57 protein-coding genes, 1 pseudogene and 1 riboswitch are annotated in these 57,671 nt (G+C 37.7%); of the genes and pseudogenes, 8 read left to right on the plus strand and 50 right to left on the minus strand.

From position 1 onward, the window contains the following. Nucleotides 1–45: 45 nt before the first annotated feature. The 16 genes from AC3IS5_RS18085 to AC3IS5_RS18160 all read right to left on the minus strand — a co-directional run bounded on the left by AC3IS5_RS18085 (nt 46) and on the right by AC3IS5_RS18160 (nt 14,382). Nucleotides 46–1,341 carry a methyl-accepting chemotaxis protein gene (locus tag AC3IS5_RS18085; protein ID WP_489425634.1) on the minus strand — a complete coding sequence of 432 codons (1,296 nt, stop codon included), beginning with the start codon at nt 1,339–1,341 and terminating at the stop codon, nt 46–48. Nucleotides 1,342–1,343: 2 nt separating this feature from the next. After that, nucleotides 1,344–1,784, minus strand: coding sequence for a low molecular weight protein arginine phosphatase (locus AC3IS5_RS18090; RefSeq protein WP_489425635.1), 441 nt, complete (start codon nt 1,782–1,784; stop codon nt 1,344–1,346). Between the two features lie 56 nt (nt 1,785–1,840). Further along, on the minus strand, nt 1,841–2,335 hold the full coding sequence (locus AC3IS5_RS18095) for a manganese efflux pump (RefSeq protein WP_489425636.1): 495 nt from the start codon (nt 2,333–2,335) through the stop codon (nt 1,841–1,843). A gap of 238 nt (nt 2,336–2,573) precedes the next feature. Next, nucleotides 2,574–3,620: an L-threonylcarbamoyladenylate synthase gene (locus tag AC3IS5_RS18100; RefSeq protein ID WP_489425637.1), complete on the minus strand. Its 1,047-nt coding sequence runs from the start codon at nt 3,618–3,620 to the stop codon at nt 2,574–2,576. A 103-nt stretch (nt 3,621–3,723) separates the two neighbouring features. Continuing rightward, the gene (locus AC3IS5_RS18105) at nt 3,724–4,320 is read right to left on the minus strand and encodes a stage II sporulation protein R (protein ID WP_489425638.1); all 597 of its coding nucleotides are present in this window, start codon (nt 4,318–4,320) and stop codon (nt 3,724–3,726) included. Between the two features lie 43 nt (nt 4,321–4,363). Next, nucleotides 4,364–5,221, minus strand: a complete 858-nt coding sequence (prmC, locus tag AC3IS5_RS18110) for a peptide chain release factor N(5)-glutamine methyltransferase (protein ID WP_489425639.1) — start codon at nt 5,219–5,221, stop codon at nt 4,364–4,366. A gap of 1 nt (nt 5,222) precedes the next feature. Continuing rightward, on the minus strand, nt 5,223–6,293 hold the full coding sequence (gene prfA / locus AC3IS5_RS18115) for a peptide chain release factor 1 (protein ID WP_489425640.1): 1,071 nt from the start codon (nt 6,291–6,293) through the stop codon (nt 5,223–5,225). A 129-nt stretch (nt 6,294–6,422) separates the two neighbouring features. After that, on the minus strand, nt 6,423–7,157 hold the full coding sequence (locus tag AC3IS5_RS18120; protein WP_489425641.1) for an N-acetylmuramoyl-L-alanine amidase family protein: 735 nt from the start codon (nt 7,155–7,157) through the stop codon (nt 6,423–6,425). 144 nt (nt 7,158–7,301) lie between these two features. Beyond that, nucleotides 7,302–7,895, minus strand: coding sequence for a thymidine kinase (locus AC3IS5_RS18125; RefSeq protein ID WP_489425642.1), 594 nt, complete (start codon nt 7,893–7,895; stop codon nt 7,302–7,304). Between the two features lie 220 nt (nt 7,896–8,115). After that, nucleotides 8,116–8,316: a 50S ribosomal protein L31 gene (rpmE, locus tag AC3IS5_RS18130; protein ID WP_053417903.1), complete on the minus strand. Its 201-nt coding sequence runs from the start codon at nt 8,314–8,316 to the stop codon at nt 8,116–8,118. Nucleotides 8,317–8,508: 192 nt separating this feature from the next. Then, a complete protein-coding gene (rho, locus tag AC3IS5_RS18135; RefSeq protein WP_193738341.1) occupies nt 8,509–9,792 on the minus strand; it encodes a transcription termination factor Rho in 1,284 nt (427 codons plus the stop codon). Between the two features lie 137 nt (nt 9,793–9,929). After that, entirely contained in the window at nt 9,930–10,898 is a 969-nt protein-coding gene (gene glpX / locus AC3IS5_RS18140; RefSeq protein ID WP_489425643.1) for a class II fructose-bisphosphatase, read from the minus strand. Nucleotides 10,899–11,001: 103 nt separating this feature from the next. Next, a complete protein-coding gene (gene murA, locus AC3IS5_RS18145) occupies nt 11,002–12,288 on the minus strand; it encodes a UDP-N-acetylglucosamine 1-carboxyvinyltransferase (RefSeq protein ID WP_489425644.1) in 1,287 nt (428 codons plus the stop codon). A gap of 36 nt (nt 12,289–12,324) precedes the next feature. Next, nucleotides 12,325–12,972 carry a fructose-6-phosphate aldolase gene (fsa, locus tag AC3IS5_RS18150; RefSeq protein WP_340707866.1) on the minus strand — a complete coding sequence of 216 codons (648 nt, stop codon included), beginning with the start codon at nt 12,970–12,972 and terminating at the stop codon, nt 12,325–12,327. An 85-nt stretch (nt 12,973–13,057) separates the two neighbouring features. Beyond that, nucleotides 13,058–13,912 carry a class II fructose-bisphosphate aldolase gene (locus AC3IS5_RS18155; RefSeq protein WP_390009255.1) on the minus strand — a complete coding sequence of 285 codons (855 nt, stop codon included), beginning with the start codon at nt 13,910–13,912 and terminating at the stop codon, nt 13,058–13,060. A gap of 110 nt (nt 13,913–14,022) precedes the next feature. After that, nucleotides 14,023–14,382, minus strand: a complete 360-nt coding sequence (locus AC3IS5_RS18160; protein WP_038180081.1) for a response regulator — start codon at nt 14,380–14,382, stop codon at nt 14,023–14,025. A gap of 140 nt (nt 14,383–14,522) precedes the next feature. Here AC3IS5_RS18160 and AC3IS5_RS18165 point away from each other — a divergent pair, with 140 nt between their 5' ends. Further along, nucleotides 14,523–15,041, plus strand: a complete 519-nt coding sequence (locus tag AC3IS5_RS18165) for a DUF2529 family protein (RefSeq protein WP_489425645.1) — start codon at nt 14,523–14,525, stop codon at nt 15,039–15,041. Between the two features lie 289 nt (nt 15,042–15,330). Here AC3IS5_RS18165 and pyrG read toward each other — a convergent pair whose 3' ends face one another. From pyrG to AC3IS5_RS18280, 23 genes are all read right to left on the minus strand, one after another. Further along, on the minus strand, nt 15,331–16,923 hold the full coding sequence (gene pyrG, locus AC3IS5_RS18170) for a CTP synthase (protein WP_489425646.1): 1,593 nt from the start codon (nt 16,921–16,923) through the stop codon (nt 15,331–15,333). A gap of 153 nt (nt 16,924–17,076) precedes the next feature. Next, nucleotides 17,077–17,619, minus strand: coding sequence for a DNA-directed RNA polymerase subunit delta (gene rpoE, locus AC3IS5_RS18175; protein WP_489425647.1), 543 nt, complete (start codon nt 17,617–17,619; stop codon nt 17,077–17,079). Nucleotides 17,620–18,704: 1,085 nt separating this feature from the next. Continuing rightward, a complete protein-coding gene (gene icmF, locus AC3IS5_RS18180; RefSeq protein ID WP_489425648.1) occupies nt 18,705–21,953 on the minus strand; it encodes a fused isobutyryl-CoA mutase/GTPase IcmF in 3,249 nt (1,082 codons plus the stop codon). 146 nt (nt 21,954–22,099) lie between these two features. Continuing rightward, a complete protein-coding gene (locus tag AC3IS5_RS18185; RefSeq protein WP_489425649.1) occupies nt 22,100–22,732 on the minus strand; it encodes a TetR/AcrR family transcriptional regulator in 633 nt (210 codons plus the stop codon). Between the two features lie 3 nt (nt 22,733–22,735). Continuing rightward, the gene (locus tag AC3IS5_RS18190; protein ID WP_489425650.1) at nt 22,736–23,872 is read right to left on the minus strand and encodes an acyl-CoA dehydrogenase; all 1,137 of its coding nucleotides are present in this window, start codon (nt 23,870–23,872) and stop codon (nt 22,736–22,738) included. Between the two features lie 35 nt (nt 23,873–23,907). Next, a complete protein-coding gene (locus AC3IS5_RS18195) occupies nt 23,908–25,044 on the minus strand; it encodes an acyl-CoA dehydrogenase (protein WP_489425651.1) in 1,137 nt (378 codons plus the stop codon). Nucleotides 25,045–25,059: 15 nt separating this feature from the next. Beyond that, nucleotides 25,060–25,914 carry a 3-hydroxybutyryl-CoA dehydrogenase gene (locus tag AC3IS5_RS18200; RefSeq protein ID WP_193738332.1) on the minus strand — a complete coding sequence of 285 codons (855 nt, stop codon included), beginning with the start codon at nt 25,912–25,914 and terminating at the stop codon, nt 25,060–25,062. After that, the gene (locus AC3IS5_RS18205) at nt 25,914–27,119 is read right to left on the minus strand and encodes an acetyl-CoA C-acetyltransferase (RefSeq protein WP_489425652.1); all 1,206 of its coding nucleotides are present in this window, start codon (nt 27,117–27,119) and stop codon (nt 25,914–25,916) included. Before AC3IS5_RS18205 ends, AC3IS5_RS18200 begins: the two co-directional genes overlap by 1 nt. 183 nt (nt 27,120–27,302) lie before the next feature. Further along, nucleotides 27,303–29,459: a (Fe-S)-binding protein gene (locus tag AC3IS5_RS18210; RefSeq protein ID WP_489425653.1), complete on the minus strand. Its 2,157-nt coding sequence runs from the start codon at nt 29,457–29,459 to the stop codon at nt 27,303–27,305. 382 nt (nt 29,460–29,841) lie between these two features. Next, complete coding sequence (locus AC3IS5_RS18215) at nt 29,842–30,519, minus strand: alpha-ribazole-5-phosphate synthase (protein WP_489425654.1); 678 nt, start codon at nt 30,517–30,519, stop codon at nt 29,842–29,844. Between the two features lie 3 nt (nt 30,520–30,522). Next, nucleotides 30,523–31,002, minus strand: a complete 480-nt coding sequence (locus AC3IS5_RS18220) for an ECF transporter S component (protein ID WP_489425655.1) — start codon at nt 31,000–31,002, stop codon at nt 30,523–30,525. Between the two features lie 10 nt (nt 31,003–31,012). Then, the gene (locus tag AC3IS5_RS18225) at nt 31,013–31,612 is read right to left on the minus strand and encodes a cob(I)yrinic acid a,c-diamide adenosyltransferase (protein WP_489425656.1); all 600 of its coding nucleotides are present in this window, start codon (nt 31,610–31,612) and stop codon (nt 31,013–31,015) included. Nucleotides 31,613–31,633: 21 nt separating this feature from the next. Next, nucleotides 31,634–32,035 (minus strand): bifunctional adenosylcobinamide kinase/adenosylcobinamide-phosphate guanylyltransferase, encoded by a 402-nt coding sequence (locus AC3IS5_RS18230; RefSeq protein ID WP_489425657.1) that lies wholly within the window; start codon nt 32,033–32,035, stop codon nt 31,634–31,636. Then, the gene (locus AC3IS5_RS18235; protein WP_489425658.1) at nt 31,987–32,586 is read right to left on the minus strand and encodes a histidine phosphatase family protein; all 600 of its coding nucleotides are present in this window, start codon (nt 32,584–32,586) and stop codon (nt 31,987–31,989) included. Before AC3IS5_RS18235 ends, AC3IS5_RS18230 begins: the two co-directional genes overlap by 49 nt. Continuing rightward, a complete protein-coding gene (gene cobS / locus AC3IS5_RS18240) occupies nt 32,559–33,335 on the minus strand; it encodes an adenosylcobinamide-GDP ribazoletransferase (RefSeq protein ID WP_489425659.1) in 777 nt (258 codons plus the stop codon). The genes AC3IS5_RS18235 and cobS overlap by 28 nt, the downstream gene beginning before the upstream one ends. Nucleotides 33,336–33,361: 26 nt before the next feature. Then, the gene (locus AC3IS5_RS18245) at nt 33,362–33,934 is read right to left on the minus strand and encodes a bifunctional adenosylcobinamide kinase/adenosylcobinamide-phosphate guanylyltransferase (protein WP_489425660.1); all 573 of its coding nucleotides are present in this window, start codon (nt 33,932–33,934) and stop codon (nt 33,362–33,364) included. Next, on the minus strand, nt 33,907–35,001 hold the full coding sequence (locus AC3IS5_RS18250; protein ID WP_489425661.1) for a pyridoxal phosphate-dependent aminotransferase: 1,095 nt from the start codon (nt 34,999–35,001) through the stop codon (nt 33,907–33,909). The genes AC3IS5_RS18245 and AC3IS5_RS18250 overlap by 28 nt, the downstream gene beginning before the upstream one ends. Continuing rightward, nucleotides 34,988–35,944 carry an adenosylcobinamide-phosphate synthase CbiB gene (cbiB, locus tag AC3IS5_RS18255; protein WP_489425662.1) on the minus strand — a complete coding sequence of 319 codons (957 nt, stop codon included), beginning with the start codon at nt 35,942–35,944 and terminating at the stop codon, nt 34,988–34,990. The genes AC3IS5_RS18250 and cbiB overlap by 14 nt, the downstream gene beginning before the upstream one ends. Before the next feature lies 1 nt (nt 35,945). Continuing rightward, a complete protein-coding gene (locus tag AC3IS5_RS18260) occupies nt 35,946–37,418 on the minus strand; it encodes an adenosylcobinamide amidohydrolase (protein WP_489425663.1) in 1,473 nt (490 codons plus the stop codon). A gap of 2 nt (nt 37,419–37,420) precedes the next feature. Then, complete coding sequence (locus AC3IS5_RS18265; protein ID WP_489425664.1) at nt 37,421–38,416, minus strand: FecCD family ABC transporter permease; 996 nt, start codon at nt 38,414–38,416, stop codon at nt 37,421–37,423. Further along, complete coding sequence (locus AC3IS5_RS18270) at nt 38,413–39,369, minus strand: ABC transporter substrate-binding protein (RefSeq protein WP_489425665.1); 957 nt, start codon at nt 39,367–39,369, stop codon at nt 38,413–38,415. Before AC3IS5_RS18270 ends, AC3IS5_RS18265 begins: the two co-directional genes overlap by 4 nt. A gap of 130 nt (nt 39,370–39,499) precedes the next feature. Further along, nucleotides 39,500–39,689: riboswitch (cobalamin riboswitch) on the minus strand. Nucleotides 39,690–39,970: 281 nt separating this feature from the next. After that, the gene (gene argS, locus AC3IS5_RS18275; RefSeq protein WP_489425666.1) at nt 39,971–41,638 is read right to left on the minus strand and encodes an arginine--tRNA ligase; all 1,668 of its coding nucleotides are present in this window, start codon (nt 41,636–41,638) and stop codon (nt 39,971–39,973) included. Next, a complete protein-coding gene (locus AC3IS5_RS18280; protein ID WP_489425667.1) occupies nt 41,638–42,075 on the minus strand; it encodes a YwiB family protein in 438 nt (145 codons plus the stop codon). The genes argS and AC3IS5_RS18280 overlap by 1 nt, the downstream gene beginning before the upstream one ends. Nucleotides 42,076–42,296: 221 nt before the next feature. Here AC3IS5_RS18280 and AC3IS5_RS18285 point away from each other — a divergent pair, with 221 nt between their 5' ends. Together AC3IS5_RS18285 and AC3IS5_RS18290 are read left to right on the plus strand one after the other, a co-directional pair. Further along, nucleotides 42,297–43,382, plus strand: coding sequence for a GGDEF domain-containing protein (locus AC3IS5_RS18285; protein ID WP_489425668.1), 1,086 nt, complete (start codon nt 42,297–42,299; stop codon nt 43,380–43,382). Nucleotides 43,383–43,542: 160 nt separating this feature from the next. Continuing rightward, nucleotides 43,543–45,597, plus strand: coding sequence for a transglycosylase domain-containing protein (locus AC3IS5_RS18290; protein WP_489425669.1), 2,055 nt, complete (start codon nt 43,543–43,545; stop codon nt 45,595–45,597). 260 nt (nt 45,598–45,857) lie between these two features. On the opposite strand, the gene AC3IS5_RS18295 is transcribed toward AC3IS5_RS18290, so the two are convergent. Then, nucleotides 45,858–46,373, minus strand: coding sequence for a YwhD family protein (locus AC3IS5_RS18295; protein WP_489425670.1), 516 nt, complete (start codon nt 46,371–46,373; stop codon nt 45,858–45,860). A gap of 45 nt (nt 46,374–46,418) precedes the next feature. On the opposite strand from AC3IS5_RS18295, the gene thmT reads away from it, so the two are divergent. Then, complete coding sequence (thmT, locus tag AC3IS5_RS18300) at nt 46,419–46,628, plus strand: 2-hydroxymuconate tautomerase (RefSeq protein ID WP_489427934.1); 210 nt, start codon at nt 46,419–46,421, stop codon at nt 46,626–46,628. An 82-nt stretch (nt 46,629–46,710) separates the two neighbouring features. Here the strand turns inward: thmT and AC3IS5_RS18305 are convergent, their stop codons facing one another. The 3 genes from AC3IS5_RS18305 to AC3IS5_RS18315 all read right to left on the minus strand — a co-directional run bounded on the left by AC3IS5_RS18305 (nt 46,711) and on the right by AC3IS5_RS18315 (nt 49,143). Then, entirely contained in the window at nt 46,711–47,217 is a 507-nt protein-coding gene (locus AC3IS5_RS18305) for a YwgA family protein (RefSeq protein WP_489425671.1), read from the minus strand. A gap of 25 nt (nt 47,218–47,242) precedes the next feature. Next, nucleotides 47,243–48,541: an HD domain-containing protein gene (locus tag AC3IS5_RS18310; RefSeq protein ID WP_489425672.1), complete on the minus strand. Its 1,299-nt coding sequence runs from the start codon at nt 48,539–48,541 to the stop codon at nt 47,243–47,245. Between the two features lie 365 nt (nt 48,542–48,906). Beyond that, nucleotides 48,907–49,143: a YuzB family protein gene (locus tag AC3IS5_RS18315; protein WP_038180139.1), complete on the minus strand. Its 237-nt coding sequence runs from the start codon at nt 49,141–49,143 to the stop codon at nt 48,907–48,909. Nucleotides 49,144–49,369: 226 nt separating this feature from the next. On the opposite strand from AC3IS5_RS18315, the gene AC3IS5_RS18320 reads away from it, so the two are divergent. Further along, nucleotides 49,370–50,023 (plus strand): RsfA family transcriptional regulator, encoded by a 654-nt coding sequence (locus AC3IS5_RS18320; protein ID WP_489425673.1) that lies wholly within the window; start codon nt 49,370–49,372, stop codon nt 50,021–50,023. A gap of 91 nt (nt 50,024–50,114) precedes the next feature. Here the strand turns inward: AC3IS5_RS18320 and lipL are convergent, their stop codons facing one another. After that, complete coding sequence (lipL, locus tag AC3IS5_RS18325; RefSeq protein WP_489425674.1) at nt 50,115–50,945, minus strand: octanoyl-[GcvH]:protein N-octanoyltransferase; 831 nt, start codon at nt 50,943–50,945, stop codon at nt 50,115–50,117. Nucleotides 50,946–51,106: 161 nt separating this feature from the next. Here lipL and hemQ point away from each other — a divergent pair, with 161 nt between their 5' ends. Next, nucleotides 51,107–51,859 carry a hydrogen peroxide-dependent heme synthase gene (gene hemQ, locus AC3IS5_RS18330; RefSeq protein ID WP_489425675.1) on the plus strand — a complete coding sequence of 251 codons (753 nt, stop codon included), beginning with the start codon at nt 51,107–51,109 and terminating at the stop codon, nt 51,857–51,859. 299 nt (nt 51,860–52,158) lie between these two features. Here the strand turns inward: hemQ and AC3IS5_RS18335 are convergent, their stop codons facing one another. Beyond that, nucleotides 52,159–52,920 (minus strand): HAD-IIB family hydrolase, encoded by a 762-nt coding sequence (locus AC3IS5_RS18335; protein ID WP_489425676.1) that lies wholly within the window; start codon nt 52,918–52,920, stop codon nt 52,159–52,161. Nucleotides 52,921–52,965: 45 nt separating this feature from the next. Beyond that, a complete protein-coding gene (locus tag AC3IS5_RS18340) occupies nt 52,966–53,433 on the minus strand; it encodes a YbaK/EbsC family protein (protein WP_489425677.1) in 468 nt (155 codons plus the stop codon). 97 nt (nt 53,434–53,530) lie between these two features. Between AC3IS5_RS18340 and AC3IS5_RS18345 the strand changes: the two are divergent. Together AC3IS5_RS18345 and gerQ are read left to right on the plus strand one after the other, a co-directional pair. After that, a pseudogene (locus AC3IS5_RS18345) lies at nt 53,531–53,941 on the plus strand (cell wall hydrolase). A 20-nt stretch (nt 53,942–53,961) separates the two neighbouring features. Then, on the plus strand, nt 53,962–54,303 hold the full coding sequence (gene gerQ / locus AC3IS5_RS18350) for a spore coat protein GerQ (protein ID WP_489425678.1): 342 nt from the start codon (nt 53,962–53,964) through the stop codon (nt 54,301–54,303). A gap of 42 nt (nt 54,304–54,345) precedes the next feature. Here the strand turns inward: gerQ and AC3IS5_RS18355 are convergent, their stop codons facing one another. From AC3IS5_RS18355 to AC3IS5_RS18370, 4 genes are all read right to left on the minus strand, one after another. After that, on the minus strand, nt 54,346–55,404 hold the full coding sequence (locus AC3IS5_RS18355; protein WP_489425679.1) for a beta-carotene 15,15'-monooxygenase: 1,059 nt from the start codon (nt 55,402–55,404) through the stop codon (nt 54,346–54,348). 116 nt (nt 55,405–55,520) lie between these two features. Then, entirely contained in the window at nt 55,521–55,898 is a 378-nt protein-coding gene (locus tag AC3IS5_RS18360; RefSeq protein WP_038180164.1) for a DUF423 domain-containing protein, read from the minus strand. A 21-nt stretch (nt 55,899–55,919) separates the two neighbouring features. Then, on the minus strand, nt 55,920–56,228 hold the full coding sequence (locus AC3IS5_RS18365) for a YwdI family protein (RefSeq protein ID WP_489425680.1): 309 nt from the start codon (nt 56,226–56,228) through the stop codon (nt 55,920–55,922). A gap of 764 nt (nt 56,229–56,992) precedes the next feature. Then, nucleotides 56,993–57,670 (minus strand): uracil-DNA glycosylase, encoded by a 678-nt coding sequence (locus tag AC3IS5_RS18370; protein WP_489425681.1) that lies wholly within the window; start codon nt 57,668–57,670, stop codon nt 56,993–56,995. Nucleotide 57,671 lies beyond the last annotated feature (1 nt).

Below are 57,671 nucleotides of genomic sequence, written 5' to 3' on the forward strand. Positions count from 1 at the left end.
GCCCTTTTAAGGCTTTCGTGATAGTCAGTATGTACAAATCAATGGTTAGGAGCGGTCAAATTGCAGTATCATTTTATACAGCTCTTCTGACTGCATTTTCAAATGCTTCGATAGTTGATCAATTTCTTCGATTGACCTAGCTTGCTCCTCCGTTACACTTCGAACTTCTTGTGCACCAGCAGATGTTTGTTGAGCTATGGCGGCTACTTCTTGAGATTGATGAGCAGTCGTTTCAATATTATGCAATTGTTTTTCTACAAATTGAGAAATCTCAACAACAGAATCCGCCATTTCATGGACGATTGACGTCATTCCTTCTACAGCATTTGTTGTTTCTGACACTCTCTCTACTTCTTTTACTGCAAAAGCTACTTGAGAAGTCATTTGTTTTACAACATTATGTACATCTGATTGCATCGTTTGGATTAATCCCGTAATACCTTGTACAGCTTCTGCACTTTGGTCTGCTAGTTGACGTACTTCTTCAGCAACAACCGCAAAGCCTTTACCATGCTCGCCAGCACGCGCAGCTTCAATTGACGCATTTAATGCCAATAAATTTGTTTGTGCGGCAATATCTCCAACCAATTGGATAATGCGTTCAACTTGTTTTGCATTACTTTCGAGTTGATGGATATTTCCAAGTGCGTCTTTGTTGCCTGAAACAATTTGTTTTATACCTGAAACAAGATCTTCAATTTTCTTCGTTGTAAATGTTAATTCTTTCATCATACGCTCAGAATGTTTTGAGGATAATTCTGCACGGCCGTTAACTTCCTTAGCTATAACTCGAACATCTTCAAGCGCCTCTGCTGTTTGCTGAATAGATACCGCTGAGTTTTCTGCACCTTCAGAAATTTGCGCAATTGTAAGAGAAACTGCCTCTGCTTGACTTGCTGCATTTTCAGTTTCCTTTGATAAACTTAGAACTGTTTCGTTTGTCGATTGGAAATTTTGATCAATGCTATCTACCATTTTACGGAGATTTTCGAGCATAGACTGAAACGCTACTGCCAGCGCTCTTATCTCGTCATTAGATCTTGGTAAATCTACATCTTCTCCTATGCAGCCTTCTGCTGCTCGGTTTGTAGCAGCCTCTAGATTTTGCAATGGTTTAATAATAAATGAGCTAAATACTGCTGCTAAAATACCAGACCATATAATACCTAATGCATACGTAATGATTTGAAATATTAATCGATTAATATTAGGGAAAAATTGTGGTTGAATATATTCGATAAAAATTAAACTGGTTGAATAAGTGATGATTGCTAAAATTGATACAAATAATACGAGTTGCTTTCTCAATCCAAAAGAATGCTTCACACTTCGTTTATTCATCGTTAGCCCTCCGATAATTTCGTTTCGAGTGCATCAATTAATTTATTTAATTCCTGGAAAGTTTGACGATACAAATGGACATCTCCTCCAAATGGATCTGAAACATCATAAGAGCCATATGGCGCAATGTATTCCTTCAATGTAAATGTTTTATCAGAGATGGATGGAAAAGCCCGCAAAATCATTTCTTTATGAGCTGATGTCATCGTCAAAATAAGATTAGCCCACTCTAAATCCTCTGCTTCAATTTGCTTTGAAACATGTTCTGTAAATATATTCGCCTCTGATAACACCACTTTAGCGTTCTCTGAAATTTCACCACCAGGCATTGCGAAAATACCCGCTGAACGAACCTCAAAATTATCTAATTTCTTTGCTTTTAAAATAGCTTCTGCCATCGGACTTCTACAAGTGTTTCCAGTACATATAAAATAAATATTCATTACGCACCCTCATTTCTCATTATATATCATAGTAGTAATAATGTTCCATATAATTCTTAAGATATAGATAATATCCCCATTAAAAGTAATGCAACGCCCGCTATTATCTGTAACATTATACCTAAATTTGCTGGTGTTTTTCTTTTTATTGATAAAGCTATGTAAGCAAATATAAAAGTTGTTATACCCGTACTCATAATAAATAAACTCTTCTGTAGTTGAAGCATACCAAAAGATACGCTAACTGAAAAGGTATCAAGACTTGCAGTAACTGCTAATAATATAGGAGAGAGATTTGGTGGCTCTTTAACTCTAGCTGATAATAGAAGTTGTAGACCTATCAAACTGAGTAATGCACCGGAGAGCATCTTGGCAATTGTAATTAAATATTGGGCAGCCCATTCCCCTACATAAAAACCGATTAGTGGAAATATAACATGGAGACCGGCTGTCCAACAGGAAAGGGCAAATCGAAAACGAACTTTCGGTAAAATAAGAAATAGGGCGAGTACATCTAACGCTGTAATAACGCCTGCTATTATTTCTTGCACGCAGTTCCCCCTTGCTTTTGGATATCTCTTTACGATATGCAAGGGATGTTCAGCTTTATGCTAGCTTTCAAATGTGTTACTTCACTTTTAAAGAGTATTTATGTCCCAAACTAAAATTACGTATATCTCTTTTTTCTCCTTCATCTATATACAAAAAACTGTTCTCTCTTTTATATAGAAAGAACAGCTTAGTATCAGAAATTAATTAATGGCTTCCACTAGATAAATTCGCCCTCAGTTAATAGTTAATATCTGCTGAATACCATTTACCTCCTGCTGACTTCTCAAGGCGATTCATAATTGCTGCACCGACACCTTCTGCTGAAGTAGTTGTAGCAAGAACAAGATCCGCTGTTGTTGCATCACACGAGCGTAAAGCATGGTATAGATTAACTGCCATCTCTTCATTTGTATCCTTTTGACCAAATGTAAAAAACCAATCAGCTGCTAGGTGGCTTAAATTTTCTGGGGCTAGTAATGCCACTTTAAGTCCTTTTTGATGTAGAGTCTCAAGAGCCATAGCAATTGTTTTTTCTTCTTTCTCTATCAAATAGACGGGAGCATTTGGAGCGTAGTGAGTATACTTCATACCTGGTGCTCTTGGGGCCACACCACTGTTTTGTTCTGTATGTGACGGTTGAGCAACTGGACCAATAACAGCTTCTAACATTTCTTTTGTGACACCACCTGGACGTAGAATAACAGGCGTGTCCAATGTTAGATCTAGCACAGTTGACTCAACACCAATCCCTGTAGTACCACCATCCAAAATCAAAGGGATACTTCCATTTAAATCTTCTTCAACATGGATACCTTCTGTCGGACTAGGCTTACCACTCCTATTCGCACTTGGAGCAGCTACTGGCTTCCCTAATTGTCGGAGTAATTGTAATGCAATTGGATGATCAGGCATACGAATACCCACTGTATCCAAGTTAGCTGTAACACTAGTAGCAAGTACATTTGGTTTCGCCTTGAAAATCATCGTTAGAGGACCTGGCCAAAAAGCTTCCATACAAATTTTTGCTTTTTGCGAAATATGGTCGACATAATTTTCTAGTTCCTCGAACGTGCCAATATGAACGATAAGTGGATTATCGGAAGGGCGACCTTTTGCTGCAAAGATTTTCTTTACTGCCGCTTCATCCGTAGCAACTGCACCTAAACCATATACTGTTTCAGTAGGAAAAGCGACTACCTCTCCATTATTTAACAAATCCACAGCTTGTGCATAACTTTTTCCATTATCCACATTTATATCCACATTCAGACGTTTAGTTTCCATCTCTGTATCTCCCTTCAACCAAGAGTTTTCAGAAAGTTATACACAATTTGTTGATAACTTTGTGTATATTGTGGACAATTTTACAAATATTGTGCATAACCTATTATGAGAAGATATCTTTTAACCATTCCCATATGAAAAACTTCTGTGTTTCCTCTTTTGTTTCTTCTGGTTTTTTTGGTTCTTCTTCGCGATAGCATACTTTTGGGAATAACGCGCACCACCAATTATCCCCCTTACCACTACCAATTGTCACGACAAGTGCATCATAGTAGTTTTGTGGATATAAAAATCCTTCATAACGTTTTGCTGGGAATAATTCTCGTTTTCTAGAAACCTGTATCGATTGCTGACTGAATTTTGCGGATAATTTATTTAGAATTTCTTGCTCCACAACTGCTAGATTCTGTTCCGTTCCCGTTCCATTTGTTTGGACAGCTAGCTGGTTAATAATAGGTTCTATTTCTTTTAACATATCGTGTTTTATAAGTTGATCTTGTGTCGAGTTGCTATTTGCAACAATACGGAATCGCATTTGATCAGCATCTGCAATTGGTGAAGTATCCTGCGTAAACCACTGTGGTAGTAAAAATAAAAGTGTTTGTATAAAAAGCAGAGCTGCAATAAATTGTAGCACTGGAATCATTTTTGTTTTTGTTTCTTGTTTTGGCATTTTAATATTCTTGTAATCTGGTATCATCTTAATCCCTCCCTGTCACAAGGATAGACAGGGTTCAGATGTTTTATTCACTAATCTCGCAAAAAATCATTCTATCTTTTTGATTAATATCTTTTACTACTTCTACTTTGGCTTGAGGAAATTTTTCTTTGAAAAATTTCGCTACTGCCTCCCCTTGTTTATAACCAATCTCTACGCCAATAAAACTTGGTGTTTTCATAAGAGGTGGCAAGTTTTCAGCAAGCTTCCTATACAAAGCTAGTCCACTTTCTTCTGCAAATAATGCACTATGCGGCTCATGTTCTAAAACGATATCAGACATTTCCTTCGCCTCATCAAATGCTATATAAGGAGGATTAGATAACACAACATCCCATTGTTCATGTACTAGAGGTGCTGTTAAATCTCCCTCTCTGAAAATTATTTCGGCATCTAATTGCTTAGCGTTATTCTTGGCTGTCGTAAGTGCTGCAGGGGAAATATCTGTTGCGATTACAGTCGCTTGAGGTACTTCTTTTTTCATCGTTATAGCAATCGCGCCACTACCTGTTCCGATATCAGCTATTTGAATGGATGCTGTAGGTGAAAATAGTTTCTTAATGCGCTTTAGTGCTTCTACGATTAATTCTTCTGTTTCTGGACGAGGAATTAGGACTGATTCATCTACTTTAAAAGTACGACCGTAAAACTCTTCAGAGCCCGTAATATACTGAATAGGGCGACCATTCTTATGTTCCTCAATCATGTCAAAATAGTTTTCCCACTGCGCATCCGTCATCACATCTCGCATGATGATCATTAATCCTGTGTAGGATGTATTTAATGCATGTTGTAAGAGTAATCTTGCAGCTCCTTCTTCTCGACCGTTTTCTAGTAAAAAAGAAGAAGCCCGGTTGAGGGCCTCAAATACTTGTCTCGTCATATTAATCGTTTAGGCTTTCAAGTTTGTTAGCTTGTTCTTCTAAGATTAGTGCATCGAAGATTTCATCTATTTTACCTTCAATAATTTGATCAAGCTTTTGAATTGTTAAACCTATACGGTGATCCGTAACTCGGTTTTGTGGGAAATTATAAGTACGGATACGCTCTGAACGGTCACCTGTACCAACTGCAGATTTACGTTCTGCATTATATTCATCTTGTGCTTCTTGTTGTAATTTATCATATACACGCGCACGTAATACTTTCATCGCTTTATCACGGTTTTTTAATTGAGAACGCTCATCTTGCATTGCAACAACTACGCCTGTTGGAATATGTGTCATACGAACAGCAGATGCCGTTTTATTGACGTGCTGTCCACCCGCACCACTTGCGTGATAAATATCTACTCGGATATCTTTATCAGCTATATCTAACTCTACTTCTTCGGCTTCAGGCATTACAACTACAGTAGATGTCGAAGTATGCACACGTCCTTGTGATTCTGTTTCTGGTACACGTTGTACACGGTGCGCGCCACTTTCGAATTTGAATTTTGAGTATGCGCCTTGTCCGTTAATCATGAAGACAATTTCTTTATAGCCACCAAGTTCTGTCGGGTTAGCATTCATAACTTCAATTTTCCAGCCTTGTGCTTCAGCATATCGACTGTACATACGGAATAATGTATTGGCGAATAGAGCAGCTTCATCACCGCCAGCAGCACCGCGGATTTCCATAATAACGTTTTTACTGTCATTAGGATCTTTCGGAATTAACAAAAGACGTAGATGGTCTTCTAATTTTGTAATTTGCGCTTCTAATTCATTTACTTCTTCTTTTACTAACTCACGCATTTCAGGATCTAGTTTATCCTCAAACATTTCTTTTGCTTCTTGATACTGTTGTTTCACTTCTTTATATTCTCTATAAACTTCTACTGTTTCACTAATATCAGACTGCTCTTTTGAAAACTTCGCTAGTTTTTTTGAGTCGTTGACTATCTCAGGGTCGCTAAGTAATTCATTTAATCGATCGTAACGATCTTCAACGGCTTGTAGGCGATCAAACATTTTTTCACCTTGACCTTTCTTTTGGAAATTTTATTTAAATCAACTTGTGATTAGCTATATGTCGAAATATGCTCCTTCAATAGTATAATGAAAAAGAGCAGCTATCGCTACTCTTTTGAGAATTGAACGTTATTTTTTCTTCATATATTGGTCAATACCATCCGCTATACTATTTGTCAGGCTTTTTAAATATAATGGATCTGCTAATTTTTTGTCCTCTTCCTTATTTGTCATGTATCCCAATTCAATCAACACACCAGGTACCTTCGACCAATTTGCTCCTGATAAGTTATCCCGATAAATAATTCCTTTTATATCTTTAACTTTTTTATTCTTTTCTACCTTTTGTATAATTTCATTAGAGATTACTAGACTCTCTTTATTGATACTCTTTGATATGTATGGATTTTTAGATGATGTTGTTAAGATCGAAAAGCCTTTTTCTTTTTTATTGATAGACCCGTCTGCATGTATCCGTAAAAAGAGGTCCGCTTTGCTTTTATTAGCTATATTGGCACGTTCACGATTACTTATATTCACATTTTGTTTTGTAGGTGTATAAATTACTTTGTAACCACGTTTTTTTAATGTTTTGCCAAGCATTTTAGACGCTTCTAAAGTAAGGATGGATTCTTTTTTGTTTGTATAGGGACTATGCGTACCATCCGTTACTTTATACTTTGTTTTAATTGCTCCCGGCCCAATGGGTTCAACATCAATATTGGCATATTGCTGGTGACCAGGGTCGATGACTATTATTTTCTTACTAGATTTCTTTAATGCTGGTTTTGCTGTTACTGAAGCTGGTGAAAAAATAGTAATTAAGGCGATAAACGAAAACAACATTGGTATAATCTTTTTCATATATTCCCCTTTCCGATAATAGATTCACTAGATTTAATACTAGCATACCTTAATGTTATCGAATCCAATTTTGGTTGTAATGATTATTTTTGTTAATTAAACCCTATTTAAAACATAAAAAAAAGAGCAGCCTTCAAGCTACTCTTACTGAGAAATTGATTTTCCTACTGGCACTACATGGTGATGTCTACAGCGAGGTTCATACGCTTCAGAGGCACCTACTAATATTACCGGGTCATCGATTCCTGCAGGTTGTCCATTAATTAAGCGCTGTGTACGACTCGATGGTGATCCACATACACTACATACTGCTTGTAATTTTGTTACTAGCTCTGCAATTGCCATTAACTTCGGCATCGGACCGAATGGAACTCCTTTGAAATCCTGATCAAGTCCAGCTAATATTACGCGGAATCCGTGATTAGCTAATTGCTGAACGATTTCTACAATATCATCTTCAAAAAATTGTGCTTCATCAATCGCAATTACATCGAATTCATCTGAAATGTGATCCCATATTTCTTTAGGTGATTTAATAGGTCTTGCTATTACTGTTGTGCCATTATGACTTACAACTGCCTCTTCACTATAACGATTATCAATTTCAGGCTTAAAAACCGCAATTTTCTGCTTTGCAAATTGAGATCTACGAACACGGCGAATTAGTTCTTCAGATTTTCCCGAAAACATACTTCCGCATATTACTTCAATCCAACCATTTTGAGTCATTACGTACATGAATTAGACTCCTTTCAACACTTATATCCATCATCATAACGAAAAAATAAAGAGAATACTTCCCTTTTTTTTATATAAAAACTATGTTATGTAATCCACTTACACAGCTTTTTATTTTAAACGAACGAGCTTTATACTACACGAAAAAGCATTTTGGCGCAAGAAAAATACCTGCCTAGCAATTACTTGCCGGGCAGGTATTTTGTATATACGGGTAAAATTATTTAATACCGTATTTTTTGTTGAAACGGTCAACACGTCCGTCAGCAGACGCGAATTTTTGACGGCCAGTATAGAATGGGTGACATTCGTTGCAGAATTCTACTACGATTTTTTCTTTTACTGAACCAGTTGTGAAAGTGTTACCACAAGAGCAGCTTACTGTTGCTTCTTTGTGATCTGGATGAATACCTTGTTTCATGTGTATGATCTCCTTTCGCCCTGAACCATCTGGAACAGAGTATTTCGAACTGTTGCCTTACACGACCCAGATTAGTTTGCCGCATATGCAACACGTTTATTGCAATACTTTATGAAGTATATCAAAAACTATACAGTGTTGCAAGCAAATAAATTATATGAATTTAAATTTTAGTAGAAAACCACTTTACTTTTACAGTAATCCTTTACCGTTTCGAGCAGCTTTCATATCTGAATTTAGCTGTTCAAAAAACTCATCATTCGTTTTTGTTTGACGTAATTTTTTTAGGAATCGTTCTGCAAAATCCGATGAATCTGAGAATGTTTTACGAATCGCCCACAGTTTATCAAGTTGGTCTTTTGGAATTAGTAGTTCTTCTTTACGAGTTCCTGAACGACGAATGTCGATAGCCGGGAAGATACGACGTTCTGCTAGACTACGGTCTAAATGAAGCTCTAAGTTACCTGTCCCTTTGAACTCTTCGTAAATTACTTCATCCATACGAGAGCCTGTATCGATTAATGCAGTAGCTAATATTGTTAAACTACCGCCTTCTTCAATATTACGCGCCGCACCGAAGAAGCGTTTTGGACGGTGGAATGCAGCAGGATCAATACCACCAGATAAAGTTCGTCCACTTGGTGGAATAACAAGATTATACGCACGCGCAAGTCGAGTAATAGAGTCCATTAAGATAATAACATCACGCTTATGCTCTACTAATCGCATAGCACGTTCTAATACTAACTCTGCCACTTTAACGTGATTTTCTGGCAATTCATCGAATGTTGAGCTAACTACGTCTGCTGCTACTGAGCGTTCAATATCCGTTACTTCCTCAGGTCGTTCATCTATTAAAAGTACAATAAGTTCAGATTCAGGATATTTCTCCGTAATTGCATTTGCAATTTCCTTTAAAAGTAATGTTTTACCCGCTTTTGGAGGAGCCACAATAAGTCCACGTTGACCAAAGCCTACTGGTGCTACTAAATCCATAATACGTGTAGATAATTTTGTTGTAGTTGTTTCCAGTTTAATATGACGATCCGGGTATAGCGGTGTCAATGCTGGGAAATGTACACGTTCTTTTGCAGTTTCAGGGTCTTCCCCATTGACTGCCTCAACATGTAACAAACCATAATAGCGCTCATTTTCTTTTGGTGGGCGCACTTTCCCCGTTACTTTATCACCATTACGTAGACTAAATCGACGGATTTGTGATGCTGAGATATAAATATCTTCAGAACTTGGTGAATAATTTATAGGTCTTAAGAAGCCAAAGCCCTCTTGTTGAATAATCTCAAGGACACCTTCCATGAAGAAGTAGCCTTCTTGTTCAGCTCTTGATTTTAAAATAGCAAAAATTAATTCTTTTTTTGTCAGCTTACTATAGTATGAAATTTTATAATCTCTCGCAAGCGCATACAAATCTTTTAGTTTCATATCTTCAAGCTGAGAAATTGTCATTGTCGTCATAGACATAGCACCACTCTTATATAAGTTTTTTTGTATAGATGAATTTGGTCAACATAGATGTGTGAGAATTGCGAGTAAATGAATGAAATGTCCTTTAAGAAGATGCCCGGCAACTGCCGGGCAATTAATATTGAAGTTTAATATTCCATAAATAGATTTGGTTTTTTAGTTAAGCTATGGCGTCCTTCAATGAAACGAACAGTACCAGATTTAGCACGCATAACAACTGATTCAGTTGTACAGTGGCCACCTTTAAATTGAACACCTTTTAGTAACTCTCCATCTGTAACACCTGTTGCGGCGAAGATTGCATCGTCACCTTTAACAAGGTCATCCATATATAATACTTTATTAACTTCGATACCCATCTTTTTGCAACGTTCAATCTCTTCATCATTTGATGGAATTAATTTACCTTGGAACTCTCCACCAAGACATTTTAATGCTACTGCGGCAATTACACCTTCAGGAGCTCCACCCATTCCGAATAGAATGTCTACGCCTGTTTCATCAAATGCCGTGTTAATTGCTGCTGCTACATCTCCATCAGAGATAAATTTAATACGAGCACCAGCATCACGAATTTGATCAACAATATGTTGGTGACGATCACGATTTAATAGAGTCGCTACTACGTCTTCAATATCTTTGTTTTTTGCTTTAGCTACTGCACGTAAGTTATCAATTACTGGTGCATTTATATCAATTTTCCCTGCTGCTTCTGGACCTACTGCAATCTTTTCCATGTACATATCAGGTGCATGAAGTAAGTTTCCGCGATCAGCGATTGCTAATACAGTGAGTGCGTTTCCGCTACCAGCTGCTACGATATTCGTCCCTTCTAGAGGATCTACGGCGATATCGACATGAGGTCCATTTGCATCATGACCTAATTGTTCACCAATATATAACATTGGTGCTTCGTCCATTTCACCTTCACCGATTACGACTGTTCCTTGCATAGGAATGGAATCAAATACTTGACGCATGGCTGTTGTCGCTGCGTCATCTGCTTCCATTTTCAATCCTCGGCCCATCCATCTAGCTGAGGCAATTGCTGCTGCTTCTGTAACACGTACTACTTCCATTGATAAACTGCGTTTCATTTTTAACTTATCCTCCCGCTTTCCAACTCATTAAATGGTTGGAATCCTTTAAAACTAAATCTATTGTAGCACACAGATAATTCTGTGCGACTTTTTTTCAGTTTTATCTATTTGTGGCTATGTTTTCTTGTTCTGAAGGTAGTGACTCACGGCGAATATCTGCACCAAGAGCACGTAGCTTCGGAACCAATGAACTATAGCCTCTTTCTATGTGGAAAATGTCATGGATTTCTGTTTCGCCCTGAGCTAATAAGCCTGCAATGACCAGTGCTGCACCTGCTCTTAAATCTGTAGCAGTAACTGTAGCAGCTTCTAGTTTAGTCGAACCATTAATAATGGCTGTACGTCCTTCTACTTTACCATTTGCCCCCATGCGAGCTATTTCATCAATATGTTTAAAACGGGCAGAATAAATTGTATCTGTCACGACTGATGAACCTTGAGATTGTGTTAATAATACAGTAAAGGGTTGCTGTAAATCCGTTGGGAAGCCTGGATATACAAGAGTTTTCACATCAACTGCCTGAAGTTTTTCAACTTTAGGAATGATGATTCTCTCTTCTTCCTCAATGATTTTGACGCCCATTTCTCGTAGTTTCGCTGTAACAGCTTCTACGTGTAAAGGAATTACATTATCGATTATAATACCATCACCAATTGCTGCGGCCATTATCATAAATGTACCAGCTTCTATTCTGTCTGGAATAATTGTATGATTTGTACCGTGTAACTCTTCAACGCCATCAATACGAATAACGTTCGTACCTGCACCTTTAATCTTAGCTCCCATATTCGTTAGTAACGTGGCAACATCAATAATCTCGGGTTCTTTTGCAGCATTTTCAATGACTGTGCGTCCTTTTGCTTTAACTGCAGCAAGCATGATGTTAATAGTGGCCCCTACACTGCTAACATCTAAATAGATTTTAGCACCTACTAATTCATCAGCTCGTAAATAGATTGCACCATGCTCATTTGTTACTTTAGCGCCTAATGCTTCAAATCCTTTAATATGTTGATCAATTGGGCGTGGTCCTAAATGACAACCACCAGGTAATCCAATAACAGCCTTTTTAAACCGTCCTAACATCGCTCCCATCATATAGTACGAAGCGCGAAGTTTTTTGACATTGCCATTCGGTAAAGGCATATCAACCATTCCTCGAGGATCAATAACCATATGACCGTCAGAAAATTGTACTTCTCCACCAATTTCTTCAAGTAAGGCTTTCAATGTTGTAACGTCTAGAATTTCTGGTAAGCCTTCGATTGTGACGGGTGAATTAGCCAATATGGATGCTGGAATTAAGGCTACAGCACTGTTTTTAGCGCCGTTTACTTTGATCGTCCCTTGCAAACGCTTGCCGCCGTTAATTTTATAAACGTCCATGTAAATCTCCTTCATCTTCGGATATTTCCATTATTATTAACCGTTTTTCTTATTCCAATCCGCTAAGAAACCTTCAATTCCTTTATCAGTTAAAGGATGTTTGAATAATTGAGCTAAAACTTTAAATGGAGTTGTAGAAATATGTGCACCAGCAAGAGCCGCTTCTGTAATATGTTGTGGGTGACGAATAGAAGCCGCAATAATTTGCGTAGGGATTTCATGAATAGCGAAGATTTCAGCGATTTGGCGTACTAACTCAATACCATCTTGACCAAGATCATCTAAACGACCTAAGAATGGAGATACGTAAGTTGCTCCCGCACGAGCTGCTAATAGTGCTTGGTTTGCACTAAAGATTAATGTTACGTTTGTTTTAATACCTTGTTTTGATAGTGTAGAACAAGCTGTTAAACCAGCTGGTGTCATTGGTAGTTTCACAGTAATATTAGGTGCAATAGCAGCAAGTTCAAGACCTTCTTTAATCATACCTTCTGCATCTAATGAAATTACTTCTCCACTAATAGAACCATCAACTAAATCCGCGATTTCGCGTAGACGATCGTGGAATGAGATATTTTGTTCTTTTGCTACTAGTGATGGATTTGTTGTTACACCTGAGATAATACCCCAAGAATGCGCTTCTTTGATTTCTTCAAAGTTAGCTGTATCGATAAAAAATTTCATATTAATAATATCCCCCTGGATGATGGAAAATAGGAGAAGGGCCGATTAATTTAACCGAACACTTCTCCTCATTTCACCTGATTAATTATGCTTTTTGAGCACTTCCAAATTCGTGTATTTTGCCAATAACTGTCGCTTTAATAGCATCACGAGCTGGAATTAAATATTTACGTGGATCATATACTTTAGTGTCATTTGCTAATACTTCACGAACTGCTTTTGTAGCAGCGATTTGGTTTTCAGTATTAACGTTAATTTTAGCTGTTCCTAAAGAGATTGAACGTTGAATATCTTTTAAAGGAATACCTGTACCACCATGTAATACTAATGGTAAGTCAGCTAAGTTTGAGATTTCTTCCATTTCTTTAAAGCCTAAGTTTGGCTCACCTTGATAAGGACCATGAACTGAACCTAATGCAGGCGCTAGGCAATCAATATTTGTAGCTTCTACAAGTTTTTTGCATTCCTGTGGATCTGCATACATGATGCCACCAATTACTCCATCTTCATCGCCACCAACTGTGCCGAGTTCTGCTTCCACAGAAACACCTCTAGCGTGTGCATATTCAACCACTTTAGAAGTGATTTCTACATTCTCTTCGAAAGAATGGTGTGAAGCATCAATCATAACTGATGTAAAACCAGCATCAATTGCTTCTTTACATTTTTCAAAGCTTGAACCGTGGTCTAAGTGAATTGCTACTGGAACTGTAATCTTGTAGCTTTCGATCAGGCCTTTTACCATGTGAACAACGGCAATAAATCCCCCCATGTATTTCCCAGCACCTTCAGAAACACCTAAAATTACTGGTGATTTTTCTTCTTCTGCAGCAAGTAAAATAGCTTGAGTGAATTCAAGGTTATTGATGTTGAATTGACCAACTGCATAACCTTCTTTTTTACCTTTAATCAACATTTCTTTCATGGAAACCAAAGCCATTACAAATTCCTCCTCTAGTATGAATCGTGGTATTAAGTTTACTTAATATTGTTTACTTAATATCATAACTCATAATATCAAAAACATACGTCGTTGACCACTGCTCACCATTAATCTTTCAATATTTTATTGACCACGTCTCGCACTTCGTAGATGTCGAATGGTTTTGTAAAGTAATGCTTAGCACCAAGAGCCTCAGCTTCTTTAATCAAATCCAATTCTCCATATGCTGTCATCATAAGTACAGGTAGGTCAGGTAATTGCTTATTTATACGTTTTAGTATTTCAATCCCATCCATACCAGGAATTTTCATATCTAATAAGACACAATCCATCATTATTTTATCTATATATTGCAATGCTTCAAGACCGTTAGCCGCTAGATATGTTTCATAGCCCTCTTTCTTGAACACTTCATTGAGTAGCAAGCGAATTCCTTGTTGGTCGTCTACTATAAGTATTTTTTTCACCTTTACCATACTCCCTTTTTTTATTCCCCCGTACGTATTATTCGATAATATACCTCATTTTCCCTTTTAATACATTAAAATAATTCATTTTGCATTTAAAATGAACAATTATTATAATAAAAGCCGTAGAGGTGAATATTATGTTGAAAATGTTATCGACACAGCTTGGCGGTCTCTTACAAAGAATTTCGACTAGTCAAGAAGAAGCAATTGAAGAAACTGCTCGATTACTAGCGCAAGCAGGTATCGCTGAAGGAACTGTATATTTTGCTTGTTTTGATGAAATGCAAGCAATTGAAAATAATGCTTTGCACAGTGCAGAACCTTTTTCAAAATTAAAACCTTGGTCTAAAGATACAAAATTAGTATCAACAGACCGTGTATGTATTTTCACTCGTCACGCAAACGATCCACAGGCTCTTGAATTGGCACATTCATTATACGATTTATTTATTCCATTTGCTGTAGTTGCAAGTGAAAAAGCTGAAAATAGTGGCGAGATGGCTGATTTAGCTTATACCTATGTATCTTTGGGCATCAAAAAAGGGTTATTGCCAAATGATGCAGGTGAACGTATTGTGCTACCGTATAGTTTCGCTGCTATGTTTGTATACGAAGCTGTGAAAATGTCTTATGACGAAATGCTATCTAATGATTAGTAATAATCAAACTCTTTTTCAGACCACTCTATAGGTTCTAGGAGTGGTTTTTTGGTGTTTTTAGTTATTTGATTTATTTTTGATTACTATTATAGTATGGTCTAATTTAATTATTTTCTACAAAAAAAGAGACTACTCTTCATTTAAACATGTGGAGTAGTCTCTTTTTATAAATCTTTTGTTTTTCGATATCACAAAATTTGTAAGTTGTTAACTCGATTATATCTATAAAATCAGTATCACATGATCCTTACAACGATATTCAAGTCTTGTTACGCAAAATCAGTATTTATTTAACTGCTGCTGCGATGAATTCTCTGAATAGTGGTTGTGGACGGTTCGGACGTGAGATAAATTCTGGGTGGAATTGAGATGCCACGAAGAATTTGTTCTCTGGTAATTCAACAATTTCAACTAAACGGCCATCTGGGCTTGTACCTGAGAATACGAATCCAGCTGCTTCGAATGCTTCACGGTATTCGTTATTAAACTCATAACGATGACGATGACGTTCATAGACTATTTCTTCACCATATGCTTCCATAGCTTTTGAATCTGATTTTAATTTACATGGGAATAGACCTAGACGAAGTGTTCCACCTAAATCCTCAACGTCTTTTTGTTCTGGTAAAAGATCGATGATAGGGTATTTAGTATCTGCATCAAGTTCTGATGAGTGCGCGCCTTCTAAGTTTAGAACGTTACGTGCAAATTCAACAGTTGCTAATTGCATACCTAGGCAAATACCTAAGAACGGCACGTCATTTTCACGTGCATATTGAGTTGCAATGATTTTACCTTCAACACCACGGTCACCAAAGCCACCTGGTACAAGGATACCATCTGCATTTTTCAATAATTCTTCAACATTTTCAGCTGTAACATCTTCAGAATTGATCCAGTCTACATCAATATCTGCATCTACTGGGTATCCAGCGTGTTTTAATGCTTCAACTACTGATAAATAAGCATCTTGTAATTCAACATATTTACCAACAAGTGCAATTTTCACTGTTTTAGATAAGTTTAATACACGATCTACTAATTCAGTCCATTCAGCCATATCAGCTTGTGGTGCAGTGATACCAAAGTGTTCTAGAACGATATCATCCATACCTTGTGCTTGTAGGTTTAATGGTACTTCATATAAATGTTTTGCATCTTGACATTCAATAACGTTACTTGCTTTTACGTCACAGAATAAAGCTAATTTTTCTTTCATTTCTTGTGGCACTTCTTGTTCTGTACGTACTACAAGAAGAGTTGGTTGAATACCTAAAGAACGTAATTCTTTTACAGAGTGTTGTGTTGGTTTTGTTTTTAATTCACCAGCTGCTTTGATGTAAGGAATTAAAGTACAGTGAATGTACATTACGTTTTCCCCACCAAGATCTGATTTCATTTGTCGAATAGCTTCTAGGAATGGTAGTGATTCGATATCACCTACTGTTCCACCTACTTCTGTAATAACCACATCCGCACTTGTTTCACGACCTGCACGTTGGATACGCTCTTTAATTTCGTTTGTGATATGTGGAATAACTTGTACAGTTCCACCGTTATAATCTCCACGACGTTCTTTTCTCAAAACAGAAGAGTAAACACGTCCAGAAGTTACTGTACTGTGTTTTCCTAAGTTAATATCGATGAAACGTTCATAGTGACCTAAATCTAAATCTGCCTCTGCGCCATCATCTGTTACGAAAACTTCACCGTGTTGGTACGGGCTCATTGTACCTGGGTCAAGATTGATGTATGGGTCAAATTTTTGGATTGTTACTTCTAATCCACGGTTCTTCAATAAACGTCCAAGTGATGCAGCTGTAATACCTTTACCAAGTGATGATACAACCCCACCTGTTACGAAAATATATTTGGTCAAAGCCAATTCCTCCTTTAAATTAAACACTTATAAAAAAAATAAAAAACGCTCCTCCCGCATAATATGCAGGGGGAGCGTATAAATTATACGGTCATTCTCCTTTTAAGGAGCCCAAGTAAAAGATTATATGGAACTCAGCTAGAAGTCAAGAAATTATTCTTCTTCATCTTCTTCTAACTCTTCTTCTTCTTCATCAATTTCGAATTCATCTTCTTCTTCAAGCAAGTCTTCATCGAGGTCTTCATCGATATCATCAATTGCAACATCTTCGAATTCTTCCTCTTCCTCATCTTCTTCAGTTGGATCTTCAACGAATTCATCGAAGTTTTCATCGAAGTCTAATTCTTCTTCTTCAAGTTCAAGCTCATCTTCATCGTCAATTACAGCTTTAGCTTTTTTCTTGCGGACTTTTACTGTTGGTGCTGTTTCTTCTTCGATTTGTTCGATTGCATACCACTCGCGAAGGCCCCAACGGTTTTCACCTAGCACAATAAAGCGACCTTCAATGTTAAGGTCTGTATAAAATTGTAATAAGCGCTCTTTTACTTCTGCATCAGTACAACCTTTTATTGTTTGAATTTCTTTCATCAGTTCTGGGAAAGTTAATGGTTGTTTTTTTGAATCTAAAATTCCGTATGCTAAATCGATAAACGATTCTTCTGATAGTTGTTCTTTTGTCATTTCACGAAAGTTCAAATCGTGCACGTCCCTTCTTAATACATAAACATAATATCCATTATATACAATCTTTCTTTGATTACGCCACAATCAATTATTCTTTTTTTGATTTCTCAATTGTCGATACCCAATAGCAAAAAGATATATGGAAAAAATAAGGATGGGGATGGCCCCTAATTGCTTGTTATACAAAAAGAATATAAGTACCAGGCAAATTATGATAAATAGATAATGTAGTAGGCTTTTCATATAAACAAGAACTCCTTAAAATTTGTTTTACTCCTTATTATACAAAAAATAAAAATGAAGGGGCTAATGAAATGATTAGTTCCTTCATTTTTTATTTTTCACTAATTTGTATCACTCAGAAGTTTGTACATTTGCATTGCTTTTATGGGCATTGAAAGTGGCGTTTTAGATAGTGTTTGTTTGCACAATACTATTGAATGGCCTGGAGCAAAAGGATGTGAGTCAGAGAGATGTTGCCTTAGGACGTGGCGTACTTAGGCTGTCTTCCTCTATACGGGCCTCTTGGGACAACAGGATGTTGGTCATGCAACCGTTGCGACAGGACGTCGCGCACTTAGGTTGCCTTCCTAAAGTGATGTATCCAGCTTCTGGCGCTAGCTGTTCAGGTCGTTTCGGTCGGGCACTCAAAGTCAAAAAGCGACTTTGGCTTCCGCCCTCCAACGACCTCACAGCTTTACGAGCGCTCTCAGCATTTAGTGATATATCCAGCTTCGGACGCCAACTGCTTGGGTCACTTCGGTCTCTCGGACAAAAGCTTAAGTAATGCTTTTGTTTCGAGCCCTCCAGTGACTGGCGCAGCTAAACGGGCGTCCTCAGCATTTAATTGTATCCAGCTTCTGGCGCTAGCTGTTCGGGTCGTTTCGGTCGGGCGCTCAAAGTCAAAAAGCGACTTTGGCTTCCGCCCTCCAACGACCTCACAGCTTTACGAGCGCTCTCAGCATTTAGTGATATATCCAGCTTCAGCGGCCAGCCCTTCGAGGTCACTTCAGTCTCTCGGTCAAAAGCTGAAGTGATGCTTTTGATTCGAGCCTTCCAGTGCTTGTCAGGGCTGAGCGGGCCGCTTCAGCATTTAGTTACATATTCCTTCTGTATTGTCCGCCTACTTGGTATAGGGCGTTGGTGATTTGGCCTAGGCTTGCGTATTTTACTGTTTCCATTAGTTCTGCAAATATGTTGCCTCCTGTTACTGCTACTTCTTTTAGTTTTTGAATAGCACCTTCAGCTTCAGTGGCATGTTTTGCTTGGAATTTTTTTAGATTTTGAATTTGTGTTTCTTTTTCTTCTTGTGATGCCCTAGCAATTTCCATACTATCGATCGCTTCTGATGAAGGTGGATTTGGATTCAAGTATGTGTTAACACCGATGATTGGTAGTTCACCTGAGTGTTTCAGCATTTCATAGTACATGGACTCTTCTTGAATCTTACCACGTTGATATTGGGTTTCCATCGCTCCAAGAACTCCACCTCTATCATTAATTCGATCGAATTCTTCCAATACTGCATTTTCTACAAGATCAGTTAATTCTTCGATAATGAATGCACCTTGTAATGGGTTTTCATTTTTTGTTAGCCCGTGTTCTTTTGTAATGATCATTTGAATAGCCATTGCGCGACGAACAGATTCTTCTGTTGGTGTTGTAATCGCTTCGTCATATGCATTCGTGTGTAATGAATTACAGTTATCATGCAATGCCATCAATGCTTGTAATGTTGTACGAATATCGTTGAAGTCGATTTCTTGTGCGTGTAAGCTACGACCCGAAGTTTGGATATGGTATTTTAGCTTCTGACTACGTTCATTTGCACCGTATTTATCACGCATAACAATCGACCAAATACGACGAGCTACTCGACCGATTACTGTATATTCTGGGTCTAATCCATTGGAGAAGAAGAAAGATAGATTTGGCGCGAAATCATCAATATTCATGCCACGACTTAAATAGTATTCCACATAAGTGAAACCATTAGCCAAAGTAAATGCTAGCTGTGAAATTGGGTTCGCACCTGCTTCTGCAATATGATATCCAGAAATCGATACAGAATAGTAGTTACGTACTTTTTGGTCGATGAAATATTGTTGAATATCCCCCATCATACGTAATGCGAATTCTGTAGAGAAAATACAAGTATTCTGTCCCTGATCTTCTTTTAAAATGTCAGCTTGCACTGTACCGCGCACAACTTGAAGCGTTTTTTCACGAACATCAGTGAATTCTTCAACAGTTAAACAGCGTCCTAATTTACTTTCTTGTATTTTCACTTGTTGATCAACAGCTGTGTTCATGAACATTGCTAAAATAATTGGAGCTGGTCCATTGATTGTCATCGACACAGAAGTAGATGGTGCACATAGATCAAAGCCATCATAAAGCTTCTTCATATCTTCTAGTGTACAAATACTAACCCCTGATTCGCCGACTTTACCGTAAATATCCGGACGGTAATCTGGATCTTCACCGTACAACGTTACAGAGTCAAATGCAGTTGATAAGCGTTTTGCATCATCATCTTTAGATAAGTAATGGAATCGTCTATTAGTACGTTCTGGTGTCCCTTCACCTGCAAATTGGCGTTTCGGATCCTCTCCTTCACGTTTAAAAGGGAAAACTCCTGCTGTATAAGGGAATGAACCTGGTACATTTTCTTTATATACCCACCGTAATATCTCTCCGTAATCAACAAATTTCGGCAATACTACTTTTGGAATTTTTAAACCAGCTAGGCTAGTAGTTGTCAAAATTGTACGGATTTCTTTGTCACGTACTTTTGTAACAAATTCATCTCCTGAGTATGCTTCTTTAAGTGTTTTCCAATTTGCTAAAATATTCTTTGATTCTGCTGTTAATTGAGTTTTGATATCCCCAGCTAATGAAGTGAGTGATGCAATTAATGCATCGTCGGGTGCTTTCTCCTGAACAGTTGTAATTGCCCCTTCTAATTGGAATAGCTTACGGGCAAATTCAACTTGCTGTTCGGACTTTTTATGATAGTTACGAATAGCATCTGTAATTTCACGTAAGTAGTAACGTCGATCATTTGGAATGATGACATCTTGCTTTTGAGTTTTCACAAAATGCTCGTAAGATGTTGCCCAATCAAGACCACATTTTTCGTTAATAACTTGAACAAGCTCTGCGAATAAAGAATTTGTCCCTTTGTCATTAAACTGGCTAGCGATTGTACCAAATACCGGCATTTCATTTAGGTTTTTCGTCCATTGTTCATGGCTACGTTGGTATTGTTTCTGCACTTGTCGAAGTGCATCTTCTGACCCTTTACGTTCGAATTTGTTAATGACAATAAGATCAGCAAAGTCAATCATATCAATTTTCTCAAGCTGCGTCGGTGCACCAAATTCACTTGTCATAACGTACATGGACAAATCTGAAATTTTTGTAATAGCAGCATCCCCTTGACCGATACCGCTTGTTTCAACAACGATTAGATCATATCCTGCTACCTTCACAACATCTAATACGTCAGAAATTGCATCTGAAAGCTCAGAGTGAGATCCCCGTGTTGCAAGACTACGCATATAAACGCGATTATTAAATATAGCATTCATACGAATACGGTCTCCAAGTAGTGCCCCACCAGTTTTTTGCTTCGTTGGATCAATTGATAGGATAGCAACTTTTTTATCCGGGAATTCCTGTAAAAATCGACGAATCAATTCATCAGTTAATGAACTTTTCCCGGCCCCTCCTGTACCAGTAATACCGAGTACAGGTGTGTTTTTTGATAAACTCCGTGCTTTTTCTAGGAAATCTGTTAACTCACCATCTTTTGCTTCTTCAGCTGCCGTGATAAGTTGTGCTAATACTTCCGGTTGTTCCGTTGATAATGTATCTAACTTACTACTTAAGTTCTCTTTAATTGTAGTAAAGTCGCTTTTTTCAATCATTTGATTAATCATTCCTTGTAATCCCAGCTCACGACCATCTTCTGGCGAAAATAACCCCGCGATGCCATATTCATGTAGTTCCTTAATTTCACGAGGTAAAATTACGCCACCTCCGCCACCGAAAATACCTATATGCGGAGCGCCTTTTTCCCTAAATAGATCTTGCATATATTTAAAATATTCTACGTGACCACCTTGATATGAAGAAATCGCTACCCCTTGCGCATCTTCTTGGATCGCTGCGTTGACTACCTCTTCAACTGAGCGATTATGTCCTAGATGAATAACTTCGACGCCACTCGATTGCAAAATACGACGCATAATATTAACCGATGCATCATGGCCATCAAAAAGACTAGAAGCCGTGACAAATCTTACGTGATTTTTTGGACGATACACTGTTGCTTGAACCATATATAAGTTCCCCCTTGTTATGAACGAAAAACTAAGTTGTTTCCCTTACCATTCCCCTGAAATGATTGGAACAAAAAATGTGCAAGGCTCTAGAAACTAAAACTATATGAAAGTTTGAGTTTTCCTACCTTGCACAAAGCGTAGCATTACTTCTTCAAAATACCATTTAAGAAAATAGTCGTTTGCATATCGATATAATCATCAATTGTATAATTTCTTCTGAAAGCCCATCGTCTAAATGCCCACGTTTGACCTTGCACCACGATATCATTTGCGATAAGATTGACTTCTTTTTCTGATAGAGACAGTTCCCCAGACTGTACGCAACCAGCTAATAGATTTTCAAATAACCGAACCATCTCAAGTTCCTTTGTTAAAACGTAACGCAATGCATCTTTTGGTAAAGACTTAGACTCCTGGTACATGACTAGAATTTCATCTGACATGGAATCTATAAGCAAAAAGTATTGGCGTATAGATGCTTTTAAACCTGCTATTGTACCTTCTTCCGTCGGTAAATTTGCTAACCTTATACTTACTTCACGATAAATATTGTCACAAACTAGATATAGTACATCTTCTTTCGTTCGAATATATTCATAAAGCGTACCTATACTAAAGCCAGCTTCTTTAGCAATTTCTCGAGTCGTCGTACGGTGAAAACCTTTTTGCTTAAACAATTTAACCGCGCCATGAATCATCTCATTCCTGCGCTTTTCTATCAGGCTTTCATCTTTAATCGACGATTCTACTTGTCTCTTATTTTGTCTTTTTACCATATATTATTTCGTTAACATACGAGAAATCACAAGGCGTTGAATCTCTTGTGTTCCTTCGTAAATTTGTGTAATTTTCGCGTCACGCATATATCGTTCAACTGGATAATCTTTTGTATAGCCGTAGCCACCAAATACTTGCACAGCCTCAGTTGTCACTTTCATTGCTGTATCACCAGCCATCAATTTTGCCATAGCCGATGCTTTACCGTAAGGAAGATTGTTAGACTCTAACCAAGCAGCTTGATATGTTAATAATCTTGAAGCTTCAATTGATGTAGCCATATCAGCTAGTTTAAAAGATACACCTTGATTTGCTGTAATTGGTTTGCCAAATTGAACGCGTTCTTTTGCATATGCAACAGATGCATCTAATGCCCCTTGTGCAATACCGACTGCTTGAGCAGCAATACCATTTCGACCACCATCTAACGTTTTCATGGCAATTTTAAAACCATCGCCTTCCACACCTAACAAGTTTTCTTTTGGTACACGGCAATTATCAAAAATAATTTCAGTTGTAGGTGATGAGCGAATCCCTAGTTTCTTTTCTTTTTTACCAACCGAGAATCCTTCAAAATCAGATTCTACTATGAATGCACTTGTACCGTTCTTAACTGTTGGATCTGTAACAGCAAATACAACATAAATTTCAGCTATGCCACCGTTTGTGATGAAGATTTTAGAGCCGTTTAAGATGTAATCATCACCATCTAATTTTGCTGTAGTTTTCATACCACCTGCATCTGAGCCTGAGCTCGGCTCCGTTAAGCCATATCCACCAATTTTAGTACCTTCAGCCATTGGGCGTAAGTATTTCTGTTTTTGCTCTTCATTACCAAATTTATAAATCGGCCATCCTGCTAAAGATGTATGTGCAGAAAGTGTTACTCCAGTAGAAGCACAAACACGAGATAATTCTTCAACTGCAATACAATAGGCTAAAAAGTCAGAACCGATACCACCATATTCTTCTGGCCACGGAATACCTGTTAATCCTAACTCTGCCATTTTATCAAATATTGCACGATCGAAAGTTTCTGTTTCGTCGCGTTCAGCAGCTGTTGGTGCTACTTCATTTTCAGCGAAATCACGTACCATTTTACGAATCATTTCATGTTCTTCTGATAATTGAAAGTTCATCTCTTTTTCCACCTTTGTTTTAGTTTTTTTTACCCCTATTTGTTTAAGTGTTTGCTTATAACAAGTCGTTGGATTTCGCTAGTGCCCTCGTAAATTTCCGTTACTTTGGCATCTCGGAAAAAACGTTCAACCGGATAGTCCATCGTATAGCCATATCCTCCAAATACCTGAATTGCCTCAGTTGTTACTTCTACAGCAGTTTTAGAAGCGAAAAGTTTTGCCATAGATGCTTCCTTGCCACAGGCTAATCCTTTGGCACGTAAATCTGCTGCACGGTAAACGAGTAATCTAGACGCTTCGACTGCTGTTGCCATATCCGCTAATTTAAATCCAACCCCTTGATTACTGGAGATAGGCTTCCCGAATTGGTGACGTTGTTGTGCGTATGCAATCGCTTCTTCTAAAGCGGCTTCAGCAATACCAAGAGCCTGTGAAGCTATGCCTATTCGACCAACATCTAAGTTCGCCATGGCTATTTTAAAGCCGTCCCCGACTTGACCGAGTAGATTTTCAGCAGGGACAATCATATTATCGAAATTCAGTTGAACTGTACGTGAGCCATGTAAACCCATTTTATGTTCATCTTTACCAATCACTAAGCCTTCAGTTTCTTTTTCGACAAGAAAGGCGGAAATTCCTTTTGAACCGAGCGACGGATCTGTTGAAGCAAAAACGATATATACTTCTGCCTCTCCACCATTAGTGATAAAAACTTTTGAACCATTGATAACGTAATTATTGCCGTCCTTCACTGCTTTAGATTTTAATGAACCTGCGTCAGACCCTGCCGATGGTTCTGTTAAACAAAAAGCACCTAAATATTCTCCCGATGCGAGCTTTGGTACATACTTTTGTTTTTGTTCTTCATTACCAAAATAAAGAATAAGATTTGTCACGACCGAAGTATGGACTGATAAAATTACTCCGATTGTCGCACTTACTCTCGATAACTCATTTATAGCTATGATATAAGATGTAAAATCCATATTTGCTCCACCGTACTGTTCAGGTGTTGTTATGCCCATTAGTCCTAGCTCTCCCATTTTAGCTAGAATGTCGCGTGGAAATTCCCCATTTTCCATGCTCTCAACTTTTGGTGCAATTTCTGTTTGCGCAAAATCTCGTACCATTTTGCGCATCATTAGTTGTTCTTCTGTGAACATCAATTCCATAGTGGAACACCCCTTTTAAGATTCGTAGATGTAGAAGCCACGTCCCGATTTCTTACCTAACCAACCTGCTTTCACGTATTTACGCAACAGTGGGCATGGTCGGTACTTGCTATCGCCAAAGCCTTCATATAATGTTTCCATAATATAGAGACAAGTATCTAAACCGATAAAATCTGCTAATGTTAACGGTCCCATTGGATGGTTCATACCAAGTTTCATAACATCATCAATGGCTTCTTTAGTCGCTACACCTTCGTAAAGTGTATAAATGGCTTCGTTGATCATCGGCATTAATATGCGATTTGCAACAAACCCCGGAAAATCATTTACTTCCACTGGCACTTTTTCAAGCTTTTTAGTCATGTCTTCGATTGTTTGATAGACATCATCTGCAGTAGCTAAGCCGCGAATAATTTCAACGAGCTTCATCACTGGTACAGGATTCATAAAATGCATACCAATAACTTGCTCTGGACGATTAGTCACAGCTGCTAACTCTGTAATCGGTAATGATGAAGTGTTAGAAGCTAAAATAGCATGTGCTGGTGCGATAGTATCCAGCTGTTTGAAAATAGATTGTTTAATTTCCATATTTTCAACAGCTGCTTCGATGACTAAATCAACATCATTTGCATCATTAATATCGAGAGATTTTGTTAGACGACCTAGAATGGCTTCTTTTTCACTCTCCGTCATGCGCCCTTTATCAACATTACGAGAAAGGTTTTTTGTAATCGTTCCTAAACCTCTTGCAAAAAACTCTTCTTTCATATCATTTAGTTTGACGTCAAATCCTGCTTGTGCACATACTTGTGCGATACCAGAGCCCATTTGACCGGCTCCAATAACCATTATTTTTTGAATACTCATTACTCGAATCCCCCCGTTTTTGGCACTTCAATCATGATGGCATCTCCTTGGCCTCCGCCAGAACAAATAGCCGCAATACCAATACCTCCGCCACGACGTTTTAATTCATAAGCTAACGTCAGAATAATTCGTGCACCTGATGCCCCAATTGGATGCCCTAATGCTACTGCCCCACCATTGACATTAACTCTCTCTGCATCTAGATCTGCAATTTGATTACTTGCTAGCGCAACAGCTGCAAATGCTTCGTTAATTTCAAATAAATCGATTTCTTGTAATGCTTTCCCTGTCTTTTCTAAAATTTTGTTGATGACTAAACCTGGTGTTTGTGGGAAATTCCTAGGTTCTACGCCAACTTCTGCATGCCCTAAAATGTATGCAAGTGGTGTATGATTTTCTGCTTTTGCACGTTCTTCATTCATAAGAACTACTGCACAAGCTCCATCATTAATACCCGGTGCATTTCCAGCTGTAATCGTTCCATCAGTCGTAAACGCTGCTCTAAGCTTTGTTAAAGATTGAAGTGACGTATCTCTTCTTGGTGCTTCATCCGTATCTATTTCTAACGGATCTCCTTTGCGCTGTGGAATCGTCACGGATACAATTTCTTCTGCAAATTTACCAGTGTCAATTGCATCTAGTGCTCTTTTGTGACTACGATACGCCCATTCGTCTTGCACTTCTCTTGAGAGTGAAAGTTCTTTTGCTGTGCTGTCTCCGTATGTTCCCATATGTACATGCTGTGGATCGAATGCACAAGATAATCCGTCATAGACCATGCCGTCTACCATAGTTGCATCTCCCATGCGTAAGCCAAATCTTCCTTTTGGTAAATAGTAAGGCGCATTTGACATTGACTCCATGCCACCTGCTACGATAACTTCCTCGTCCCCTAAACGAATCAGTTGATCGGCTAACGTCACACTGCGTAATCCCGAAGCGCAAACCTTATTCACCGTTTCTGTTTTCACTGACCACGGAATTCCGGCTTTTGAAGCTGCTTGGCGAGACGGTATTTGCCCTTGCCCTGCTTGTAATACACTCCCCATAATAACTTCATCAACTTGATGTGGTAGGACGTTTGCTCTTTGCAAAGCTGCTTGAATAGCAACTCCTCCTAGATCGCTGGCAGTAAGAGAACTTAATGCTCCACCAAATTTCCCAAATGCTGTTCGCGCACCATCTAAAATCACTGTTTTCACCAAATTAGACACCCCTTGTCTTTGTATTGCATACGCTTACATTATTCTTTTTAAAGTAAACAAGAATTCATTTATTATCTCGACTGAACGCTCGCTCAACAAAATTTTAGAAAAAAAGAGAGCGTCTAGCACTCTCTTATTCTATTTAGTAATATTGTACAAAATTACCAATTTTAATGCAATTGATTACTGAGTAATTGGTTCTTCAACAACTTCTTCAACAGGTGGTTTATATTCTCCACATACAGATTTCTCTAGTAATTCAGCAATGTCATATGTGCCAACCTGTTCTTCCACTTCTTTCGCTTTCGTACCATCTGAAAGCATCGTTAAGCAATACGGACAACCTGATGAAATCATCGTTGGATTCACCGCAAGTGCTTGCTCAGTTCTAGCTACATTCACTCGGTTACCAACATGCTCTTCCATCCACATTAAGCCTCCACCAGCTCCACAACACATACCGGTTTCACGATTACGTTCCATCTCAACTAACTTCACACCTGGAATGGCTTTTAAAATTTCACGCGGTGGATCATACACATCGTTGTAGCGGCCTAAGTAACATGAATCATGGAACGTTATAGTTTCTTCAATTGCAAATTGTGGTTTAAGACGGCCTTGTTTTACTAAGTCATAAAGTAATTCTGTATGGTGATATACTTCACCAGTCCAGCCAAAATCACTATATTCATTTTTAAAAATATTATATGCATGTGGATCGATCGTTACTAATTTTGTTACGCCTGTTTTTTCAAATTCACCAATATTAGCTGTGGCTAACTCTTGGAATAAGAATTCATTTCCTAGACGACGCGGTGTATCACCTGAATTCTTTTCTTTGTTACCTAAAATCGCAAATTTCACTCCAGCTTCGTTCATCAACTTCGCAAAAGATAATGCAATTTTTTGTGAGCGATTATCAAATGATCCCATTGAACCAACCCAGAATAGGTACTCGAACTCTTCACCAGCTTTTGATACTTCTTTCACCGTTGGAATATGAATATCCGGGCGAGCATCGCGCCAGTTTTCTTTTTCTTTACGGTTAATCCCCCACGGATTTCCTTGTCTTTCAATGTTAGTCATTGCGCGTTGTGCATCTGGATTCACACGTCCTTCTGTCATTGTTAAATATCGACGAAGGTCAATAATTTTATCAACGTGCTCATTCATTACTGGACATTGGTCTTCACAGTTACGGCAAGTTGTACAAGCCCATATTTCCTCTTCTGTGATGACATCCCCGATTAATGATGGACTATAGATGTCTTCTATAACAGCACCTTCTGCTCCAGCTGCAAGGGCTAATTGATTTCCTTTTGTTTTGTTGAACATGAATGATGGTACCCATGGTTGTTGACGTGTCGCAACGGCACCTGTAAATGTTAAGTGATCACGTAATTTTGTAATCAAGTCCATTGGTGACAACATTTTTCCTGTTCCACTTGCTGGACACATATTCGTACAACGGCCACATTCTACACATGCATACAAATCAATTAGTTGTAGTTGTGTGAAATCCGTAATTTTACCAACACCAAACGATGGAATTTCTTCTTCTCCATCTTCCCCTTCTTCTTCCATCTCTTCAAAGTTAATAGGCATTAGCTTACCAACATGATCTAAACGATTGAAGTAAACATTCACTGGACCAGCAATTAGATGCGCGTGTTTTGATTGTGGTACATACACTAAGAAAGTTAACAGAATTAATAAATGAATCCACCACATTACAAAGAACACAACAGTTGCAGCTGTTGGTGACAAAAATCCAAATACTGTAGCAATAGATGATGCAATTGGCTCTGACCAAGTAGCAGCATGATCATGCCAAATCATACCCATACCATTCCCTACTAAAACTGTAACCATCAATCCACCGATAAAGATCAATACTAATCCTGATTTAAAGCCACGCTTCAAACGGACAAGCTTCTCAATATAGCGACGGTAAAACGCCCAAACAACAGCGACTAAAATTACTAAAGACACAATTTCCTGCATGAACGTGAAATATGGATATACGGGTCCTAAAGGTAAATGAGATCCCGGTTTTAATCCTTTCCATATAAAATCAATTGCGCCTAGTTGAACTAGTATGAAGCCATAGAAAAACATAACATGGATAATTCCACTCTTTTTATCTTTTAATAACTTCTTCTGTCCAAATACATACACCCAAATTTTGTGTAAACGTGCTTTAACATCATTGTCAAACTCTACTTGTTTCCCCATTTTGACGAATTCATAACGCGTCTTTAACAAGTAACCGAATAAAAACAATCCATAAGCTACTACTACTAAAAATAGTATCCAGTTTGCAATTAACAATGGATTCATAACATTTCCCCCTCTACGATGCTCTTTATACGATTGTTACATTTTGCCAAAACTCACACTTAGCGTTTTACCATGAAATGTATATGTTGTAATCATTGTAAAATATGAATGAGCATTCAGTCAATAATATTTGTAGAATTCATAATTTTTAGTTTCTCAATGATTTCATATAAAATTTCCATTGTCTTGTTGTTTATACATATTTCTCAAAGTTTACTAAAAATTCTATCATAATCTCGAGTGAATTACATGTGAATTCAGAATTTTCCTCAATATTAATATTGAATAATAAAAATAACTAATAATTTTATTGATAAGCTTGCAACCTATTTCATTTTATAAGCTAAAAAAAGACTAACCAATTAATTGGTTAGTCTTCGATTTATTTTAAAACTATAGGTTCTAATAATGGGCCAAAATGTTGTTCTGCCGACTTTACTTGTTCTATAGAAATACCTAGTAAAGTTACCGTCGCAGGACCAGCTGTTTTTTTACAGTCTAATGAGCTTGAAAAAGAAACGTCTCCAAGTAAGTTTTCAATTTCATAGTGGATTCCCTTTGACCCGACAGGCCAAATACGCCCTATGATATTTGAATCGAGCGCTTTTTTTACTAATAATAAATTCGCAATATATTCTGGATGCTCCAGTAATTCATTCCCTACTAACGGTTTACCATATGTAAACCAATGAAGCTTTTTGACATCCGTTAAAGGTCGAACCGGAGCCCCTATCATTGTGATGGCAATACCAGATTGTAAAGTAGGCATATTCGTTTCAGAACTTCCTTTGATCGGTGGCACTGGCAGACTTAATTCATCAAATAATTGCGTAATACCTTTCACATAACGTCCCCAGCTAGCTTCACTACTGAAATTATGCATAACTATTGCTTCAGGTTCTGCACCAGCCGCCCATTGTTCTAGTAATGTTACTCTAGCAGAATAATAACTTGTTACATCATCTGGCACTTGAACGACATCTTGCTCTTTTTCTCCAATTGCTCCTGAGTTATCTGTTGTAACGATAAAGCCATTTGATAATTGCATTGCATTTCTCATTTTTTAATGTGCCTCTTTTCGTTGAAAGGCACGAGATAATACAGGCATTACAACCGCTGCAATTACTACGTTTAATAGCGTTGTCATTAATAGTACTGGTACCATCGAAAAGAAAAACGCTGGTGAATTCAGCCAATAAAATGGTAACGGCGCTAAAATCCCGTTAGCAATAATAGCAAAAATCCATTTCAAATATTTTCTTCCCTCATTATGAAGCTTAGCAAAGCCCCATAATATGATGAACATTTCTACAGCAATAAAGATATGCAATGGACCAAGGAAAGAACCACCTGTCATTGCCGATATAAGATGGCCAATCGCCGCCGCTGCGCCTGCTGCTACCGGTGGTAAAAAGACTGCACCTAGAAAAGCAGGAGCAGAATCAAGTGCCATAGAACCTAGCCCACCCGGCACTTTAATCATTGCTCCTACTGCACAGAGAGCTGCAATCATAGCTGTTAAAGTTAAGGCTTTAAGTTTCATAATTAACCATTCATTCCTCCTTTGCTTTTTTTGAACGTCCACCATCTTTAAATACTTTAGCACTTCGAACGTATTCAGTATCTGGCACATTTAAGCGAGCGTTAACTACGCGTGCAGCTGCAAATAAATAATCAGATAAACGGTTTAAATAACGTTGTACAACTAATGGCACATCGCCCTCTTCGGATTCTTTTAGTAAAGTGACCATTTGGCGCTCTGCTCTACGTGTAATTGTACGTGCAATGTGTAAAGTAGCGGATGCAGGTGAGCCCCCGGGCAAGATAAATCTTTCAAGTAATGGTGGTTCATCCATTAGTACATCAATTCGTTTTTCCATAATTTCTATCGGTCCATCTGTCATTTTGTAATGACGTTCTTTCATGACATTAGCAAGATCTCCACCACAATCGAATAATTCATTTTGCATTGCTTCTAAGTCTTCTAATATATCTTTGAAAATAGCAGGATCTAATTCCGTCATTGCTTTACCGATAAATGAATTTAATTCATCAATTGTGCCGTAAGTTTCAACGCGTTGACTATCTTTATCAACTCGCGCTCCGATAATACTTGTTTTCCCTTTATCACCTGTACGTGTATATAGATTCATCTCTCGTCCTTCTCTCCTGATTTATTTTATTGTTTCAGCTATACCATACCAAATACGTGTTATTTGTGGGCTAATTTTAAATAATTTCTGATAAAATCTTCCACAAATATCACGGAGCTTACGCGTATTAGCATCAATTGGAACAACACCTCTGCCCATTTCTGTCACAATAACAATAAGTTCCTTCTCTTTTCCTAATGCTTGCAGTTGCTGAAGAAGTTGAGACGTTAATATATCCTCATCGACATCCAAATGATTTGCTACGATATTTTCAAGACCTGAGACAACAATAGTAGAAGCTTCAGGTAAAGACATTGGTAACTCACTTTCTAGCCAAGCAACATCTTTCTTCCCTTGTTCTTCTAGCCAGTTTCTTACATAGTCCCTTTTACCATTATAGGCTCCACCGATAAAAACGTGCATCGTTGTCCCTCCTCGAACTGTTTTTTCGTTGACCAGTGTAATAGATATCTTTCGTTATGAGGAACTTGCCACTCCCAAAAGGTTTTTTCTTCTGGTGCGAATTGCATTAACAACGCTCGAATTGAACCTCCATGAGCGACTATCTTGTAATTCACCATATCTTTTGGCAACGATTTAACGGCTTCTGTAACGCGAAACATGACTTGCTGTAATGTCTCGCCATTTGGTGGTGCTATTTCATATGGATTGTCTATCCAATTACGATACGCTTGTATATCTTTTAACTGGTCATAAGTTTTGCATTCAAAATCACCAAAATGACTTTCACGAAATCCTTCATTATTCATGTAAGTAGCATTCGGAAAATAATAAGCAGCTGTTTCCTTACAACGTATTAAATCACTTCCGAAAACGACAGGAGCAAACTCATCGATAATTGGCAAACTTTGATTAGGAATAATTGACTCATCAGTCCAGCCAAGATACTTCCTTTCAATATTACTTTTAGTTTTAGCATGGCGCATTAACTCAATAGTAATAGCGTAATCCATAAAATGGCCTCCATTCCTTCAATAAAAGCACCAAGTAAATCACCTGAGCTACCTCGAAAATTACGCACAGTCCAAATTTTATACAGACCTGATGCAACAACTACAATCGCAAGTAATATAAGAGGTAAGATGAAATCCCCACTCCACCAAATTATAAGAATCAAGCCAGTAAGCATCGATACACATGTCATAACAAGAAATTGTGGTACATATAGTTTTTCTTTAAAAAAGTAGGCTAGCCCTTTTTCCTTTGAACATTTTGTCTGGATAAAATATAAGGACATTCCCAGCCGTGCTAAAAATGGTACCGCGACAATCCACATAATCGACAGTTCGCCTTTTTCAATTAATTCAGCTAAAAAGAAAATCTTCGTTAGTACTAAAAACAATAATGACATCGCCCCAAAAGCGCCAATACGGGGATCATCTAAAATCTCTAATCGCTTCTCAGTATCACGATATGAAAAAAAAGCATCTCCCATATCAACCCAGCCATCTAAATGCAATCCACCCGTACAAACGATGAATCCAACAACAAGTAAAAAGGCCGTTAATAACGGGCTGATATCCGTCCAATATTGCAAACTATAAAAAACAGTAGCCATCACTACGCCCATACATGCACCTAACCAAGGTAGGAACGAGAACATCCCTGTTATCGTCGGCTTTGTAAGTGGTAATTCTTTTTGAACTGGCACGACGGTGAAAAATTGAAAAGTCAGTAAAATACTATGAACAATCGTACGCAAAAGAATAACCCCCTTCTAAAACTGTATTATTTCCATTGATGCATCTGTCCATATTCCATTTCGATTGAAGTAGTTGCTTCAGCTACAAACCATTGATGAATACGACCTAGCCATTTTTGATAAAGTCTCACCTCATAACTAGTAGAAAGGGGCTCATCTAGCACTTCGTTGGAGACGACAACAATCGGTATATTTCTTTCACGTAATGCATAAATCGTATTTTGCATCGCTATAAATTTCCGTTCAATACAGCCTTCTTTTTGAAAACAGCTCATACCAGTTTCATAACCATCATAAAATTCATTCGTTAGCCAAGTGGTTACGCAATCCCATAATATCGCGTCACCTTCTTTTATTTTAGAGAGGAGCTTAGAAAAGTCAGTTGGTTGCTCAATTGTCGTCCACCGTTGCCCTACTCGATCGTTTTGATGTCGGATGATTCTTTGCTTCATTTCTTCATCAAAAGGTACACCAGTTGCAACATAAACAAGTCGCTTCTTAGGCGACGCCTGTGCTAAATTTACAAGGCACTTTTCTGCATATGCACTTTTTCCACTCCGCACCCCACCTGTTATAAAGACGAATTCGCTTGAAACCAATGCATCATCTCCTCTTCTAAACGATTCATTGCTTCTGGTGCCTTCATACCTACTCGGAACCATGTACCTTCCATTCCGATGAAATTTTCTGTATGTCGAAGTACTATGCCCCGCTCAAGCATATACGTAAAGAAACTTTGTGACTGTTCAGTATCTGGCAATTGAAAGCTCACATAATTAGTGACACTGTTCGTAACAAGACAATGATTTTGTCGTAAAAATGCTTGGAACCTCGTACGCATTTGCACAGCATAAACACAAGCCTTCTGACGGAAAGTATCTTCTTCCTTACTTAAACAGCGTGCGCCAATTACTGCTGCTATTCCATTAATATGCCAATGAGGTGCGAGCTTCCGTATTGCACTTGCTACCTCAGGTGCGGCTACCATATAACCGAGCCTTATACCTGCAATTGCGTACATTTTCGTCATTGAACGTACAATAATCACCTGATGATTTTCTTTTACTGATTGTATAAATGATGCATTTTCATCAACAAAATCTATAAAAGCTTCGTCTAAAACAATACTACAATTCGTTTCTTTTGCAGATTCAATAAGCTGTTGAAGTTCTTCTTTCGAAGGTAATACACCTGTCGGATTATTAGGGGTACATAGATATAGGACAGCTGCATTTTGCATTGCTAGTTGAAGTTCGTCTAATGGTAACTTCCAATTCACGATATCTTCACAAACTACACGCTGTATTTCTACATCATTTTCTTTTAATGTCGCTTCATACTCTGAAAAAGTCGGATGTAAAATAATTGCATTATTTCCTCGGAAATATGTCGCAAGTAATGAGAAAATTTCCGCGGCACCATTGCCTAATACAATGTTTTCTGTAGAAATATCGTGATATTTAGCGACAGCAGATAGAAATGGCTCACCTTCTGGATCAGGATAACGTTGCAATAATTGCAAATAATCGGCCCAATCATTTTTGATAAAATCCGGTGCACCTGCTGGATTTACATTTTCGCTAAAGTCTAATATATCAACTGGTGGTTGAATGCCTAGCTGTGTATATAAACGATATGGATTTGCCCCGTGATTAGGTAATGACAACGAAAACCCCTCCTAATATGACCATTAGTAGCCAAAATAATATGGTTACAAGTTGCATCTGCTTAATAGAACGTATAATATGCTGAGGCCCTAGTTCAAAATGGCCCTCACCCATTTTCGCACGATTCGAGATAATCCCCTTATAGCTATTCACACCACCAAGCTGAATGCCTAATTGATATGCAGTAGCTGCTTCGAGCCAACCACTATTTGGACTTGGATGTTTTTTTGCATCACGCAGCCATCCTTTCATGCGATATGCAAATGGTTTTCCACTTTCATTTTTTGTACCAAGCATAAGCAATAAACCCGTCATTCTACTTGGCACATAATTTAGTACATCATCCACATGTGCAGCTACGTATCCAAAATCTGCGAAACGTTCATTTTTGTAAGCGACCATTGAATCAAGCGTATTAACTGCCTTATACATCCATAGGCCAGCACCGCCAAATAAAAACGCCCAAAATAGTGGTGCTGTTACACCATCACTCGTATTTTCAGACACAGTTTCTACTACACCTCGCGTTACTTCAGGTACCGATAAATGATTTGTATCACGCCCTACAATCCAAGATAACTTCATACGGGCTTCCTGCAAATCTCCTGATGCAAGTGGATCGTACACTTCAATTGCTGCTTGTTTGAGACTTTTCCCTGCTAAACCTATAGCTATTAATATTGATTCTACAAAAATACCTAGAATAACATTGATAGAATATGCAAAATAAATTACAGCAAAGGTAATTACAGTTGTTAAACCTACTATAATTAAGACAAGTAAAAGCCCATTTAATTTACGATGCTCCCCTTTATTCAAACGCTCTGTTAGTTTAGCTATTAGTGTGCCAATCCAGCGTACAGGATGTGGCATTTTCGGTGGGTCACCTATTAACCAATCTAAGGCTATTCCAATCGTACAAGCGATTATATGTGCTAACATTTTATAACCTTCTCTTGGCGCGTTTGTAATCTTGTAGTGCCGTAACTGTTGTTTCATAAACCCCTTGACCAATCAACTTTCCAATATCTGTGATAGGTCCCGCGTATTCCATAAACGTCCCATTTTGAGTCGCAGCAATTAGTAGACTATCTGTTGATGTACCAGTTGCAATCGTATTGGATATTGGATCCATGATTTCTTCTTGGTGCATTGCTTTTACCTTCGCTTCAGTTGCCGTTATCATTGCTTGCATAAAGGATTCTTCTGTTAGTTTCCCATTAATAATGACCCAAGTATTAATCGTTCCAATATACGGTTTACTCACTCTTTCATGTGCCCTTGAAACATCTACTGCATTCCCAACACCAGCTGTAACTGCAACAATAATACTTCCGGTTGTGTTTGAAAATTCACGAATAACAACATGCTTGGCTGCAACTGCAGTCATCATAGCCACCGTATTAGATGGCAAAAAATTATGTTGTTCAAGATAACTTTTTAATTCTTCCTGTGCATCCGCACACATATAACTCAAATCAACTGCACGATTAACAAATGATTGGAACCATCCAAAACCAGCATTGTGAACAGCTGAGGAAACGGTTTTTAAAGGAAATTCCGTACGAAGCTCAACAAATTCATCTCTTATTTTGAATTGTTCTTTTGTCACTATATAGGATTCACGTTCATCCGTAGCTGTTGGCATTAGTGTTACTTGTGGCTTTGGCAATTCTGGATGCGGATAACTTGAAACACGCGTATTATATACTTCTAAAATTTGCTGTTCTTTCAACACTTCATGTGGTTCTCCAATAGCTTTTACATGTCCTTTTTCCATTAACAATAGGCGATCACAATAAAGTGAAGCTAAGTTCATATCATGAAAAACAGAGATAACTGTTAAACCATTTTGCACTGCTTCTATACGAATCATATCTAGCAATTGTCGTTGATGTGCAATATCTAAATGATTCGTAGGCTCATCTAAAAGTAAGATATCAGCTTGCTGAGCAAGTGCTTGTGCTACAAATGTACGTTGTTGCTCCCCACCTGATAAAAATTCGAGGTTTGTATGTTCATAGCTATCCACACCCGTTTGCTTCATAGCTTTTTTTACTGCATTTTCATCTTGTTCTGACCATGTCGAAAACCAACTATTTTGATGTGGATAACGTCCTAAAGCTACTGTCTCACGTACTGTATGCGAAAATGCATGGGCATGAAGCTGTGGTAAAACAGCCATTTTGCGCGCAAATTCCTTCGGTGAGAAATGTTTAATATTTTGTTCTTCAATGAGTACTTGACCAGTTGTGGAAGGTAAGATACCACTAATCACTTTTAACAATGTGGATTTGCCGCTACCATTTGGTCCTAATACGCCAAGAATTTCGCCCTTTTTCACGGTAAACGAAACGTCTTGAACTATTGGCCTGGTGGCGTCATAGCCACCAGTAATATTTTCTACAGTAAGCATACTTACGCACCTTTCGTTCTTCTTTGTCGGAAAAAGATATATGAAAATACTGGCGCACCAATAAGTGCAGTAATGACACCTATTGGTAACTCTGTTGGCGAAATAATCGTACGAGCAACTAAATCACAAACAATTAATAATGATGCTCCATTTAAAAACGATAAAGGTAATAAATGACGGTGATCTGCGCCAAATAAAAGTCGTGTCATATGCGGTATAACGAGTCCAACAAAGCCAATTGTTCCAGACACTGCAACTGCAGCACCTGTTAACATAGATCCGCCTATTAATATCAGAATTTTACTTTTCTTCACGTCAACACCAAGATACTTGGCGCGTTCTTCTCCAAATAACATCGCATTTAATTCACGACGGTTTAACCATAATAAAAACGAACCGATGAGTACAAAAGGCCACACCATTTTGACATACGGCCATCCGCGCATTGAGACGCTTCCCATAAGCCACCCAATGATTTGCCGTAACTCATCACCTGTTAAGGCGATTAGCAATGAAATAACCGAACCTAAAAACGAACTAGCGATTATACCAGTCAAAATCAGTGTTTCCATTTTCATAGTACGATCGATTAAACGTGCAAAAGCCATCACACCCATCATCGCCAATAAGGCCCCTAGCATGCTGAAGGCTGGTAATGTATATATACCAAAAACAGGGGTCGAAATGCCGAAAAAGAGCGTCACCACAGCACCTACCGAGGCACCAGATGACACTCCTAACGTATACGGATCGGCGAGAGGATTCTTCAGCAATCCTTGGAAAGCCGCACCCGCAATTGCCAGTGAGGCTCCTACTAAACCTGCAAGCACAACACGCGGCATGCGTATTTTCCACAATATATTCGTTGCTGTTGGATCCGCTGCCGTATTCCATAACGTACTAATTGGTACTTTAACAGAACCAATTGATACACCTAGCCAAATGCTAACAATTAAAATCAAAATGGCTATGATGTACCCTAAAAGTGTTTTCTTCACTCAAAAGCCTCTGGATATACTGCTTTTGCAATGACCTCTAAGCCTTCAGCAAGACGAGGACCTGTACGACTTGTTAAGTTCGCATCAACTTGAACAACTGCATCATTTTTAACAGCTGTGATACTATCGAACCCTTGACGTTTTTTCACCTTCTCAACAATATCTTTTACATGGTTGTATTTCACAATAATTGTATCTGGATTACGTTTCACAATTTCTTCAGGGTCAATTTTGAACCAACCTGTTTGATCTGCTGTGACGTTTTTAATATTAGCTAGATCAAACATTTCTTGCACAAATGTATCTTTACCTGCTGTGTAAATATCAGGTTCATCTGATGTTTCGACGAATGCGGATTTTTGTTTTACATCTTTTACTTTTGCTTGCACTTCTTTTACTCTTGCTTTCATATCATCAGTAATCTTCTTAGCCTCATCCGTTTTACCAGTAATGTGACCTATTTGTTCAATTGTTTTATACGTTTCATCAAAATTTCCAGCGTTTTTTACAACAAAAACTTTCAATCCAGCATCACGTAATTGTTGGAGACCTGCTTCAGAAGTACCTAAAAGTGTTTCGTGTGCAAATACAACTTCTGGATTTAAGCTAATAATTTTCTCGGCGTCAAATTCCATCCCACCGACTTTTTCTTTTTTCGTTGCAGCTTTAGGATAATCATCATTATCCGATACAGCAGTAATTTCTTTTTCTAATCCTAACGCGAAAAGAATTTCTGTATTACTTGGTACTAGAGTAATAATGCTCTTTGGTGCTTCTGTAAATTTCACATCATTGCCAAGTGCATCAGTCACTGTTAATGGATATCCTGCTACCTGTTGCTCTGTTGCTGGCTCACTATTTTCCTTTTTCTTTGCATCATCCGTTTGGCCACAGCCTACTAACACACCTAGTGCTAAAGCAAACACTAAACTAAATTGCCATATTTTCTTCATTTACATTTCCTCCTTTTTCATAAAAAAAATCTCTCGTTTTACGACGAGAGATACGATGACAGTGAATTTATACATAGCAGTACTCAAAAATGCACTTTTACTGACACCATTTCTATCCGCGTAGTTCTAATTGGTGGTCTCCATGTTGGCAGGTCTCCTGGCTCGTGATCACAGCTTGCCGTGCCTTCCCAAAGCGCTATGCTTTAGTGACAAATTACGACTTGCTCACACATACAGTGGCGGGACCGCATCGGATTTGCACCGACTTCCCTTTTCTCTTTACTAAATCAAAGTAAAGAACCAACATGTTTCACATATACAATTTTTTATTACATCTTGTACAATTATACAGAAAATTAAATACTTGTCCAAGTTGTTAATAGGCTTGATGGAATTATTAGTAATAATACCTTGTGACATAAATCGATGAAGTCTAGCCATTTTCTCATTAACTAGCCGAAATCATTCTTTATCTTTCATCTGTTCTTTATATAAACAAAAAGACTATTCCACACTTTTTCAGTGCGAATAGTCTTTTTATAAGTACCTCTTAGTTTCATCAGCTTATTCGGCATCTGTAGCAAAAAGGTTCCTTTTATAATTACATTTTCTCAGGTGCTGATACGCCAATTAGTTTTAGTGAGTTGGCAATTGTTGTACGAACTGCTGTAATTAGAGATAATCGTGCTTCTGAGCGATCTTTATTGTCAGCATCTAATACTTTTTCAGCATTGTAGAAGCTGTGGAAAGTTGCTGCTAGTTCTTGAATGTAGTTAGTAATACGGTGTGGTGTGCGATTCTTCGCAGCATCCGCAACAACTTGTGGGAAGTCCCCTACTTTTTTCAAGACATCAATTTCTTTCTCTGCATTAAGAAGATCTAAATGTTCTTCAGATGCTGCTAAGCCTTGTTCTTTTGCTTGGCGCAAGATTGAAGAAATACGAGCATGTGCATATTGTGCATAGTATACAGGGTTTTCATTTGATTGCTTAACAGCTAGGTCAAGGTCAAAGTCCATATGTGAATCACCCGCACGCATTGCAAAGTTGTAACGTACTGCGTCTAAGCCGACTTCTTCAACAAGTTCACGTAAAGTAACCGCGTTACCTGTACGTTTACTCATTTTCACTTTTTCGCCGTCTTTCATTAAGTTCACCATTTGAATGATTTCAACTTCTAATGTGTCACGATCGTAACCAAGTGCTTCGATTGCCGCTTTCATACGTGGGATATAACCATGATGGTCAGCTCCCCAAATGTTGATAAGTTTAGTGAAGCCACGTTGAATTTTATCTTCATGGTATGAAATATCTGGTGTTAAATATGTGTAAGAGCCGTCATTTTTTATAAGTACGCGATCTTTGTCGTCGCCAAATGTTGTCGAGCGGAACCAAGTAGCGCCTTCTTCTTCAAATACATGACCATTCGCACGAAGTTTTTCTAAAGCCTTTTCAACTTTACCTGATTTATAAAGTGATGTCTCAGAATACCAAACGTCAAAGTCTACACGGAAGTTTGCTAAGTCTTTTTGTAATTTACCAAGCTCTAATTTCAAGCCATGTTCACGGAAAAATTCAAAGCGCTCCTCATCTGACTTACTTAGAATCGAATCACCAAAATCAGCAGCTAGTTTACCTGCGATGTCGATAATATCTTGACCATGATAACCGTCTTCAGGCATAGTAGCTTCTAAGTCTAATGCTTGTTTGTAACGAGCTTCTAAAGATGCTGCTAAATTATTGATTTGATTACCTGCATCATTGATGTAGTATTCACGTGAGACATCATATCCTGCAAAGTCTAAAACGTTACATAATGAATCCCCTACAGATGCTCCTCGGGCATGTCCTAAGTGAAGGTCACCAGTTGGGTTAGCTGATACAAATTCAACTTGTACTTTTTCATTAGCGCCAGCTTGAGAACGTCCATATTCAGCGCCTTGCGCTAAAACAGTTGTGATTACTTCCGCTAAATAGTCTTTGCGTAGCACAATATTCATAAAACCAGGACCTGCGATGTCGATTTTCTCAATAGCAGTACCTGTAGTATCAAGGTTTTCAATAATAGCTTCAGCGATTGCACGTGGTGGCTTTTTGGCTAATTTTGTAAGTTGCATAGCTATATTAGTTGCATAGTCGCCATTCGTCTTATCCTTTGGTGTTTCTAAGTGTATATTCAATGTTGATGTATCTTCTAAAAGACCTGCTTTTGATACTGCTGCAAGAAGCGCTTCTTTAATCGCATGTTGCACTTGTTCTACTGCGTTCATTATTTTCCCTCCGAGTAATTAATTTCTAAAGTATAATCGCCTACTGATTGTCCACCAACGATTAGATCATAGTTTAAATAAAATCGTCCGCTCGTTTTACTGTCATGCCGCTCGAATAGCATGTCCTTCGTATACGTCACGATTGGTAATGCACCGAATTCACTATCATAATGACCGTTTTGTTCATGATTAAGTAAAAATGGCATACGCATTTTCACATCACCATTCCGAAGAATAACTGCCTCATTATTACCGAATTTTAAAGTTGAACGAATATGTTTATCTTCTTGAACTTCTTCATATTGTAAGTACGTTTGGTCCCTTTTTTGAACTATCGTACCTTCTGACCAAAGCTCATAAGTTTCAGCTTCTGTTTCAGATTGTCGAATTGTCGTTTTTAACTTTAATTTTACGGGTGCTTTAAGTTCACTAGCCATACTTATGGGCCTCCGTTCCATTCTTTATATAACCTTCTTATTATAGGTTAGATTCGCTTGTTTTTTCAAGGTGCAAGTAAATTTAAGACAAATAGTGGATTCTTTATAATCACTCCCTCTAACTCCCTTATGTCGTTTTATAGGGAAAACATAATTATTTTAATTTTTCTTGTAAAATTGAATGTTATAATGGAGGAATAAAATGGTAGGAGAGAATCTATATGTTGCTCGAATTAGTCATTAATTTTTCGATTTTATTTACTTTTGTTATATTTTCATATTGGTTATATGAGTCTTTAGAACATTATCAAGATAGCTTTATTGAGCTGCAACCTTGGATTGTCGGTCTTGTAGCTGGACTTACCGGTTTACTTTTGATGGGCACGGCTGTACATTACCAAAATGATATTATTAGTGATAGTCGTTTTATTAGTATCTTACTCAGTGGATTGCTTGGAGGCCCAATTGCCATTGCTCTGTCCTCGCTCATCATTGGGATTTTTCGAATTTATGTGTTTGGCTTGTCAGAAACGTCTATTTTTGCAGGGTTAAATATTTTAGTAATTGGTGGTGTTATCGCATTTATCTCAATAAAAAAACCAATTACTTTACGCAATATCTATTTCTATTTCACTTATATCGTTTTCCAAGTTTGCATCGTTTTCTATATTCTTTCAGATACTTGGACACATGGCTTACAAAATGTAATTCAAACGGCGCTTTTTTATATTGTGTCATTTTATATAACTTTACTTGTATTAAAATCAATTCGAAATCAATTTAATCGTTTGCGTGAAACTGAAAAAATGGCAGAAACGGATTATTTAACTGGACTGCCAAATAACCGACGTTTCCAGCAAATAATAGATGATTTTCTCTCTAATAATGTTCCTTTTTCATTGATATTAATTGATATTGACTCTTTTAAAAAGGTTAATAAAACATATGGTCATCCTGTTGGTGATGAAATTTTACAACAAATTGGTACACAGTTAAAAAACTATGTGAAAACGATTGATGCAGAAGCTGCTAGGATTTGTGGCGAAGAATTTTATATTGTTTGCAAAGACGCTCCGCCTGCCTATAGCATACTTTATGCAAATTTTATTCAATCACAAATTGCCAAAACACCACTCGTTGTGTCCACTGGTCATGTAATTCCTATTACGGTTTCCATCGGGATTTGTTCATATCCTGACAATGGTAATACGTCAAAGGATCTCGCATTTTCAGCAGATAAAGCCCTCGTACAAGCAATAACAAGAGGTTCAAACCAACTCGTTCACTTTAATCAATTGAATAATTAATATTATTTTAATAAAACGCTAAGAGAATTCACCCTTTTCTTAGCGTTTTTTGTTACCGCTAAATAATTACCAAATTCATCCTTTTTATTTTTTTTCGTCCGTTTATTTTACATAGAATCATCACATACTATCGCTAAATTGGTGGAACGGAGCTGTTCTTATGAATCGAGCAGACTATTGGCGAAAAAGAAGGGTGAATAAGCGCTGGAAACGCACTCTTATGTGGAGTGTCGTAGGTATTTCAGCTTTTTTAACAGTATTGCTGTCACTCAGAATATACGCGCAAATTGCAGGTGCGCCTTCTCTCGCTGTTCCGAAGGCAACCGTTTTTTTAGATGCGGATGGGCATCGAGCTGGCGATAAATTTTCTATGGAACGTCGCTACTGGGTAAACCTAGATGAAATTTCACCTTTTGTTGCACAAGCACTTATTGCAACGGAGGACAAAAATTTCTATTCGCATAACGGTTTTGATTACACCCGTATTGCAGGCGCATTATTGAAAGATGTTAAGGCAATGCGCAAAGTTGAAGGAGCGAGTACAATTACGCAGCAGTATGCTCGTAATTTATATTTATCGCATGAGAAATCCTGGTTAAGGAAAGCTAATGAAGCACTCTATGCATACCGTTTGGAAGTCTTTTATGATAAGGATAAGATTTTGGAAGGCTACTTAAATACTGTTTACTTTGGACATGGTATGTACGGTATAGAAGCTGCAAGTAGATTTTATTTTGGGAAATCAACAAAAGACTTAACACTTTCTGAAGCTGCTTTGCTAGTTGGGATTCCAAAAGGACCAGGCATTTATTCCCCTGCAGTAAATAAAGAAAAATCAATAGGTCGTCAACAATTAATATTAAGTTTAATGTCTAACCAAAATGTTATTTCTGAAGAACAATCAGAGAGAGCAAAGAATGAAAGTCTTGATTTTAAATATGAGGAATGGGAAAATTCGAAATCACTAGCACCATACTTTTTAGATACAGCTTGGCAGGAAGCAAAAGATATACTGACTGAGAAAGGCCGTCGTTTTGAAGAAGGTGGTTGGGTAATCAAAACAACATTGAATACTTTCCATCAAAAAGTTGCCGAGGAAGCTGTTGAGAAATCGTTACCAAATGATGAACTAGAAGTTGGCTTCGTTAGTATGGATCCATCTACAGGTTATATTACTGCTCTAGTTGGAGGACGACATTATTTAACAAGTACATTCAATAGGGCGACACAAGCTAAAAGGCAACCTGGATCTGCTATTAAGCCATTTTTGTATAGCGCTGCACTGGAGAAAGGTTATACTCCTTTAACGTTTATGGATACTAGCCCTACCATTTTCACTTATGATGATGGACGCTCTAAGTACGAGCCCAAAAATGTAAACGGCGAATTTGCGGATCACCCAATGTCTTTGGCACAAGCAATTGCTATATCTGATAATATCTACGCAGTGAAGACGTTTGAAACAATCGGCTATAAGGCATTCAGCAATGTACTGGAGCGATTTAACATCCAAAGTAAATTACAAAATTCACCGGCAGTAGCTCTTGGTACTTCTGAAGTAAGCTTAATGAATTTAACTTCTGCTTATAACACATTAGCGGCAAAAGGTGTTCAAAAGAAACCAACAACGATTATTTCAATTACAGATGCAAATGGGAAAGTTATTTATAAAGCAGAAAAGAAACAGAAAAAGAAACAAGTAATTAGTTCAGATGATGCGTTTTTAATCACACAGTTGATGACTGGTATGTTCGATCCAGTCTTTAATGATTACGCACCGGCAACCGGGATTTCAATTCGTAGCAAACAAACTAGACCTTATGCAGCAAAATCCGGTACAACTTTAACCGATCAAATGATGGTTGGTTTTACCCCTTCTTTAACTGCTGGTGTTTGGAATGGTTACGATAAAGGTAAACAGATGACAAGTACAGAAGATTCACGAGCTACAAAACAAATTTGGATTGATTTTATGGAAAAAGCACATGAAGGATTACCTAGTGAGCCATTTATGGCCCCCGATAATATTGAAGGCGTAATTGTCGATGTAAAAACAGGTGGTCTTGCAACATCAAGCTGTGATAAACAACGACTTGTATATATGAAAAAGAAAGATATTCCGAAAAAGCTATGTACAGATCCAAGTATTGTTAGTGATTTAACGAAAAAAGACGAAACATCTTGGCACCTATTTCCTTTTTCAATATTTGAATAAATAAAAAAAGCTGCAGCTTCTAAGGAGTCCGTTATCCTTAGGAAGCTGCAGCTTTTTGGTTCTCGAAAATATGAGTTACATGGGGCATTCGGCTTGGGTTTGTCAAAATGCCGCATGTCTCTCATATATAGTCGGTTACCAGATGTCCTAGCTTACTTTCTTAAGTTGTAGTTAAAGTGTACTGCCTTTCAATGTCAGTTTCAACCATGTATTGAAACCGCTTTATAAATGTCACATTTTGTTCAATTATTTTCAAAATTTTAGAAGGCTAATTCTTCACGTAATTGTTCTGAACTTAAAGACCACATTTTCTCGTTAAAGCCGTGTAAAAACTCGCCTAGTACACGTTTTGACTCTTCGTCCATATGCTCTATAATGATATGGCGTTTCATCGATTTATCCATTTTATTGACATGGTCTGCTAAAATTTTATAACCACGACGTTTTTCCCTATTGACAACCATCTCACAAGCCGTTACACCAGCAAAGTAAGCTCCGCCTTCCTTATGATCAATTGTCACCCATACTAGCCAATATGGTTTACCGCCTGCTGAATCTTCTCGATTCGTAGTAAATTTAATACCTCTTTCAACATCACTACGTGCATGCATAGCCCCTACTTCTACAGTGGCTTTTTTTTCTTCAATATCAATGATGACTGGTGATACGTTCTCAAGAGTTAAAGAACCTACACCAAATCCTTTATGTCCGTCTGTTGGATCGTTTTTAATAATCGTAAATCCTAATTTTTGTTTTGGTTTTTCTTCATTCGTCATTTCTCAAAATCCCTCCGTTCTGTTATTATAACGAATATACACTATATTTTAAATGAGGAGGAACTCTTTATGCCTATAGTAACAATAAAAATGATTGAAGGTCGCACAGACGATCAAAAACGTGATTTGGTTGAAAAAGTAACAGCTGCAATTTCCGAATCAGTAGATGCACCAAAAGAAAACATTTCAATTATCATCGAAGAAATGCAAAAATCACACTACGCTATTGGTGGCGTACGTAAGAGCGACCTTTAATAATATATTTATCGTAAGTAGGGCTGTCCCTTTTTAGGGATGGCTTTTTTTGTATAAAAAAACCCCACTTTTGGGGATTTTTTTACTGTATCGATACTGTTGCAAGTTGTGCTATAAATTCAAAGGCATCTGTTAGCTCTTCTTCAGTGAAGTTCAACTTCCCTTTTACCACATGTACCTTTTCAATTTGCTCTTCTTTTGTGAGTTCATCAAAATATAGTAGCGTTGAAACAAGCTCTAGAAAACGTGCACTTCTATCATTCATCATATTAATCACTTCTGGTAGCTTATCATGTTGCTTACCTAGCATAGTAGAAAAACTTGTCCCTTCAGTAGTAACAGCATAGCGGTATTGTACATATGACCCCTTATCCTCTTTTTCTTCCGTTAAAAAGCCCATATTACAAAGCTCTTCTACGCGTAACGTTAGCTCTTCTGAGTAAGGTCCATATATATGAAATTGATATTTTTCTTGGAATGGAAATCGCATTTTCTTTGCTATATAGACCATCTTTTGTAATTTTTTACGACCAGTGACTTGACCTGCTAATGACACAAATTGTACGACTTTTGCGTGTTCTTCTAGCACTTTTAAATCTCCTTCCGGGAGGTTATTAACCTTTTAATATTTCTAATATTTGTTTTCTAAGTATTTTTTTCTTACCGTTCTCTAGTAAAATATCTTCTGGAAAATATAATTTATGATCCGTTCGGCGTTTTCCGGATATGGCATCGACAATATCAGATGATCTCGATAATTCACGGATTTCGTCATTCGGCATTAATAGATGAATCGGTAACCTCTCCTCTTCCTCACCCGGACGATAAAAATCGTATGGTAAATCTGAAGATGAATCTAAAACTAAATAGTACTGCGGATCAATACCAGCTTTTCGGAATAAATTCTCAAGTTCACGTAGTTTTTGATAATCTTTGGCAGGGTCAATTTCCACATAATTAAACAATTTCCTGTTCACAAAACGTCTGCTTAAATCGCTTAAAATAGGATCCGTCTCACGCATCCAAAGTTGAAAATATGTCAGCAAAATACTTTCATCCAAAGCTAGATAATCTTCAAGTTCAATATTTTTATCAAAAAATGCTTGAAAATGCGTAGGTTCGTGTAAGAATGAATACCCTGTTTCACTTAATGCTTTTGCACGATGTAAAATTTTCGTCAATATTACTTCCGCACTCCGTGATACAGGATGAAAATAAACCTGCCAATACATTTGATAACGACTCATAATATAATCTTCTACTGCATGCATACCACTTGATTTGATGACCACTTGATCCTCTCGTGGACGCATCACGCGCAATATACGTTCCATATCAAAATGACCATAACTGACACCAGTATAATAAGCATCCCGTTGTAAGTAATCCATACGATCAGCGTCGATTTGGCTTGAAATCATACTGACAACTTGTTTATTTTCATACGTTTTTGCAATGACATTCGATACTTTTAATGGGAAATTAGCCGCAACGCGACTGAGTACTTGATTGACTTCTGTATCTCCCAAAATAATATGGCGTGTGAATTCTTCATGGTCCAAGTCAAAAACATGTTCAAAAGCATGTGAAAAAGGTCCATGTCCCAAATCATGCAATAATGCAGCACAAAGTACGACAAGCCGCTCACTTTCATCCCATTCTGGTCTACCCTTGAACACATCATCGACCATTCGACGGACAATCTCATAAACACCAAGTGAGTGATTAAATCGACTATGTTCTGCACCATGGAATACTAAATAAGTCGTACCAAGTTGCTTAATACGGCGTAATCTTTGAAACTCTCTTGTTCCAATTAAATCCCAAATCACCTGATCTTGCACATGTACATAGCGATGGACTGGGTCCTTAAATACTTTTTCTTCTTCTAACTTTGCTGTCGCGTAACTCATAAGACACCCCACTTCCGCTGTTTGTATTGATTTGTTGAAACTGTATAACGAATTATAAAAAACTAATTGAAATAATGACACAAAATCTATTGATGACCAGCTAACCTATTAACTATTTGGGTTATAAAAACAAAGCATACTTGCTTATACATAAAATTACTTGTAGTAAATTACTCTCAAATCTTTATCGAATTACAACTTTAATTACAAGTATAAATGAAAAAACCACCTTTCGGAAAGGCGGCTAAAGTCTGACTTCAAGCTAGGAACTTAGTAAGTTTATGAACTAACTCCTACGCTAAGCAGTCTACAGTTTGTTGCTCGAATTACTATAATGATTGTCATATCAACATACTAATCGCCTGTTATAGACGATTTTGTGATTTTAATTTGGCGCGTACTTTTTCCATTAATTCCTCTTCTGTTAATGCAGCACAAGGACGATTATTGACGAATGCGAATGTTTTCTTTCGTCCAGGACCACAATATGACTGACATGCGATATCGACTGAAGCATCAGCATCGATTTCTTTTAATTTCGGGATTAATGTTTTTAAATTAACGGCCTGACATTCATCGCAAACTCGGAATTCGTTTGCCATCTGTCTACAACCCTTTCTATATTTGAATCTGAAGTCTAACAGTCATTGTATCGTATTTATGGCCGTTTCTTCAAGCTTATAATAGGCCATTGTCTCATAGCATTCTCTTTTCTTTTCGTTACAAAAGCCTTCACAACAACACCTAGCATAATATTTTGCAAGTTTGTGAATAAAAAATAGAGAAAGTGACCACGCTGAGACTATCAACATTATAGGAGGTTATAAAATGGTAAAAATCAGACAAGATGCTTGGTTAAAAGAAAACGATGAATTATTAGCAGAGGCAGTTATTCGACATGTTAAAGAAGGCAGTACACAATTAAATGCCTTTGAAGAAGCTGGAGATGCCCTGAATAGAACTGCAGCTGCATGTGGCTTTCGTTGGAATGCTGTCGTTCGCAAAATCTATGAAAATGAATTAGCAGGCGCTAAAAAGGAACGCAAAGAGCGTATGCGTGTATTCGGACAAACCGTACGTCGCCGAAATACAGGAATCTACGTATTACCTACTAGTGGAAGTAATGAGAGTAATGGTGTTACTGAGCAACAACGTTCCATTCCTCTATCATCGCTATCACTTGATGTTGTCATAGCTTATTTAATGCGCTTACAACATATGGGCAGTGGCAATGATTCTGAGACTACAAGATGGCGCCATTTGGCTAATGTGGCTAATGAAAAAGTATCTCGTTTAGAAGCTGAACTTAACAAGCTAGAGAAGGAGAATCGCCACATGCGCAAAGATTACGAGCAATTTGCTCAAATTATGAATCGCGCTCGCCGTATGATAACACTAGATGAAGAGGAAGAGCATATCGCTCCCGTTTTCACTATGGAACGTAACGGGAATTTAGTTGTTAAAGAACCACCTACAAATTAATAGGGTGGCTACTCTTCTACTACTTAATTTCATCTTTTTTAATCCCATACCAAAACCCGACCCGCTTGTGAGTCGGGTTTGTTTTTTTCTGTTACTCACTTAACATCTTTTTATTTCGTTCAAACACGCGATTCAAATAGAAACTATAAAGTTCCATTTCTTCTTGCTGTAATGAACCAATTTGTAGTTCATCACTAAGGTCCATTAATAATTTTTGTAAATCTATAACGGTTTGTTGAACTGTCAATTTTTCATTTAAGAGTTCAGATAAAGAAGCCATAACTTCTGGACGTACTTGTGGATATTCAAATTTTGTCTGCTCACCTTGCAAACCTATTTTATAAAAACCCCTTATTAAACTGGCACGCTCTGCTCCACTGCCTTCTATACATAGATAGATTTGGACGGCGATACCTTGACGTAATCTTCGTTGTGAGATGCCTGCAAACTTCTTGCCGCCTATACTTAAATCATAAGAACCCGGGCAGTACGAACCTATGATTTCGTACGCTTCAATATGTTCTGCAGCTTTTGGAAATAATGCTTTGATGAGTTCTAACATCACTTCATAGCCTGTATTAATATCGATTTTTGAATGCTGTTCGGACAGTACAATAGAAATATTCAAAACACCTGAATCTAACACAACTGCAAGCCCACCTGAGTTACGAACAATTGGTGTGAATCCTTTTTCCTTCAAAAAATCCATACCATCTTCAATATGTGGCAAGCGATGGTCCTGAATGCCAAGTACAACTGAACGATCATGCACCCATGTACGAACTGTTGCTGATGACATGTCTTGGCCAACTAAATGGCACAATGTATCATCAGCAGCAAACGATTCTAATGGTGAGTGTCCAATACCACTCACGGATTGATCCCAAAAACGCCATGTTTTTTGCTGTAAGTATGTTAACATTTTGATTCTCCCGGACTATAAAGTTTTCTTCACTAGCATACACGAATCGGCCAATTTTCTCATGTCAAATTCATGACTTTCAAGCAATAGAGCGACTTATTTTCCTTTTTTATGCTAAACTAATGCAGAATGATTCTCACTAAAAGGAGTGTCCATAAACAATGATCGAAGCAGCACAAACACTAGATGGTTGGTACGTATTACATGATTTCCGTTCAATTGACTGGGCTTCTTGGAAACTAGTTTCTGAAGAAGAGCGTCAAGCAGCGGTTGAAGAGTTCATTAAATATCTAGAAAAAATTAACGAGGCTGATATTGCGAAAACAGGAAGCCATGCTTTCTACTCAATCGTAGGTCAAAAAGCAGACTTCGTACTTATGACATTACGCGAAACAATGGAAGAATTACAAGAGCTTGAAACCGAATTCAACAAGTTAGCAATTGCTGATTTTACAATCCCTTCTTTCTCTTATGTTTCAGTTGTTGAGCTTTCAAACTACCTTGCTGGAAAAGACTCTGACGAAGATCCGTACCAAAATCCACATGTACGCTCTCGTTTATATCCTGAATTACCTCGTTGGAATCATATTTGTTTCTATCCAATGGATAAACGTCGTCAAGAAGGCGCTAACTGGTATACACTACCAATGGACGAGCGTAAAGAATTAATGCGAAGTCACGGTTTAATCGGCCGTAGCTATGCAGGTAAAGTTAAACAAATCATCTCGGGTTCTGTCGGTTTTGACGATCATGAATGGGGTGTTACTCTATTTGCTGAAGACGTATTGCAATTCAAAAAACTAATTTATGAGATGCGTTTTGATGAAGTAAGTGCTCGTTATGCAGAGTTCGGTGCATTCTTCGTTGGTAATATTTTAGACAACGAAAAATTAGTGAAACTTCTAACTGTTTAATTTTTCCCTTTAAAAGAAAGCTCTTTATTTAATCGAGCTTTCTTTTTTATGTTCATATGTGTCTTTTCACTTAACCTTTATACACTTTATTAAAATCAAAAATTAGGAAGATGCGATATGCTGAGCTATTGATTCATGTGGATTGCATTCCTATTCAACTTAATATTCGATTATTATAACTGGATCAAAATGTCGTAAGGCCAACAGTCTTCAACAATAGTATAAAAAAACAGCAAGCTCCTTATTTTAAGAGTTTGCTGTTTTTTGTGTTTTATCAAATATAATTTTTTTAAAATATATTATGCATATCTAACATTGAATTCTGCTAATTTTTCTATAATTTGCTTTTCAACATTCACATCATTCGTAATAGCTTCATCAGAATATGGTGCAAGAATCTCATGATGACCTATCATAACAGCATGATGAGCATGTTCGAACATTGAGATATCGTTAGTATCATTCCCAAATGCAATATAGCTACCTGAAGAAATATGAAGTTGCTTCAAGGCACTCCATTTATGAATACCTGTTGGACTAATATCTAATATCCCTTCATCTCTATGTAAGTGAATGATAACATCTAGTTGTTTCAAATCTTCATGAAGTGCATCCATATTACAAGAGGTCAAAATAAGCATTTTAATAATCGAATTTAGTTTTTCAAGCGGCTTCTTTTCTGCTAAATTATGAGGATTAAGATTATTTAATATTGCGTGATCTGCAGGTCCCGTATAAGCATAATCCCAGTCACCATCAATTAAATACGTAGCTTTATACTTTTCTAATAATGCCTTTAACTTAACTAATATTGTTGGGCTGAATCGAGCTACTTGTTTAATGTTTCCATTTTGGCATATAAGTGAGCCATTCCCACCTATCATTTTATACCCGTGAAATCTTTTATGAAGTACAGGCAATAAATCACGTATCGGACGTGCGGATGCAAAAATGACTTCATGTCCACTTGATTTAAGTTGCTCTAAGCTTTGTAGTATAGGTTCTGTGACTGGCTGGCCTTTAAAACAAATCGTACCATCCAAATCGAAAACAAAATGCATGTATGACACTTCTTTCTCTGAGGTTTCGTGAGTTTTGTCCTCTTATTATTTAACTGCGACAATTTTGCCGTCGGTGAGCAGTAAGAGTTCATCAGCAGTTAGCTGGAACACAGCCTTGGGATGACCCGCTGCTGCCCAAATTGTATCATATTGAAAAAGGTCTTCATCAATTAAAGTTTGAATTTCTGATACATGTCCGATGGGAGCTACTCCTCCGATTACAAAGCCTGTATGTTCACGAACAAATTCTGCATCAGCTTTACCAAGCTTGTCTTCTACAACTTCGGCAATATGCTTCTCATTTATACGATTAATACCACTTGCAACAACTAAAAGTGGAGTATTAGTATTTTTTAAACGAAAAATGATTGATTTAGCAATTTGCGCGACTGTACAACCTATGGCATCTGCAGCTTCTTGTGCTGTACGTGCGCTATCAGGTAACTCTACTACTTGATTATCGAAACCTAACGATTGTAATTTTGTCTGAATCGCAAGTGCACTTTCCTTCATGAAATACATCTCCCTAAATAGATATTTTTTTCATTATACACGAATAGGCGGTCTTATTTTCGTAATATTGCATATATTTTAATGAGGAGGTCTTGCGATGCCTGTCATACAATCAACAGAGAAGTTACTAGCAAGATTGATGCAAGCCGAGGCAGAAGGCGAAGGTGAGCTTGGTATGCTGATGGTTGGCAATGTTGGTGTGAACAGGGTAATTGCTAGCTGTCTCGATTTTACTGATATTCGAACAATTGAGTAAATGGTTTTTCAAAGTTCAGGTGGATTTGAAGCAACGCAGAAGGGGTACTTTTACCAACGGGCACGTGAACAAGATAAACGTTTGGCGCGTATAGTAATTAACGGTGAAAGATTTCACCCAGCGACGCGCTCGCTATGGTTTTTCAGACCTGAGGGTGGCTGTCATGATCAATGGTATGGTCAATGGAATTCTGGGCGTTTTAAGTCGCATTGCTTCTTCTCTCCTAGTGAAAGTGATTGTCCGCAAATTTAACAGTTAGAAAGGATGAATGAATGGTCCAGTATTATTGGACACCTAACTATCAACAGGTTCCTCCCCAAGTGACAATTCCTAGTGGTGGTAGACCAACAGGTTTTCCATTGCGTGAGGAATCTTATATTGAAAATATTTTACGGCTAAATCGTGGGAAGCCAGGGAATTTTCACTTTTCGTTTGAGCATGCAATAGAAGCTGGAAAAAATACGCTTAATGTACGCGGTGTCGTGGAGGCGGCTGGACGCGATCATGTCATTTTACGTGATCTCAGAACGAATCACCGATATCTCTTCCCTATGATTTACTTCGATTATGCAGAATTTGATGAGGAATTAGCTTATTTTAATCAATCTCAGTAAATAGCAAAACCCTTCCATATAATGGGAAGGGTTTTTGTCTTTTTATTCATTAATTAAATGCTGTTGTAATGCTTGTTTGAAGGCTATTGGGTCATCAAGACGAATAGCGACACGTGAATATTGCTTTTTAAAGCCTATTAACAAAGATGCTGTACATGGTTTTTTTAATTCTAAAATCATATGTGGGTGCACTTCTTCAAAGTCTCTTGCAACAAATTCAATCGTTGTTTTAGAATTAAGCTTCTTCTCGAGTTCTTCTTGATCAGTTGTGATCGACTTAATGTCGTCTAATGAAAGTTCCATCTGTTTTACAAGACCTAATGATAAGTATAATTTCTGGTCTTTCAGAAGTACTGGATTCAAACGTACTGCTTGTATATCCCCAAGAAAGAAAACAACGCTATATACATTCAAGATGAGTAAAATAATGGAGAGAATCATTGATTTTTCGTGAAGCCACCAATGGATGCCTAATGTTTCGATTACTATCGCATGTATTAGCATAATTTGAAAGGCAATTAGACTAGATTTTTTGTGTAAAGTGAAGGTGTTAGGTGCTACTGGAATAGGTCTTTTCCATGAAGCAAAAGCATAATAAATTATAAGTAAATCTGAGATAATCATTTGTACAATTCGTTGCTTAGATACCCTTTTCTGCACCGCCTTTGGGAAGGCAAATAATAAGCCTTCATCATATGTACGTACTTCACGAATGACCGTGGGCAAGAGAAACAACAGTAATCCAATCAAACTGAGCTCAAGTAACATTATAGAGCCTTCTATGGCAAAACCTACATAAGAAATCCCGACAAATGGCGCAAGATGCTGGGCCGGTATTAATAGCTTTGCGCAAATTAATCCACCTGCCATTAACATTATGAAACGTTTAATAGTAAATTTATTTTTTCGATCGATTGCGATGATTAATAACGGTGTGACAATTGCTAAATCAAAAAGACTACCTAGAATAACTCCTTTTGTTTCCTCTGATAAAAAAACTTCCGACAACGGCGTCCGATATAATGCAAAGTTCGTCGCAAGAACAAGTAAAAGTAACGTAATCCAAATATAGCTTTTCAAATCTCTTTGGCTTACTACCATCTCATCACCTCATCTACTAAATTTTATTAAAAAACGTAATACGTATTTTTAATAAAGTACCGACCTTTACTAAAAAATCCTACCTGATAAATTAGCAAGTAGGATTTCTTTCAAAATTAAACATGTTTAAGAGTTGCTAGAATTACCATTACCCAAGCAGCTAGGAATAGAACTCCACCAATTGGTGTAATAGCCCCTAAAACGCCTACTCCTGTTAAGCATAGAACATATAAGCTACCTGCAAAAAATACGATTCCTGCTAGCATTAAATATCCAGCACGTGAAAGCTGAGTAACTGGCCCAATTAATGAAGAACTCATTAATATACCGATTGCGATTAATCCTAATGCATGGAACATTTGATATTGTACAGCTGTATCCCATACTGCTGCATAATGATCGGATAATTTCCCTTCAAGTGCATGTGCTCCAAAAGCACCCAGTGCCACTGCGATGAATGCGTTCACAGCTCCTGAAATAATAAAAAATCTCATCTTCTTTTGACACTTCCTTTTCTAAAAATCAAAAATCGAGTCACCATTTGCATCCTCTTCATGAAGCTTGTTTGTAGTAATGGAAGCTGGTATCTGCGTCTGCATCATCTGTTGTGATGGTTGTATATTTTGTGCTTGAACTACTTGGCTAGTTTGCATGTCAAGTGGTCTTGATGGTCTTGCTATAGTTTCTGAAGATTTAGCTAGCACTACATCACATAATGCTCGAACCGCAGAAAGTGCTTCTCGAATTCCCTGCTCATTTTGTGCATTTTTTGCCTGCAATAAATGTTTGTCAATTTCAGTAACAATTAATTCATGAGAAATCATTAGACGTTTCCTCCCTGCTTCGGCTCATATTTCAAACACTCAAGACCCGAGGATTTTTTTACGATTACAGAAGGCAGCTCCTTACTTTTGAATTGGTATGCTCGACACCCTCTAGGACTCCTTTGATCCCAAGTCACATAGAAATGCCTACATTTAAAACAACTCTCTTGCATGACGCTCCCCCTCTTCATACTTCACTTTACCATGATTATATCAAACCATAAAGTGACGTGTTTTTGACTTTAATGCTGAAGACGTCCGTTTAGAGGAGGAAAGTAGTTACTGGGGGTGATTGTTGCGGTAAGTTGGTTGTTTGTTGCGCTAATTGGGTTGTTTGTTGCACTAACTTGGCTCTTTGTTGCACTATCTCCGCTCTTTGTTGCGCTAACTGGCCCCTTTGTTATTTAGCAGAATATTCATGTCCTAAGAACCTCTTTTCACCCACAATTAGATCCAATCAGGCATAATTTATTCAGCTTCACATCCTATATCAATAGCTTTTTTACTTCTGAAGCGGGATAGCTTTAGGGGGCAGATCCTTTGATGGAGATTGGATTGTTGCACTAACTGCGTTGTTTGTTGCGTTAAGTTGGGGCTTTGTTGCACTATCTCCTCCCTTTGTTATTTAGCAGAATATTCATGTCCTAAAAACCTCGATTCTCCCCTATTTAGATCAACTCGAGTGCACATAATTCACCTGTTGCTCAAACCATATACTCAAAAATAAAAACCGTTCTCCACAAAAAGAACGGTTTTCCGAATGGTTATTTCGTTAAATCAAAATCTATTGGTGATACTCCCCACTCTCGGAGCTGAGCATTAATTTTAGAGTATGGTTTACTACCGAAAAAGCCTCGGTATGAACTAAGCGGACTTGGATGGGGTGCTTCGATAATAGCATGGCGACTTGTATCAATCAGTCGTTTTTTTTGTTGTGCTGGTTTACCCCAAAGGACGAATATGATAGGTTGTTCACGGTCTGATAGTTTCTGAATAACTGTGTCTGTAAATTGCTCCCAGCCTTGCTTTTTATGCGAATGAGCTTGTCCTTCACGCACCGTTAAGACGGTGTTTAACATGAGCACGCCTTGCTCTGCCCATTTCGTTAATGTCCCGTCTGACGGAATCGGAAAGCCTAAATCCGACTCCATTTCCTTCAGCATATTTTGCAAACTTGGTGGATGCTTTACACCTTGTTTAACAGAAAAGCTCAAGCCATGTGCTTGCCCTGCTCCGTGATATGGATCTTGACCTAAAATGACAACCTTCACATCATCGTATGATGTATATCGAAAAGCGTTCCATACTTCAGATTTGGGAGGATAGATTGTTTGCGTGGCATATTCGTTTTCTAAAAAATCCTGAAGCTGTAAAAAATACGGCTGATTAAATTCTGTACTGAGTACTCGCTGCCAATCGTTTTCTAAAATTTGCTTTGTCATC

Source organism: Viridibacillus sp. KH_047 (genome assembly GCF_057838945.1).

Excerpts from the sequence above, each read along its gene's own strand:
- lipL (WP_489425674.1), bottom strand. The coding sequence starts at position 50,945 with ATGTTAACATACTTACAGCAAAAAACATGGCGTTTTTGGGATCAATCC.
- glpX (WP_489425643.1), bottom strand. The coding sequence starts at position 10,898 with ATGAAACGCAGTTTATCAATGGAAGTAGTACGTGTTACAGAAGCAGCA.
- AC3IS5_RS18195 (WP_489425651.1), bottom strand. The coding sequence starts at position 25,044 with ATGGAATTGATGTTCACAGAAGAACAACTAATGATGCGCAAAATGGTA.
- AC3IS5_RS18355 (WP_489425679.1), bottom strand. The coding sequence starts at position 55,404 with ATGGTAGTAAGCCAAAGAGATTTGAAAAGCTATATTTGGATTACGTTA.
- AC3IS5_RS18270 (WP_489425665.1), bottom strand. The coding sequence starts at position 39,369 with ATGAAGAAAATATGGCAATTTAGTTTAGTGTTTGCTTTAGCACTAGGT.
- AC3IS5_RS18185 (WP_489425649.1), bottom strand. The coding sequence starts at position 22,732 with ATGGTAAAAAGACAAAATAAGAGACAAGTAGAATCGTCGATTAAAGAT.
- AC3IS5_RS18260 (WP_489425663.1), bottom strand. The coding sequence starts at position 37,418 with ATGCTTACTGTAGAAAATATTACTGGTGGCTATGACGCCACCAGGCCA.
- AC3IS5_RS18165 (WP_489425645.1), top strand. The coding sequence starts at position 14,523 with ATGTTGAAAATGTTATCGACACAGCTTGGCGGTCTCTTACAAAGAATT.
- AC3IS5_RS18090 (WP_489425635.1), bottom strand. The coding sequence starts at position 1,784 with ATGAATATTTATTTTATATGTACTGGAAACACTTGTAGAAGTCCGATG.
- AC3IS5_RS18340 (WP_489425677.1), bottom strand. The coding sequence starts at position 53,433 with ATGAAGGAAAGTGCACTTGCGATTCAGACAAAATTACAATCGTTAGGT.
- AC3IS5_RS18210 (WP_489425653.1), bottom strand. The coding sequence starts at position 29,459 with ATGAATCCATTGTTAATTGCAAACTGGATACTATTTTTAGTAGTAGTA.
- AC3IS5_RS18335 (WP_489425676.1), bottom strand. The coding sequence starts at position 52,920 with ATGCATTTTGTTTTCGATTTGGATGGTACGATTTGTTTTAAAGGCCAG.
- AC3IS5_RS18295 (WP_489425670.1), bottom strand. The coding sequence starts at position 46,373 with ATGACGAATGAAGAAAAACCAAAACAAAAATTAGGATTTACGATTATT.
- AC3IS5_RS18370 (WP_489425681.1), bottom strand. The coding sequence starts at position 57,670 with ATGACAAAGCAAATTTTAGAAAACGATTGGCAGCGAGTACTCAGTACA.
- AC3IS5_RS18120 (WP_489425641.1), bottom strand. The coding sequence starts at position 7,157 with ATGAAAAAGATTATACCAATGTTGTTTTCGTTTATCGCCTTAATTACT.
- AC3IS5_RS18105 (WP_489425638.1), bottom strand. The coding sequence starts at position 4,320 with ATGATACCAGATTACAAGAATATTAAAATGCCAAAACAAGAAACAAAA.
- AC3IS5_RS18360 (WP_038180164.1), bottom strand. The coding sequence starts at position 55,898 with ATGAGATTTTTTATTATTTCAGGAGCTGTGAACGCATTCATCGCAGTG.
- AC3IS5_RS18280 (WP_489425667.1), bottom strand. The coding sequence starts at position 42,075 with ATGGCTAGTGAACTTAAAGCACCCGTAAAATTAAAGTTAAAAACGACA.
- AC3IS5_RS18200 (WP_193738332.1), bottom strand. The coding sequence starts at position 25,914 with ATGAGTATTCAAAAAATAATGGTTATTGGAGCCGGTCAAATGGGCTCT.
- AC3IS5_RS18085 (WP_489425634.1), bottom strand. The coding sequence starts at position 1,341 with ATGAATAAACGAAGTGTGAAGCATTCTTTTGGATTGAGAAAGCAACTC.
- AC3IS5_RS18310 (WP_489425672.1), bottom strand. The coding sequence starts at position 48,541 with ATGAGTTACGCGACAGCAAAGTTAGAAGAAGAAAAAGTATTTAAGGAC.
- AC3IS5_RS18230 (WP_489425657.1), bottom strand. The coding sequence starts at position 32,035 with ATGCACGTTTTTATCGGTGGAGCCTATAATGGTAAAAGGGACTATGTA.
- argS (WP_489425666.1), bottom strand. The coding sequence starts at position 41,638 with ATGAACGCAGTAGAACAAGTGCAACATGCGATTAAAGAAGCGCTTCTT.
- AC3IS5_RS18215 (WP_489425654.1), bottom strand. The coding sequence starts at position 30,519 with ATGAGAAATGCAATGCAATTATCAAATGGCTTTATCGTTACAACAGAT.
- AC3IS5_RS18290 (WP_489425669.1), top strand. The coding sequence starts at position 43,543 with ATGAATCGAGCAGACTATTGGCGAAAAAGAAGGGTGAATAAGCGCTGG.
- AC3IS5_RS18155 (WP_390009255.1), bottom strand. The coding sequence starts at position 13,912 with ATGGCTTTGGTTTCCATGAAAGAAATGTTGATTAAAGGTAAAAAAGAA.
- AC3IS5_RS18320 (WP_489425673.1), top strand. The coding sequence starts at position 49,370 with ATGGTAAAAATCAGACAAGATGCTTGGTTAAAAGAAAACGATGAATTA.
- AC3IS5_RS18100 (WP_489425637.1), bottom strand. The coding sequence starts at position 3,620 with ATGGAAACTAAACGTCTGAATGTGGATATAAATGTGGATAATGGAAAA.
- AC3IS5_RS18315 (WP_038180139.1), bottom strand. The coding sequence starts at position 49,143 with ATGGCAAACGAATTCCGAGTTTGCGATGAATGTCAGGCCGTTAATTTA.
- cbiB (WP_489425662.1), bottom strand. The coding sequence starts at position 35,944 with ATGTTAGCACATATAATCGCTTGTACGATTGGAATAGCCTTAGATTGG.
- AC3IS5_RS18225 (WP_489425656.1), bottom strand. The coding sequence starts at position 31,612 with ATGAATCTATATACACGTACAGGTGATAAAGGGAAAACAAGTATTATC.
- AC3IS5_RS18365 (WP_489425680.1), bottom strand. The coding sequence starts at position 56,228 with ATGATTTCTCATGAATTAATTGTTACTGAAATTGACAAACATTTATTG.
- icmF (WP_489425648.1), bottom strand. The coding sequence starts at position 21,953 with ATGGTTCAAGCAACAGTGTATCGTCCAAAAAATCACGTAAGATTTGTC.
- AC3IS5_RS18190 (WP_489425650.1), bottom strand. The coding sequence starts at position 23,872 with ATGAACTTTCAATTATCAGAAGAACATGAAATGATTCGTAAAATGGTA.
- AC3IS5_RS18220 (WP_489425655.1), bottom strand. The coding sequence starts at position 31,002 with ATGAAACTTAAAGCCTTAACTTTAACAGCTATGATTGCAGCTCTCTGT.
- rpmE (WP_053417903.1), bottom strand. The coding sequence starts at position 8,316 with ATGAAACAAGGTATTCATCCAGATCACAAAGAAGCAACAGTAAGCTGC.
- hemQ (WP_489425675.1), top strand. The coding sequence starts at position 51,107 with ATGATCGAAGCAGCACAAACACTAGATGGTTGGTACGTATTACATGAT.
- prmC (WP_489425639.1), bottom strand. The coding sequence starts at position 5,221 with ATGACGAGACAAGTATTTGAGGCCCTCAACCGGGCTTCTTCTTTTTTA.
- murA (WP_489425644.1), bottom strand. The coding sequence starts at position 12,288 with ATGGACGTTTATAAAATTAACGGCGGCAAGCGTTTGCAAGGGACGATC.
- gerQ (WP_489425678.1), top strand. The coding sequence starts at position 53,962 with ATGGTCCAGTATTATTGGACACCTAACTATCAACAGGTTCCTCCCCAA.
- AC3IS5_RS18125 (WP_489425642.1), bottom strand. The coding sequence starts at position 7,895 with ATGTACGTAATGACTCAAAATGGTTGGATTGAAGTAATATGCGGAAGT.
- fsa (WP_340707866.1), bottom strand. The coding sequence starts at position 12,972 with ATGAAATTTTTTATCGATACAGCTAACTTTGAAGAAATCAAAGAAGCG.
- AC3IS5_RS18235 (WP_489425658.1), bottom strand. The coding sequence starts at position 32,586 with ATGGATTACGCTATTACTATTGAGTTAATGCGCCATGCTAAAACTAAA.
- prfA (WP_489425640.1), bottom strand. The coding sequence starts at position 6,293 with ATGTTTGATCGCCTACAAGCCGTTGAAGATCGTTACGATCGATTAAAT.
- AC3IS5_RS18285 (WP_489425668.1), top strand. The coding sequence starts at position 42,297 with ATGTTGCTCGAATTAGTCATTAATTTTTCGATTTTATTTACTTTTGTT.
- rho (WP_193738341.1), bottom strand. The coding sequence starts at position 9,792 with ATGACGACAATGACAATTTCTCAGCTTGAAGATATGAAACTAAAAGAT.